Below are 57,671 nucleotides of genomic sequence, written 5' to 3'. Positions count from 1 at the left end.
ACGTCGCTGCCAGCACCCGCGCCCAGGCCAGATGAATCAGGCTCGCCACGCTGACTCCGGCCTGTCGCGCCTGGGTGCGCAAGCGCTGATAGACGTCAGCCGGCAACGCCTGCTGCGCTTCGTCGATGCCGCGCCCGTCGCCCTGCACTTCCTGCAGGCCGAATGGCAGGGTCGGCTCATCAATGTCCGCCAGTTGCGCGCGGAAAAACGCCTCGTGTTCCTGCTCGCTGACGCCCAGCCGCGTCTGCGCCACGTAATTGCGATACGGCACCGGCGGCGCCAGCGCCACGACCTGCCCCGACAGACTGGCCTGCATTTCGCTGCGCATCACTTCGAGGGCGATGTGATCCATCGCCAAGTGATGGAACAGCAGAATCCCCACCACCCGATCCAGCGCCGGATCACGGGCATACACCAGGCGCATCAGCGGCGCCTGGCTGACGTCGAGGCGATAACGCCGGGCGTTGAAGCGCTGGTGCAACTGATCGATGATCGGGCCATTGGCGGGGTTCAGTTCGACCTCCTGCAACGGCAGAATCGCTTCGCGCCACACCACCTGCACCGGGGTGCTCAGGCCTTCCCAGAGCACCGAAGTGCGCAGAATGTCGTGGCGCGCCATGACTTCTCGCAACGCTGCGGCGAAAGCCTCGACGCGCTCAAGACTGTCGAACGCCAGTTGCGATTGCAGCAGGTACGGATCGCCCTGCTCAGCGGTGATGTGGTGGTAGAGAATGCCTTCCTGCAGCGGTGCCAACGGGTAGATGTCCTGCACGTTGGCGGCGCCGCCCGGTACCGTCGCAACGATCCGGTCGAGGGTCGGCTGATCCAGTTGCAGCAGGGTCAGCATATCCGGGGTGATGTGGGTGCAATCGGCGGCGATGCGGTTGGCCGGCACTTCGATCTCCCGACCGCTGCCGACCGAAGCCGCCAGCGCCGCCAGGGTCGGCTGACTGAACAGCACGCGCACGTCGCTGCTCAGATCGAGCTGACGCATGCGCTCGATCAGCATCACCGCCAGCAACGAATGCCCGCCGAGTTCGAAGAAGTGATCGTGACGCCCGACCCGCTCGACTTGCAGGACTTCGGCCCAGATCTGCGCCAGGGCGATTTCGACCTCACCCTGCGGCGCTTCGTATTCGCGGCGGATCAGATCGTCCGGCCCGGGCGCCGGCAACGCCTTGCGATCGACCTTGCCGTTGGCGGTCAGCGGCAGCGCCGACAGACGCACATAGGCGCTCGGCAGCATGGCGCTGCTCAGGCGAGTTTTCAGTTGCGCGTGCAGCTCATTGATGTCCAGCGGCGCCTGCTCGGTGAACCACGCCAGCAATTGCCCGTCGCGCACCAGCACCACCGCTTCGCGCACCGCTGGATGGCTGGCGAGTGCGCTCTCGATCTCCCCCGGCTCGATCCGGATGCCACGGATTTTCACCTGATCATCGTTGCGCCCCAGATACTCCAGATTGCCGTCGGCGCGCCACCGCGCGAGGTCGCCGGTGCGGTACAGGCGCGCGCCCGGTTCAGCACTGAACGGATCACGCAGGAAGCGTTCGGCGCTCAGCTCTGCGCGGTTCAGGTAACCGCGCGCCACCCCGGCCCCACCGACGTACAACTCGCCCGTGACGCCCAGCGGCACCGGTTGCTGCTGCTCGTCGAGCAGATACACCGTGGCGTTGCTCACCGGTTTGCCGATGTGCAGCGCCTGCCCGGCGTCGATACGTCCCGAGGTCGCCACCACCGTGGCTTCGGTCGGCCCGTAGTTGTTGATCACCTCGAACGATGGCTGACGCGGGAACTGGCGCAGGCGATCGCCACCGATCAGCAGCGTGCGCAATGTTGGGTGATCGAGCTGGCGGCTGAACGCGTATTCGGCGATCGGCGTCGGCAAAAAACTCACGTCCAGCGGCTGCGCACGCCACCAGTCGAGCAGCGCATCGATGTCTTCGCTGCCCTCGCTGACCGGCGCCAGGTGCAGGGTCGCGCCCACGCACAGCGCCGGCCAGACTTCCCAGGCCATCGCATCGAAACCGAAACCGGCCAGGCTTGAAGTATGGCTGCCGGCATGCAGGTCGAAGACATCAGCGTGCCAATCGACCAGATTGCACAGGGTGCGGTGCTCGACCATCACCCCCTTGGGCAGGCCGGTCGAGCCGGAGGTGTAAATCACATAAGCGAGGTTGGCCGGGGTCAGCCCCGGCACCTTCGGCGCGTCGACCCGGCCAACCGACCAACTCGGCTGATCCAGCTCGATCACCGGCACCGACAACGCCGGCAAATGCCCGCGCAGCGCGCGCTGGGTCAGCACCGCGATGGGCGCGCTGTCCTCCAGCAGGTAGCTCAGGCGCTCGGCTGGATGCGCCGGATCCAGCGGTACATACGCGGCGCCAGCCTTGAGGATCGCCAACAGTCCGACCAGCGTGTCGAGGCCGCGCCGGGCAACGATCGCCACCCGGTCATCCGGGCGCACCCGGAGATCGAGCAGATGATGAGCCAGCGCGTTGGCGCGTTGATTGAGTTCGGCATAGGTCAGGCTTTGCCCCTGATCAACCACCGCCAGCGCCTGCGGCCGCAGCGTCGCCTGCGCTTCGATACGTTGCTGAAGGGTCGTCGGCGCCGGGTAGTCCACCCGCGTGGCATTCCACTGTTGCAGCCGCGCGGTTTCTTCCGGCGTGCTCAGATCGAAATCCGCCACCGCCAGATTCACCGCTTCCAGTCCCTGCTCCAGAATCAGCAACCAGCGTTCGGCCAGTGCCTTGACTTCATCGGCGTTGAAATACGCCTCGCTGTAGATCAGGTACAGCCGTGCGTCGTCATTGGCCAGATTGCTCAGCAAGTGCACCGCCAGCGGTGTGGCCTCTTCGACGTTCGAGGCCTTGATGATCCGTCCCGACGCCTCGCCGTAGCGATAATCGTGAGTGCCCTGCTCGTAGGAAACAGTGACTTCGAACAGCTGCGAGCGCTCCTCCCGCAGCAGGCCAAGGGCGCGGTTCATCTCACTCACGGGGAAGCGCTGATGGCGGAAATCCTTGCGCAGTTCCTCACGGATCGCTCTGACCAGTTCAGCGAACGTGCAGTGGCGACCGAAGCCCATACGCACCGCACTGACCTGGGCGAACAACCCAAGCGTGGATTTGAAGCGCGCGCCGGAGCGGTTGAGAATCGGCAATCCAACCACCCATTCGTCACGTTGTGCGGTGCGGCTGAAGTAGACATGCAGCGCCGCCAGCAACACATGGAACGCCGACGCGCCGAACGCTCGGGCCACCTGCTGCATGCGCTCGTGCAGCAACGCCGGCAAGGGCTGCGCGTAGACCTGCGTCTGCGCGGTTTGGCCGGCCAGGCTCTGCTGATGCCGTGGTAGCAACAGCGGCTCGGGCGTTTGTCGGTACTTGTCCAGCCAGTAGGCGCGATCCTGCGCATAACGCGGCGACGCGTGATAGCGCGCATTGTCCTCGATGAAGTCGATGTACGACGGCGCCGCGACCGGTGCCGGTTGGCCGTGCGCCAGCGCGTTGTAGATCTCGTCCAGCGACTTGAACATTTCGCCGAAGCCCCAGCCATCGACGATCAAGTGATGCGCCTGCACGGACAGCCAGTGTCGCTGCTCATCGAGGCGGATCAACAGAAAGCGCAACAGGCAGCCGCCGTCCAGCACAAAGGGTTGATCGATGCGTGCTTGCACCAATGCCCGCGCCGCCGATTCCGGGTCGCTGTGCGCCGACACATCGTCGATCGGCATCGGCACCGCTACTGACCGGGCGAACTGCTGCAAAGGCAGGCCATCGGCGCCGGCGCCCGGCAGCAGAATCGTGCGCAGCGCGTCATGCCGGGCTACCAGTGCTTCCAGCGCAGCCTGCATCCGCGCCGAATCCAGCGGCCCGCTGAGGTCCAGGTAGCCGCCGATGTTGTACAGCGGCGAATCCCCGCGACTCAGCTGATCCAGCCAGATATCCAGCTGCGCAGCGGTCAGCGGATACGTCTGGAGCGATGCGGACGGCGTGGCCACCGCAGGGGCAGAAATAGGCGGCATAAGATCCTTCTCATGTGATTTTGCGCCTATTCAAGCATCGGCCCTGATGCCGACATGACACGTAAAACCCGGACAACCCCGCCCCGGGGGCTGGCCTGTCAGCGCTTGTAACCCCTGATTGGGTGGGAACCCACTAAAAGTTCGGAGAGGAAACACTGAAAATCCTGTAGGAAAAATGCCACACACCAGCGCTGCCATCGACCTGCGTTGTGACCTCAAAAAAACGCAACTGCCCCGGTTTTCAAGGTCTTGCCGTGACCAGACAGTCACGCGATGCGCAACACCTGTCGCAAACGGCGTCAGAAGCCCGGCGCCAACTTTCAGAAATGATGGCACTTTGTGTCCCTGTTTTCCCCTACAGACGTAGGACAAATCCATAGGCTTAAATCCCGCCCCAGATCAGTTTCAAGGAGAGACGATTGCGTGGGCGGCTTTTGCATAAACAGCGGACGACTCGGTGATGACTCGGAACCAGGGATGACAAGGATATGAATCTGACCGGCAGCATTCGCAACATGGAAAACCCGCATTTCTACTGGCAACTGGGGGAACTGATTGCCAGCACCGGCGACGATCATTTCGCCAGCAACCTGTTCCAGTTGGTCGACACCCTGGTGCCGGTCAATCGCGTCGATCTCAGTGAGTGGACGCTGGACGAACGTCAGGCCAGCGTGGTCGAGATCAAGGCGCTGGGCAGCGCCGGACTGCCGCAGACCTTCCCGCCACCGGACCCGTTGAAAAGTCCGGACGATCATCCGTTGTTGCAGAAGATGATCGAGATGAATGATTCCCTGCTGATTCAACTCAAAGCGTCGCTCCAGCCGCAACATCCGCAGCACAGCGTGCACCAGTGCAATCTGGTGTCCCGCACCTCTAATCGCCGCTGTGTCATCTCGTTCTACCGACCGCATACGCAACGGGTGTTTTCCCTGCCGGAACTGTCGTTTCTCAAAAGCCTGTCCGACACGCTGTTGCCGCTGATTGAACGGCACGCGCAGCTCAGTCGGCAGATCATCGCCAAACAGCCACGCCTGCCCTTGGCCGATCTGGAGCAAGCGCCGTTGCAGCAGGTGTTCGACGAACGTCTGGCGCTGGGCGGCATCGTGCTGTCGGCCCGAGAGAAAGAAGTCTGCCTCGGTTTGTTGACCGGCGGTACCGTGCCGCAACTGGCCGAGAAGCTGCGGGTCAAGAGCAGTTCCGTCGAGACCTACCTCAAGCGAGCGACCGCCAAACTGGGGGTCAGCGGACGGCATGGTCTGGCGCGCTGGATGGCCGGGGCATAACCGCGCGGTCGTGGTTCAACGGTGTTTGATGATGGTGTGGGGACGCAGTGCCCGGCACGTGTTTTTTCTGCATGAGAGCGTTCGATGCTGCGCATTTCCCTGCTGTCCCTCGCCGCCCTGCTGGCCGGTTGTTCGTTGATTCCCGAGTACCAGCGCCCTGCCTCACCGAGCGCTGCGCAGTACCCGCAAGGCGCGGTTTACCCGGCACCGACACCCGCCGCAGCGCGCACTGAAGACTGGCGCACGCTGTTCAACGACCCGGCGCTGCAACAGTTGATCGAAAGCGCGCTGGTGAACAATCGCGATCTGCGGGTGGCCGCGCTGAACGTCGAGGCGTTTCAGGCACAGTACCGCATCCAGCGCGCCGATTTGCTGCCGGCGGTGTCGGCCAATGCCAGCGAGTCGCGCCAGCGCATGCCGCCCAGCGTGACCCGCAGCAAAGCCATGATCAATTCGACCTATGCGGTGAATCTGGGCGTCAGTGCCTATGAACTGGATTTTTTCGGCCGAGTGCGCAGCCTCAGCGAGCAGGCGCTGCAAACCTGGCTGGCGACCGAACAGGCGCGGCGCAGTGCCGAGCTGAGTCTGGTGGCCAACGTCGCCAATGCCTACCTGAACTGGCGCGCCGATCAGGAGTTGCTCGAACTGACGCGCCAGACCCTGGCCGCCGATCAGCAAAGTCTGCGCCTGACCACGCGCAACCGTGAGGCCGGCAAGTCTTCGGCGCTGGAACAGGCGCAGGCCAGGACCAGCGTTGACAGTTCGCGGGCCAATCTGGCGCGATACAAACGCCAGGTGGCGCAGGATCTCAACAGCCTGACGCTACTGGTTGGCGCTCAGGTCCCCGAGCAACTGCCGGCGCAACCACTGGCCAGCGATCTGGTTCAGCAATTGCCGGCCGGGTTGCCGTCGGACCTGCTGCAACGGCGCCCGGACATTCTCCAGGCCGAGTACAAACTGAAAGCGGCCAACGCCAATATCGGTGCAGCGCGCGCGGCGTTTTTCCCCAGTGTCAGCCTGACCGCCAGCGCCGGCACCTCCAGCCGCGATCTGTCCGGCCTGTTCAGCGCCGGCTCCGGGGCGTGGACGTTCCAGCCGCAAATCAACCTGCCGATTTTCAACGCCGGCAGCCTGCGCGCGAGTCTGGATTATTCGAAATTGCAGAAAGACATCGCGGTCGCCGAATACGAGAAATCGATTCAAACCGCGTTTCAGGAAGTTGCCGACGGCCTGGCAGCGCGCAGCACTTATCAGCAGCAATTGCAGGCACAGCGCGATCTGGTGCAGGCGACTCAGGACTACTACAACCTGGCGCAACACCGTTATCAGAATGGCGTCGACAGCAGCCTGACGTTTCTTGATGCACAGCGCTCGCTGTTCAGTTCACAGCAGGGGCTGATCACTGATCGTCTTGCGCAGCTGGTTGCCGAGGTCAACCTGTACACCGCGCTGGGCGGCGGCTGGCAGGCCAATGAGGTCCGGGTTCAGTAGCCCCTCGTCACTTTTTCTTACACCTTTTGTCGCCCGATCCGACGCCGTGCGGCGATCCGTGGCCGGCGTCTGCCGTCAGTTTGGTATCATGCGCCGCTTTTACGGTTAACCCCCCGCCAGTCCTGCCGACTGACGGGCTGCAAAAGGCGGTATTAGATGACGGCTTTGTTGACTCGCCGCAAGGTGCTTGCGGGAATGGGCGTGCTGGGCCTGGGCCTGCTCGCCGGCTGCGACACCCGTGGCCAACTGTCGTACAAGTACGGCAAGGACCTGAGTGATAAGATCCTCGGACGCACCTTCAAGCTGAAGAACACCGACGGCGAAACCATGACGCTGTCGAGCTTTCGCGGGATGATGCCGATGATCTTCTTCGGCTTCACCCAATGCCCGGCGGTGTGCCCGACCACCCTCGCCCGCGCCGCGCAAATCAAGAAGCTGATGGGCAAGGACGGCGACCGTCTGCAGGTGATCTTCATCACCCTCGACCCGGAACGAGACACGCCGCAGATCCTCGACGCCTACGTCAAAGCCTTCGACCCGAGCTTCGTCGCACTGTACGGCACGCTGGAAGAAACCCAGGCCACCGCCAAGGAATTCGACGTGTTCTTCGAGAAGGTGCCGGCCGGCGACACCTACACCATCTCCCACACGTCCACCAGTTACGTCTACGACTCGCGCGGCCAGTTGCGCATGGGTTTGTCTGTATCGCTTTCGGCACAAGAGTGCACGGAAGATTTGCTCACCGTTATGGAGGTCTGCTGATGCACCCCGTTTTGAACAACATCAAACGCGCCGTTTTCGCCCTGTCCCTGCTGGGCCTGGCGTTTCAAGCCTCGGCTCAGACCAAGGTCGATGATGCCTGGGTGCGTGCGACCGTGCCGACCCAATCGGCCAGCGGCGCGTTCATGACCGTCACCGCCGACAGCGACAGCAAACTGCTCAGCGTGGCCTCGCCAGTGGCCAAGGATGTGCAGATCCACGAAATGTCGATGAAGAACGACGTGATGAGCATGGGCCCGGTCAAGTCGGTCGACCTGCCGGCCGGCAAAGCCGTCGCCTTCGACCCTAACGGCTACCACGTGATGCTGATGGGCCTGACCGGCCAGCTCAAGGAAGGCGAAAGCGTACCGCTGACCCTGACCGTGGAAAACGCCAAGGGCGAGAAAGAAACCGTCGAAGTCAAAGCCGAAGTCCGTGCGCTGACGCACATGGAAGGCCACGATCACAGCAAGATGCATTGATCTGACTTGGCGGTAATAAAAAGGGGCGGCCTGATTGATGATCAGGTCGCCCCTTTTTTATCGCGCATGTCAGCCGCGCTTGCGGGCCAGTGCATTGCGCACGCTTTCTCTCGACATCCCCGAGCGCGATGCCGCCGCAGTTTTCTCCACGGGCGCCGCCGCCAATTGCTGTTTGCGCTTCAACACCTGACGCCAGTGATAGCCGAAATATCCGGCTGCAACGAAAAATCCCGGCCAACCGAAAATCGAACCGACGAAGAACCACAGCCCAAGCGTGATCAGCACGGATTTCGAGGTGAACAACTTCAGGCCGTCATCGACGGGCACCGTTTCAACCGGTACCTGCTGCGCCACTGGAATCTGCTGCACTCCATCCAGATCAAAGCGCAATGAGAAATCCGCCCCCGGTACCTGGACATTTATCTGATTACCTTCAGCGGTATGCACCCGCACTTCGCCATTGACGACCGACACCGAGTTGAAACTGATCTGGGTTTCGTGATGAATCTCGCCGTTGACCAAGGTCACGACCGTTCGTTGTTTGCCATTGGGGGTGTCGCGCATGTCGATTCCTTGAGAACTCCACGTCGGACGACGTGCGAAGGGAAAATCCGTTGGGCTCGAATGCTACTGAGTGGCCATCAGGCTGTCCAGAAACAGCCACAGGTTTCAACGCTTTGGCGAGCCGTTATCAGCTCCCCGCGCCGCCATGCGCCTCTTCAAAGAAGTAATCCTTCCAGCTGCCGGCCTTGTTCTTCAGCACGCCCAGTTCCTGCAATTTCTCGGCATAGATAAACGTGCGCTGCGGCACCACCGTGAAGTCGATTTCCGGGTCTTTGACGATCTGTTCGACCAGCGCCAGCGGCAGCTTCGACTGTTCGACGCGGATGTACGCCTGGGCGGCGGCGGGTTTGTCGGCCTTGATGATTTTTTCCGCTTCGGCCAACGCGTCGTAGAACGCCTTGTAGGTCCTGGGATTTTCGTCGTGGAATTTTTCCGTGGTGTAGAGCACGTTGAACGTGGCCTGACCGCCGAGCACGTCGTAGGAACTCAGCACTTTGTGCACATTGGGGTTTTGCAACGCCTGATACTGGAACGGCGGGCTGGAGAAGTGCGAGTTGATTTCCGAACCGCCGGCAATCAGCGCCGCCGTGGCGTCCGGGTGCGGCAGGCTGACCGAGATGTCATCAAATTTCTTGTACTGATCATTGCCGAATTCCCTGGCCGTTTCGATCTGCAGGGTCCGCGACTGGAACCCCACGCCCGCCGCCGGCACGGCGATGCGATCCTTGTCGCTGAAATCCTTCAGGGTCTTGATGTTCGGGTTGTTGGTCAGCAGGTAATTGGGCATCGAGCCGAGCGAGGCAATCGCCTTGACGTTCTGTTTGCCACGGGTGCGATCCCACACGGTGAGCATCGGCGGCACCCCGGCGGAGACCACGTCCAGCGCGCCGGTCAGCAGCGCTTCGTTCATCGCAGTGGCGCCGGAGATGCTGTTCCAGTCGACCTTGATCTCCAGCCCCTGCGCCTTGCCATGTTTTTCGATCAGTTGCTGATCACGGACCACATCGAGAATCAGATAACCGATGCCGAATTGCTGGGCGATGCTGATCTTGCCTTCGGCTTGGACGCCGGCGCTGAACAGCAGACTGCCTGCCAGGGATGCGGCCAACAGAGTCAGCGCAGAACGTTTGAACGGTATGGCCATGACAACCTCGCAGCTGGGTGGATTGGCTGAAAGGCCGAACTCTATCGCTATAAAAAACAGAAATTAAATACCGTTATCGAATATCAATAGCACGCTCGGGTTTGGCGTCGCGCGCTGATTTAAACAGCCTGAAACAATAAATCTGCCATCGGTTACACGCTGTGCGTCAGCCGCCATTGGGCTGACACCGACGCCAGTCAAGGCCTCAAGCCCTGCGCCGTGCCTGCGAGAGCGGATCAGCCGGTAGTTTAAAAGGGCGATCAGACAGCCCACCCTTGGTATCATCGCGCACACTTTTATGACGGTTTGATGGCTGGAAGGTCTTTGTTTGTGAGCGTTTTATTGCGTTGGTTGCGGCAGCCGCATGCCCGCCTGTTTTCCCTGATTCTGCTGGTGCTGATTGTACCGGTGTGCCTGCGCGCGGCGTTGGGCTGGTCGTCGTTGCTGGGCTATTTGTCCGACCTGGCAATTGGCAGTTTGCTGGTGCTGGTGCTGCATCGTCGTGCGTGGTGGCTGGCGTTGCCGTTGTTGCTGTTCTGGGGATTGCTGGCGCTGGCGACGGCGGAGCTCGTCAGCGCTGTCGGCCGGTTGCCGAACCCATCCGACCTGCATTACCTGATTGACCCGCAGTTCGTGGAGAACTCCACCGGTGGCGGCTTTGCCCATCCGGCGCTGAGCGTGGCCCTGTTGCTGGCGCTGCTGCTCTGGTTGCTGACGCGTTTCGCCAATCGCGCGCAACCCGCTGCTGCTCTGCCCCGTGCCGTGTGGGCCGCACCGGCGCTGCTGTTCGCCGCGCACTGGGGCGTGCAAAACCAGTGGCCGAACGATGAAGACCCGTGGCGCGTGTACAACCTGCCGCATCAGTTGCTCGCCTCGCAAGTCGCCGAGCTGCAGTTGCAGGCCGAGGAATGGCTGGACGGTGACGTCGAACCCGCCGCGCCACAGATGGCCGGGCTGACCGATCTGGATCTCAATGGCCACAAGCTGCTGGCCGCACCGGGTCAGGCGCGCAATGTGCTGATCATCGCCCTGGAAGGCATTCCCGGCGCTTACATCCGCGCCAATCGCGAGGCCATCGGCAGCCGCTATCAGGAAGATCTGATGCCCAATCTCAGCCGCTGGGCCGAGCGCGGCATGAACACCCCGGATTACGTGCTGCATACGCACCAGACCATTCGTGGCCTGTACGCCATGCTCTGTGGCGATTACGACAAGCTCAACAACGGCACGCCCAAAGGCGTGGAAATGCTCACCCAGCAGGAGCGCAATCAGGCCTGCCTGCCGGCGCAACTGCGGCAGAACGGCTTCAGCACTCACTACCTGCAAGGCGCCGGTCTGCGTTTCATGGCCAAAGACAAGATCATGCCGCACATCGGTTTCGATGCGACCCATGGTCTGGAATGGTTCAGCAACGCCAACTATCTGGAGTTTCCGTGGGGCAAGGATGACAGGGCGTTCTTCGAAGGCGCGCTGGATTACGTCGGCCAACTGAAGAAGCAGAAGCAACCGTGGATGCTCACTCTGTTGACCGTCGGCACGCACCAGCCCTACTCCGCACCGGAAGACTATCTGGCGCGCTACGAGACGCCGAAACAGGCTGCCGTCGGTTATCTCGATGATGCGCTGGAGCAGTTTCTCAGCGGTCTCGAACGCCAGGGCGTACTGAAAGACACGCTGGTGGTGATCACCTCGGACGAATCCCACGGCATTGATGGCGTGCGTCTGGCGTCGTCCTGGGGTTTCAACCTGACTCTGGCACCGGAACACGAGCAACTGCCGCGACTGAATGCCGGGGTCTACGGTCATGTCGATCTGAGCGCATCGATCCTCGACTATTTCGATCTGCCGGTGCCGTCGGCGCTGAGCGGCCGTTCGCTGTTCCGCGACTACGACAGCGGACGCGAAATCATGTCCTACACCAACGGCAAACTGCGCTACCACAATGGCCAGGGGATCTTTTCCGAGTGCGACATGCCGCGCCGCTGCCGTTACTACGAAAGCGCCGGGTTCATTGCCGAGCGGGCCACCTTCAAGGGCAATGAAAGCAGCCAGCAGGCCCGGCAGATTGCCGCGCGGGCCATGGCGCTGGACCTGTCGCTGCTGCGCACCCCGCTCAATCAGCGTTACCAGTTCGGCAGCAACAACGTCATCCCGCTACAGGCGCAGATCAAGGATGACTGGGCCGATAACCTGATCGGTGCGCAATACCTGGAAATGCCCAAGGGTTCGCACACTCGTGTGCGCCTGACCGTGCGCTCGGTGGACCCGCAGCAGGCGGCGTACATTCAGCTCAAGGCCAAGGAGTTCGAACAGGACGTGCAACTGGGCCTGCCGACCGAGATGGTCGCCACGGCCGATCAGCCGCTGGAGATGGATTTCAGCTTCGACAACCCGCAGCAACGCAAGGCCTTTTCGTTTCACTTGCTGGGTTATGGATTGGGTGCGGTCGAGGTCACGGATTTCAGTGTGATTACTGAATTGCCGGGGCAGGAAGATCCGTTGGATGCGTTGCCGGATGATGAGACTGTGCAATCGAGTTGAAATCAGGGAAGGGACGGATTGGCTGGATCCGTCCCTTTACGTTTACTCACGGAGCTTAATTTCAAATTTACCTGTTATTTTCCCCTCATCAGAAAAATCAAAATCGATATCACCTGAAACAGCGTATGGAAATCCTTCTCTTCGTAAAAACGTCACCCTTGCCCGCCCTGACTTAATAAGCTGGTAATTGCCATTGTCATCAGCGGTCCAACTCAAGTCACCCTTGTAGCACTCCACATCATGAGGGCCGTCTCCGACCAGGCTCCGTGGAACGCAGAAAGCAACATGACCTCGTTCATTGTCGTCAACTCCAATAATGAAAAAGTCGTTTCTTGCTACATAGAGTACCGCGTTCCCCTTCGTCGCAGACACGAACGGTCTTTTACCAACAGATGCATTGAAAACACCGTCGGAGACGCGACCAACCTCCTGCAACAGCGCATCAAGTTGCTCCTTTGTATTAATTGATTTGTTCATCCGAATGCATTCCAAAATAGTTTTATCGTGATGAATGGCTCTCAAAAATCTTGAGACCGTTGCTTCCGCTGACAAAGCTAATGCGCCATTACTTCGAGCGCTACTGTCATATCTGACAGGCCGCTAGCCCAATTCGAAATAAAAAGTTCAATATTTAAAATCATTAACGGCGCTATCAAACCAGTTTTCGGCAAAGTATCAGGCAGCTATGGAATAGATCCGCGTTACCAGGGTCTCGAAAGACTGCGCCTATCACGCCCCAATAGTCGGCCTATTAGCTGACTGCCCAAGTCGGGTCTAGCCTTACTAGTCCGAAGCCGGCACGAGCCGGCCGCACAAGACCTGATAAGGACTCGAACATGGCAAACGAATCGAAATGCCCGTTCAACCACGCCGCCGGTGGTGGTACGACGAACCGTGACTGGTGGCCGAATCAACTGAACCTGAAGATCCTCAGCCAGCACTCGCCCAAGTCCGATCCGCTGGGCAAGGACTTCGACTACGCCAAAGCCTTCCAGAGCCTGGACTTCCAGGCCCTGAAACAAGACCTGCGTGCGCTGATGACCGACTCGCAGGACTGGTGGCCAGCCGACTTCGGCCACTACGGCCCGCTGTTCATCCGCATGGCCTGGCACAGCGCCGGCACCTATCGCACCGCCGATGGCCGTGGTGGCGCCGGCTCCGGGCAACAGCGTTTCGCTCCGCTCAACAGCTGGCCGGACAACGTCAGCCTCGACAAAGCGCGGCGCCTGCTGTGGCCAATCAAACAGAAATACGGCCGCAATATTTCCTGGGCCGACCTGATCGTGCTCACTGGCAACGTTGCACTGGAATCCATGGGCTTTAAGACCTTCGGCTTCTCCGGTGGACGTCCCGATGTGTGGGAACCGGACGAAGACGTGTATTGGGGTTCGGAGCGCGAATGGCTTGGCGGCGACAGTCGCTACGGCAAAGACAAATCGGCCATGCAAGAGCCCGGTGACGGTACGCTGGTGGCCGAACCGGACTTGCACGGCAAAGAGCAAAGCCGCACCGATCAGGGCGAACGCAATCTGGAAAACCCGCTCGCAGCGGTGCAGATGGGCCTGATTTACGTGAACCCGGAAGGCCCCGAGGGCAACCCGGATCCGGTGGCTTCGGGCCGCGATATCCGCGAAACCTTCGGCCGCATGGCCATGAACGATGAAGAAACCGTGGCCCTGATCGCTGGCGGTCACGCCTTCGGCAAGACCCACGGCGCCGGCCCGGCCGACAATGTCGGACCTGAGCCGGAAGCGGCCGGCCTGGAAGAACAGGGCCTCGGCTGGCGCAACGCATTCGGCACCGGCAAAGGCGCCGACACCATCACCAGTGGCCTCGAAGTCACCTGGACCACGACCCCGACTCAGTGGAGCAACAATTACCTGGAAAACCTGTTCGGTTTCGAGTGGGAACTGTTCAAAAGCCCGGCCGGTGCGCATCAGTGGAAACCAAAAAACGGCGCCGGGGCTGGCACCGTTCCCCATGCGCACGATCCGAGCAAAAAGCTCTCGCCGACCATGCTCACTTCCGACCTGGCGCTGCGTTTCGACCCGATCTACGAGCCGATCGCCCGTCGTTTCCTGGCCAATCCTGATCAATTGGCCGACGCCTTCGCCCGCGCCTGGTACAAACTGATCCACCGAGACATGGGCCCGTTGTCGCGCTACCTCGGCCCGGAACTGCCGAACGAAGAACTGCTGTGGCAGGACCCGATTCCCGATGCCACTCACCCACTGATCGACAGCAACGATGCGGCAGCGCTGAAAAGCAAAGTGCTGGCTTCCGGCCTGTCGGTGTCGCAACTGGTGTCTACCGCCTGGGCCGCGGCATCGACATTCCGTGGTTCGGACAAACGGGGGGGCGCCAACGGCGGACGTCTGCGTCTGGCCCCGCAGAAATTCTGGCAGGCCAACCAGCCGGAGCAACTGGACAAGGTGCTGAAGACCCTTGAGGGCATTCAGAACGAGTTCAACGCCGGCTCATCCGGCAAGAAAGTCTCGCTGGCGGATCTAATCGTGCTGGCGGGTAACGCCGGGGTCGAGCAAGCGGCGAAAAACGCCGGGCACTCGGTTTCTGTGCCGTTCAATCCAGGACGCACCGACGCGACTCAGGAGCAAACCGACGTCGAGTCGTTTGGTTTCCTCGAACCGATTGCCGACGGTTTCCGTAACTACAGCAAGGGCAAATACACCGTGTCGGCCGAAGCGCTGCTGATCGACAAGGCGCAACTGCTCACCCTCTCCGCTCCGGAAATGACTGTGCTGGTCGGTGGTCTGCGTGTGCTGGGGGCCAACGTCGGGCAAAGCCGGCATGGCGTGTTCACCTCGCGCACGGAAACCCTGAGCAACGACTTCTTCACCAACCTGCTGGACATGGGTGTGGAGTGGAAACCGACGTCGGCAGCGGCGGACGAGTTCGAAGGACGCGACCGTAAAACCGGTAGCGTGAAGTGGACGGCGACGCGGGTTGATCTGGTGTTTGGTTCCAACGCGATCCTGCGCGCGCTGGCCGAGGTGTATGCGAGTTCTGACGCGAAGGAACAGTTCGTCAAAGACTTCGTGGCGGCGTGGGCCAAGGTGATGGAGCTGGATCGATTCGACCTGAAATAACGGAAAACGCAAAAACCTGTGGGAGCGGGCTTGCTCGCGAATGCGGTATACCAGTCGACATCTCCGTGTCTGACACACCGCGTTCGCGAGCAAGCCCGCTCCCACATTTCGTTATGCGTTACGCCAGGCTTTTGCTCACCACTTCATATACATCGCTGGACAGCTGACCGGAAGCCAGAATCCGCTCCAGCTCCGCCTTCATCAACGCCTGACGGGCGCTGTCGTATTTACGCCAGCGGGTCAGCGGCGCCAGTTGGCGCGAAGCAATCTGCGGGTTGAAGCCGTTTAGTTCGATCACCAGATCCGCAAGGAAGCGGTAGCCCGAACCGTCGGCGGCATGGAAGTTGATCAGGTTCTGCCCGGCAAACGCACCGACCAGCGCACGCACCTTGTTCGGGTTCTTGATGTTGAACGCCGGGTGCTGCATCAGGGCCTTGACCCGCGCCAAACCGCCCGGCAGTGTGCTGCCGGCCTGCACGCTGAACCACTGATCCATGACCAGCGGGTTGTCCTTGAAATGCTCGGCGAAAGTCGCCAGCGCTTTGGCCTTCTGTTCTTCGAACGGCGAGTTGACCAGCACCGCCAACGCGGTGAGGCGCTCGGTCATGTTGTCGCTGTTTTCGAACTGTTCCTGCGTAGCGGCCAGCACTTCGGGCTTGCCGCTGAGCATCAGGTACGACAGCGCAATGTTCTGCAGCGCGCGACGGGCAAAGTGCTCGGCCTCGGCCACATACGGTGTCTGCTTCGACAAATCGCGGTTGGCCTGATAACGCAGCCACAGCGCTTCGAACAGGTTGTCCGCCAGTTGCTTGCGGGCAAACTCGCGAGCGGTGTGGATCGCCTCGACATCCGCCACTTCGCTGATTTCGGTCAGATACGCTTCGCTCGGCAGCGAAAGCATTTCGGCGACCATGGCCTGATCCAGCGACTCGTCAGACAGCACGGTTTTCAGCGCCGAGATCAGACGCGGATCGAGCACCAGGCTCTCGCCCTTCTGCTGCTGGGCGATCAGCTCCTGCAGGATCTGCACCGACAGCTGCTGACCGGCATCCCAGCGGTTGAAGCCGTCGCTGTCGTGCTGCATCAGGAACATCAACTGGTCGCGGTTGTACGGGAAGCTCAGTTTCACCGGTGCCGAGAAACCACGCAGCAACGACGGCAGCGGCTGTTCAGCGATGTCGACGAAGGTGAAGGTCTGCTCAGCCTCGGTCACCGAGATCACGCGGGTGGTGCCTTGCGCCAATGCTTCACCGGCCAGACGCAGCGCGATCTCGTGGCCTTTGCTGTCGAGCAGGCCGAGTTCAACCGGGATCACGAACGGCAGTTTTTCCACCTTGTCCGGAGTTTCCGGGCAGCTCTGGCGGAAGGTCAGGCTGTAGGTTTTCGCCGCGGCGTCGTAGGACTCGCTGACCGCCAGACGCGGCGTCCCGGCCTGGCTGTACCAGCGTTTGAACTGGGTCAGGTCGACACCGTTGGCATCTTCCATGGCCTTGACGAAGTCGTCGCAGGTCACGGCCTGGCCATCATGGCGTTCGAAGTACAGGTCACTGCCCTTGCGGAAGCCTTCGGCGCCCAGCAGGGTGTGAATCATGCCGACCACTTCCGAGCCTTTCTCGTACACGGTCAGGGTGTAGAAGTTGGAAATCTCGATGAAGCTGTCCGGGCGCACCGCGTGGGCCATCGGGCCGGCATCTTCGGCGAACTGGTGGGTACGCAGGTACGCCACGTCCTGGATGCGCTTGACCGTGGCCGAGTTCATCTCCGAGGAGAAACCGGCGTCGCGGAACACGGTGAAGCCTTCCTTGAGCGACAGCTGAAACCAGTCGCGGCAGGTCACGCGGTTGCCCGACCAGTTGTGGAAGTATTCGTGGGCGACGATCGCCTCGACCCGCTGGTGCGCGGCGTCGGTGGCGGTTTCGGCGCGGGCCAGCACGGCGCTGGAGTTGAAGATGTTGAGGCCCTTGTTCTCCATCGCGCCCATGTTGAAGTCGTTGACGGCAACGATCATGAAGATGTCAAGATCGTACTCGCGACCGTAGACCTCTTCGTCCCAACGCATCGACTTCTTCAGGCTGTTCATCGCGTGCTGGCACTTGTCGATGTTTTCCGGCTCGACGTAGATGCGCAGCGCGACATTGCGATTGGTCATGGTGGTGAAGGTGTCTTCGACACACCACAAATCACCGGCCACCAGCGCGAACAGGTACGCCGGTTTCATGAACGGGTCTTCCCAGGTCGCCCAGTGTCGGCCGTCTTCGCCAGGGCCAGAGGCAATCGGGTTGCCGTTGGACAGCAGCACCGGATAGCTGTGCTGCTCGGCGACCACTGTGGTGGTGAACTTGCTCATCACGTCCGGGCGGTCGAGGTAATAGGTGATCTTGCGGAAGCCTTCGGCCTCGCACTGGGTACAGAACATCGTGCCGGACTTGTACAGGCCTTCCAGCGCGGTATTGGTTTCCGGGTGAATCCGGACGCTGGTGTCGACGGTGAAGCTGGCGCTGGCCGGCTGCAGGGTCAGGGTATTTTCGCTCAGCTGATAATCGCCGACGCTCAGTTCCTGGTCGGCCAGGGTTACCGACAGCAGTTCCAGTTGCTGGCCGTCGAGCACCAGCGGCGGCAGGCCCGGGCCACGCTCCGGGTTGCGGCGCATCACCAGTTGCGCGTGGACCAGGCTGTGGTCCTCGAACAGCTCGAAGGTCAGGTGCGTCTCGTCGATCAGGTACTCGGGCGCCTGATAGTCCTTCAGGTAAATCATCTTCGGTTGTTCGGTGCGCATGCTGGAATCCTTATTGATGCACGGCGAGCTGATACGCCGTGTATTTACGAATGTTGATCACGCCGGTGTCAAAAATCAGGTACTGCCCCTTGATCCCCAGCAGCGTGCCTTCGGCAATCGGGTTCTTGTCCAGGTTGAAGCTGACGATTTTGGCCGGGTATTGCTCGACCGGATAGCGGATTTCGAGAGGTTCTACATCGGCAATCGTCTGAATTGCTTGTAGGCCGAATCGCTGCTGCAGGCCTTGCAAGCCCTCGGCGCAGCTTTCAAACAGTTGATCGCGCACTTGCGCCAGATCCACCGCCGCCGCATCGCCCTTGAGCAAGGCGCGCCAGTTGGTCTTGTCGGCCACCTGACTGCGGAACAGGTCTTCGACGAAGCCCGACTGCTGGCGCGTCGATACGCGCATGATCGGCAGCGCCTGACTTGCGCCCTGATCGAGCCAGCGGATCGGCAACTGCGTGGCGCGAGTAATACCGACCTTGATCCCCGACGAGTTGGCCAGATACACCACATGATCAGTCATGCAGAACTTCTGACCCCACTCCGGCTCCCGGCAGGTGCCGGCCTCGAAGTGACAACGCTCCGGGCTCATGATGCACAGATCGCACTGCGCCAGTTTGGTCATGCACGGATAGCAGTAACCCTGACTGAAACTGGTTTTGGTCTTGCGCCCGCAATGGGTGCAATGAATCGCCCCCAGGTACTCCAGACGCACCGTGGTGCCGATCATGGGATTGACCGGCACCTCGACGTCATCCAGACGAAACGCGTATTGCACATTCGGCCCGTTCAGGCGCGCCGACATTTTGCTGATTGCACCGCGGCCAATCTCGATCAATGGATGGCATCCGACTTGAACAGGATGTTCGGTACTTCGATCGACTTCGACGCACATTCCTGCGGGCCCATGTAACCGGTGCGCTGATCTTCAGGCAGGTTCTGGATTTCCCAGGCGATCATCGCCTGCAGCGACAGCTCGCGCTGTTCGGCGGTGAGTTTGCCACCGTCGGACCACTTGCCGATTTCCACGGCCAGTTTCAGGCTCTCGTAGATGTCCGGGGTGATGTTTTTGATCATGTCGTTAAAAGAGGACATCAGGGTCTCCGTGCTCTTTATTCACTTAAAATTTCAGGCGGCCAGTTTACGGCGGTTATACAAACCGCCCAACAAACCGGTGAAGCATCCGATGAGTAACCCGCTGACGTGCGCGGCGTTGGCGATCTGGCCGAAACCGATCATCGAGACCAGTCCGGACATGCAAATCACCAGCCACACCAGCATCATCACCAGCACGCCTCGCGGCAGGCGATACGCCGGGTTCGGCGCCAGCAACTGGAAAATCCAGCAATGGCCGAGCAAACCGTAGAGCACGCCGGACAAGCCGCCAAACAGGCTCGGGCCGCTCCAGGCAAACTGCGCGTAGTTCGACACCAGGCTGAACAGCAGGGTCAGACCGAGCAGGTTGATGCTGCCCTGACGTGACTCGATGCGCCGCCCCAGTTCCCAGTACCACATGCCGTTCATGGCCAGGTGCAGGATGCCGAAGTGCAGCAGCATCGGCGTGAACAGGCGCCACCACTGCCCCGCCGCCAGGCTGTCGGCCAGCGGCGTGAACTGGATGTACTCGCCGACCACGCGGAAGTCGAGGAAGGTCAGCCAGCGAATGGTCTCGAGGTTGTCGCCCAGATAGGTCAGGCCACCGACCAGCAGGCTCAGCAGCAGGATCAACCCGGTGGCCTTGGCGTGTTTGAGTTGCTCGGCGAAGCTCGGACGCTTGAAAGTCGGCGCCAGCGGGATGTCCAGTTGCTGATCGGGATCGCCGGCCGGGAAGCGCTCGTACAGCGAACGCACGTCCTCGCTGATTTCCGAAGGCGCCCACAGCACCTGCTCGCCCGCCTCTTCGCTGACTCGATGCGGCACCTGCATCCGTTGCAGCAGCTTGACGAAACCGCTCAGGTCCACCGCCAACGGCAGACGCAATACCGCTACCGCACTCATTGCAGCACCTCCGGCCGCTCGACATCGACCCAGACAAATTTATGCGGATCCAGACGTGTTTCCTGATCCAGACGATAGGCCACCAGTTTGCCGTAGAGCACCGCGCTGTAATCGAGGCACGCGAGGTTCGGGCGGATCGGCGCCGGTTTGCCGCTGCGCCAGTAGTGGCCGACGAACAGCAACGGCTCGTCGATGCCATAGCGCAGCAGATTGTTTTTTTCGCTGGAGGTCAGCGGCTTCTGCGCCACCGGCTCCGGCAATGCATCCGGCTGGAAGACGATGTCGCCGTAGGTTTTCGGGTCGTCTTCCCAGAATTTGGTGCGGAAGAACGAGCGCACCAGACCGTCGCCGCTGGTCATGGTCAAGCCATCCGGCAGGCGCATGTCGGTGCCGCGCAGCAAGCGGTCGAACACGGTGCAGGCGAAACTGCCGGGCACGGCCGAGGCCTGGAGAAAATGCTCGTCGATGCGCGCATCGGGAAACAGCCCGCGCAATGGTTCGATCAGGCTGGCATCCCAACAGGCGTGCACCACACGGAAGCGCCCGGCATCAACCACCAGCGGCAGCTCGTAGAACCAGTTGAGGAAGTCATGCCAGTCGCCCGGATGGTCTTCGAACTGGGTCAGGGTTTCCTGCAGCAGGCGTGCATGGCGCGGCGTGTGCTCTCGGACGAACTGCTTGCCGCTGCCCGGCAGCGCCGGCGTGCTCCAGCCCAGTGCGTTGAATTCGTGATTGCCCATGATGCACAGCGCCTGCCCGGCCTCGACCATGTCGTGGACGATGTGCAGCGCCTCGCGGATTCGCGGGCCACGGTCGATGATGTCGCCGACGAACACGGCCATGCGCGATGGATGCCGCCAGACCCCGCCCTGCTTGTGATAACCGAGTCGGTCAAGCAAGTGTTCGAGGGTCAGGGCGCATCCGTGCACGTCACCAATCAAGTCATAACTGCGCGCGGGATCGAGCATCAGTCGCCTCCACCACCCAACTTGCTGCCCCAGCCGAGCTTGGTCCGGCAGACTTCGTAGTAGTTGTGGTCGAGCGGGTGAATCAGCCGCAGCTTCTGGGCTTTCTTGCTGACGGTGATGGTGTCGCCCGGCGCGCAGGTGAAGTGGTTCTGCCCGTCGCAAGAGACTTGCGGGTAGATCTGCATGTTTTTCGACACGACGATTTTCAGCTCACTGTTGCCATCGACCACAATTGGCCGACTCGACAACATATGGGGGTACATCGGCACGATCACAATGGCATCGAGCTTGGGATGCATGATCGGCCCGCCAGCGGACAACGCGTACGCGGTGGAACCGGTCGGGGTGGCGACGATCAGGCCGTCGGCCTTCTGGCTGCAGACGAACTGGCCGTCGATGTACAGCTCGAACTCGATCATCCGCGTCGATTTGCCCGGGTGCAGCACCACATCGTTCAGCGCATCGCCCTGGCCGATGGCCTCGGCGTGGCGGCGGACTTCGGCTTGCAGCAGGAAACGGTTTTCTACCAGATAGTGGCCGTCGAGCACCTTGGCCACTTCGACTTCCAGCTCATCGGGGCGAATGTCGGTGAGAAAACCGAGGCTGCCCCGATTGATCCCGAGTACCGGAATATTGTGCTTGGCCAGCGCCCGCGCGGCGCCGAGCAGGCTGCCGTCACCGCCGACGACGATGACCATGTCGCAGACTTCGCCGAGCATCTTGCGTGACGAGGTCTGCAGGCCGTGGCCCGGCAGGACTTCGGCGATGGTGTCTTCGAGAATCACGTGCAGGTGACGATCGAGCAGAAAGCGTTTCAGTCGGCGGACGGTATCCAGCACCTGGGAACTGCCCAGGCGACCGATGATGCCGATATTACGAAATTGCTCCATGGGACCTCTGCGGACAATCGAAAACGCGAAAAACACGATTATGGGCGAAAGCCCGCCATAGACAAAATCCTTTCAGCCTCAAGGGTGCGCGCGTGTTTCAGGCTATGCTCGCAAGATGATCCTGTTTCCCGACCTGCTTCAGTTGCCACACCAATTACGCCATCCCGAAGTGCGTGATCTGGCGTGGGTGATTCTCGCGCCGCCGATGCTGGCCGCGACGCCGTGGCCGCAGCGCCATCCGCTGGCCGGCAGCGACTGGGTCAGTGATCCGCAGCGCCTGGAGCACTGGCTGCGGCAACTTGATCGTGACAGTTATGGTTTGCTGCACTGGCTGTCGCAGGCGCGTACCCGGCGGCTGGGCCTGTATTACGAACGGTTGTGGCAGTTTGCCGTGGAGCATGCGCCGGGCATCGAACTGATTGCCGCCAACCTGCCGATCCGCCGCGAAGGCCACACCCTCGGTGAACTGGACATGCTGCTGCGCGACCGCGACGGTGTGCATCACCTGGAACTGGCGATCAAGCTCTATCTCGGCCCGCAGAATGGCGACGGCCACGACCCGGCGCAGTGGCTGGGGCCGGGCTGTCACGATCGACTGGACCGCAAACTGGCGCATCTGGCCGAACATCAACTGCCGATCTCGGCGCGCCCGGAAAGTCGCGAGGTGCTGGCGAAGCTGGATATCGAGGTGTTCAGTGCGCAGCTGTGGCTGGGCGGATACCTGTTATACCCGTGGCCCGGCACGTCTGCCTCACCGAGCGGCGCGCATCCGCAACATTTGCGCGGGAGCTGGCTGCATCAGAAGGATTGGCCGGCGTTCGTCGCTCAACGTCCGGCCGGGCGCTGGCAACCCCTGCCCCGCCATGCGTGGCTGGCGCCGGCACACTACCCGGCGGATCAGACCTGGAGTGCTGAACATCTGCAGATGTGGCTGGACGACCTGGAACCGATGGCCCCGGCGCAACTGCTGGTGCGCCTGACCGAGAATGCGCAGGGCGAATGGGAAGAGGCGGAGCGGTTGTTTCTGGTGGCGGATCTTTGGCCGAATGTGCCGGGGCAGGTGTGAGAGTTGTAGTGCCTTAACCGGCCCTATCGCGAGCAGGCTCACTCCTACAGGGGAACGCATTCCAAGGTAGGAGTGAGCCTGCTCGCGATTGGGGCAACTCGGTCTAAAGGGATAACCGCAATGCCAAAGCCGCCAAGGTAATCAACAACACCGGCACCGTCAGCACAATCCCGACCTTGAAGTAATAGCCCCAACCAATCCGGATATCCTTGCGCGCCAGCACATGCAGCCAGAGCAAGGTCGCCAGACTGCCGATCGGGGTGATTTTCGGCCCCAGGTCGCTGCCGATCACGTTGGCATAGATCATCGCTTCCTTGATCACACCGCTGGCCTGACTGGCATCGATCGACAACAAGCCGATCAGCACTGTCGGCAAGTTGTTCATGATCGATGACAACAACGCCGTCAGCACCCCGGTGCCCAGCGCCGCACCCCATACGCCGTACCCGGCGAACACATCCAGCCAGCCAGCGAGATACCCGGTCAGCCCGGCATTGCGCAGGCCATACACCACCAGATACATGCCGAGGGAGAAAATCACGATCTGCCACGGCGCTTCTTTCAGCACCTTGCGCGTGGAAATCTTGTGGCCTCGGGCGGCGATCCCCAGCAGCAGCGCCGCGCAGACCGCCGAGATCGCGCTGATCGGGATGCCCATCTGTTCGAGGAAGAAGCAGCCGATCAACAGGATCACCAGCACCACCCAGCCGGCATAGAACGTGGCCTTGTCGTGGATCGCCGTGTGCGGCTGTTCGAGCTGTTCGGGGTCGTAAGCCTTGGGAATGTCGCGGCGGAAAAACCACATCAGCACGCCGAGCGTCGCGGCCACGCTGACGAAGTTGACCGGCACCATCACCGCCGCATAGCGGTTGAAGCCGATGTGAAAGAAGTCCGCCGAAACGATGTTGACCAGGTTCGACACCACCAGCGGCAGGCTCGCGGTGTCGGCGATGAAGCCGGCGCCCATGACGAACGCCAGGGTCGCCGCCGGGGAAAAGCGCAGCGCCAGCAGCATCGAAATCACGATCGGCGTGAGGATCAGCGCCGCGCCGTCATTGGCGAACAACGCCGATACCAGCGCGCCGAGCAGCACCATGAAGGCAAACAGCTTGCGCCCACTGCCCCGCCCCCAGCGCGCCACGTGCAGCGCGGCCCAGGCGAAGAACCCGGCTTCGTCGAGCAACAGGCTGATGATGATCAGTGCGACGAAGGTGCCGGTGGCGTTCCAGATGATCTGCCACACCAGCGGGATGTCGCTCAAGTGCACGACGCCGAAGATCAGCGCCAGCACGGCACCGAGCGTCGCGCTCCAGCCGACCCCGAGGCCTTTGGGTTGCCAGATGACAAGGGTGATGGTCAGCAGGAAAATCAGTGACGCAGCGAGCATTCGCGACAGCCTTCAATTATTCAATGAGTGGAGATCCAAATGTGGGAGCGGGCTTGCTCGGGAAGGCGGTGTGTCAGATGACAACTTTGTGTCTGACACACCGCCTTCCCGAGCAAGCCCGCTCCCACAGGATCTCTGTTTTATCGCAGCTCTGACCAGATTATTTTTTGTGTTGTTCCACAAATTTCCCATACGCATTGATGAAATTCTGCAGGAACGGTTTCACCGACTCGCTCAACTTGCCCGCCTCGTCAAACGCCGAACCCGCGCCACCCAGATACGCTTCCGGCTGCTGCATGCACGGCACATCGAGAAACACGAAGGACTGGCGCAAATGCTGGTTGGCACCAAAACCGCCAATCGCCCCCGGCGACACGCTGATCACCGCACCCGGTTTGCCGCTCCAGACGGCTTTGCCATACGGCCGCGAACCCACGTCAATCGCATTCTTCAAAGGCGCCGGCACCGAGCGGTTATATTCCGGGGTGACGAACAGCACCGCGTCGGAAGAACCGACTTCCTGGCGGAAAGTGCTGTAGGCTGCCGGCGGTGAATCGCCGTCGATGTCTTCGTTATAGAGTGGCAGGTCGCCAATCTCGACAATCTTCAGTTTGAGGTTCGCCGGTGCCAGCTCGGCCAGCGCCAGCGCGACTTTGCGGTTGATCGATGCTTTGCGCAGGCTGCCGACGACTACAGCGACGTTGTAGACATTGCTCATGGAAGACTCTCGACTGTCGGTGGGAAGAGCCAGTAGTTATAGATGATTCGATGACAGTTTCACCAGCGAGCAAGGGAAATTCCTGCGCGCTGATTATTTTTTTCCTGTAGGAAAACTTACAGGGCTTGATGACGGTCTACCAAGCCGCAAATCAAGCGTTTTATCTCCAGAGGTTCTAAGCAGATGGCAGCAGTACTCGTCGGTCAGTTCCATGCAAGAGATGCGGAAGGCCGCGTTTATTCCGTGCATGAGTTCCAGGAATCCACCCCGTCGGCAGACGGTTCCACTGGCTCGGAGCCGATTTACAAACTGGCCATTGGCGATCGCGTCAACAAAGTCAGTGACACCGAGTTTCTCCTGGTTCAGTCAGGTATCACCCTGACCCGCGAGCCTGAGACGACCGTCGCGTCATAACTGGCCGTTATGAGCAGAAGTCATATGCGCAGACTTGGGGTAGGATTCAGCCACTGACCCCACCTGCTGAACATGGACTTCACGCATGCGTTTACGTCATATCGAAGTGATTCAGGCGCTCTTGCAGACCGGTCACCTGGGCACCGCCGCCGAATGGCTGCAGCTCCCGGTGACCGAGGTCGAAGAGCGTTTGCGCGAAGCCGAGAGCGAGTTGGGGTTCATGCTGTTCGCCAGCGTACGCGGTCGATTGCAATCGACGCCCGAAGCGCGGGCGCTGCAAGTCGAGATCGCTCATGTCTATGAGGCACTGGAACCGGTGCAGCGCTTGGCCAGCAGCCTCAAGCAATACCTCGCCCCGCCCCTGCGCATCATCGGCACCCCGCCGCTGGCGCAACAGCTGTTGCCGCAAAGTATCGCGCTGCTGCGCCGACGCTTGCCCGACGCTCCTTGCCGCTTGCTCAGCTCTCCGACCTGCGACATCGTCCGCAGCCTGCTGCTGCGCGAAAGCGATCTGGGCCTGAGCCTGCACGATCCGGAACACCCCGACATCCACTGCCAGCCATTGGCCCACGGCAAGCTGCAACTGCTCGCGCCCCACGGCTGGCTGCAACCGAAGCAGAAATACATTTCCCTGCAGGATCTCGCTGGCCAGGCAATGGTCGGCCTCGAAGGCCACGACCCGTTGAGCCCGGCGCTGGAGAACAAACTCCAGGCCCTGCGCCCGGCACCGAGCATCCAGACCCGAGTGCAAACTCATCAGATGATGCGCAGCATGGTCGAGGCCGGCGAAGGCCTGGCCATCGTCGACCCATTCACCGCCCTCGGCGCGCGGACGAGCGGACTGGATGTCTGCCCGTTGTCACCGGCGGTGCCGATCAGCCTGTATGCCCTGACCTACCGACACAGCGCCACGCCGACAGCGGTTCAGACCCTGCTGACGATCATCACGGAACAAGCCGAGGCGATGCTGGCGAGCTGAGCGGGTTTTCCAGCGGGTTATCGAACAGCCGGTACCAGAACAGCGCAATTTCCGCGGTGTTCGGATCAATCCCGCGATAACGTAGATGGTCGATACCGCCAATCTCGTAGCCACAACGCTCATACAAACGACAGGCGCCGAGGTTGTTGTTCTGGGTTTCGAGCATGATCCCCGGCAGTTTTTTCTTGCGACTCCAGAACTGCGCGACATCCAGCAACGCCTTGGCCACACCATGCCGGCGCGCCGGTGCGTGTACCGCCAGCTCATCGATATGGGCAAAGCCGTTCCAGTTGGTGCTGATCACCAGATGACCGACCGGCTCATCATCGAGATACGCCATGAAAATCGCGCTGTCGGCAGCATCGCGATAGCTGCTGAACTCTTCAGGGTCGATGCCATAGCACTTGCGGTACGGCACGATCGGCGTCACCGCCCAGCGCTCGACCGGTTGGCCAATGACGGCGGCACCGTACGCGGCGACCTCGAAACTGAAGTCGCTGCCCCAGATGTACGCCGCGAAACCATCGTCGGCGACGCGCACCGACAGCCCTGGGTATTTCGGATTCATGACCGGTTGCATACTCGGAAAGGTCCTCATTCCTTGACGCAATCGACGGTGTACTGCCGTCCATTGCCCTCGTCTTCATGTTGCAGTCCATGCACATCAGCGACAAAACCGGGGAAGCTGCTGTCGAACGTGCGGGCAAACTTCAGGTAGTCAATGATCGAGCGGGTTGCCTCGGTAAAGCGCTCCCCCGGCATGATCAACGGAATTCCCGGTGGATACGGCACCAGCATCACCGCCGCGATCCTTCCTTCCAGCTCATCGATCGGCACCGCCTCGACTTCGCCGCGCACCAGATGATCATAGGCATGGGCCGGCTTCATTGCGATTTCCGGCAGCACCGTGTACATGCGTTTCAGATGTTTGGCGGTGGCGTTGCTGCGGTAACAGGCGTGCAGTTGATCGCACAGATCGCGCAGGCCCATGCCGCGATAGCGCAGGCCCATGCCGCGATAGCGCGCGGTGTCTTGCTGCGCCACGCACGGCAGGCAGGTCGCGAGACTGATGTTGGCGTCGTAACTGCGCTTGAACTCCAGCAACTCGGTGAGCAGCGTGCTCCACTTGCCTTTGGTGATGCCCATCGAGAACAGCACCAGGAACGAATACAGCCCGGTCTTCTCCACCACCAGCCCGCGCTCCCAGAGAAACTTGCTGACCACCGCTGCCGGGATGCCCTTCTCGCTCAGCGCGCCACCGGCATTCAACCCGGGCATGACCAGGGTCACTTTGATCGGGTCGAGCAGCACATAGTCGTCACTGACTTCGCCGAAGCCGTGCCAGTCGGCGTCCGGCTGCAGCAGCCAGTCTTCAGTCTGCACCCGGTCGATGCCTTCGACGCCGGGCGGCTGCCAGATCGAGAACCACCAGTCGTCCGCCGCAATGTGCTGGCGCAGATTGGCCAGCGCCCGGCGAAAACTCAGCGCTTCATCGAAGGTTTCCTGCAACAGCGAACGCCCGGCCGGGCCTTCCATCATGGCCGAGGCCACATCCAGCGAAGCGATGATGCTGTACTGCGGCGAGGTTGAGATGTGCATCATGAACGCTTCGTTGAAACGGTCACGGTCCAGTTGCCGCGCTCCGCCGTCCTGCACATGAATCATCGAGGCCTGGCTGAACGCGGCGAGCAGCTTGTGCGTGGAATGAGTGGTGAACACCAGCGGGCTGTCTTCGGTGCGCGAGGTGGCCATGCCATAACGCCCGGCGAAGAACTCGTGAAACGCCGCGTAGGCGTACCACGCCTCATCGAAATGCAGCACTTCCACGCTATTGCCCAGGCTCTGCTTGATCAGCTCGGCGTTGTAGCACAGGCCGTCGTAGGTCGAATTGGTCACCACCGCCAGTTTGACTTTCGGCGCCCGGCCCTTGGTCAGCGGGCTGGCGTCGATCTTCGCCTGAATCGATTCGCGACTGAATTCGCTCAGCGGAATCGGGCCGATGATCCCCAGTTCATTACGCTCGGGGCAAAGGTACAGCGGGATCGCGCCGGTCATGATGATCGCGTGCAGCACCGACTTGTGGCAGTTGCGATCGACCAGCACCAGATCATCCCGACCGACCATCGAGTGCCAGACGATCTTGTTGGCGGTCGAGGTGCCATTGATCACGAAAAACGTGTGATCGGCACCGAAGTTGCGCGCCGCGCGTTCTTCGGCCTCAGCCAGCGGGCCGGTGTGATCGAGCAGCGAACCGAGTTCCGGCACCGATACCGACAAGTCCGAACGCAGGGTGTTTTCGCCAAAGAACTGATGAAACGCCTGCCCCACCGGACTCTTGTGATAGGCCACGCCACCGCCATGCCCGGGGGTGTGCCAGGAATAGTTGGAATCGGCGGTGTGCTGCACCAGCGCTTTGAAAAACGGCGGCAACAGACCATCCAGATATTTGCGCGCCGCCCGCGCCACTTGCCGGGCCAGAAACGGCACGGTGTCTTCGAACAGATAGAGAATGCCGCGCAGTTGATTGAGTTCGGCCATGGCATCAGCCGGGGCGTTTTCCAGGGTGACCTGTTCGCCCAGCGCGAAGATCGGCAGATCCGGCGCCCGCACTCGCGCCAGACCGATCAGTTCAGCCATGTTTTGGAGTAGATGCGAGTGGGTGCTGGCGTCTTCGGCAGCGATCAGCATGCACGCCAGACCATGATGGGTGGAGGCCACCAACCGCCCTTCGGTGTAGTCGATGGCCGAAACGATATTGAAACCTTCCTGCTCCAACTCCCGGGCGATGCCACGGATACGGTCACCGGCGACCGTGTCGGCCTTGATGTCGCGGTGGACGATCAACACCGGAAACTTCAAATCTTTGTACATGAGGCTCAGTGTCCCGAGGCGGCGGATCAAAGTCTGCCAATGCACTCAGGGTAGAGGGTTGCAGCGAAAGTGGCGAGGGTGGCCAGTTGGCTTCATTCAGCCTGACTCGGCTTTTGTGGCGAGGGAGCTTGCTCCCGCTGGGGCGCGAAGCGGCCCCCAGTATTCGTTCAGCATCAATAGTGCATTCAGGTTTTATGACTGCTTCGCAGCCAAGCGGGAGCAAGCTCCCTCGCCACAGAGGGGATCAAGCTTGAGCATCAGCCTCGGCAATCTGCGTCCACAGCGCCGGAGCGCCCGCCGACTTGGCGATGATTTCCAGCCGCGCCATATGCGCCGCCAGTTCCTCTTCCGTCGCCCGAATGATCCGCGCAGGCTGACGACTCGCCGGCAGACGACGGATTTCGGTGGCGGAGTTGTCCGCGCCCTCGCCCGTGCCATTGCCGTCGGAAGCGTTGCCGGCCAGCGACAGGCTGGTCTGGCCACCGGTCATGGTCAGGTAGACGTCGGCGAGAATCTCCGAGTCGAGCAAGGCGCCGTGCAGTTCACGGCCAGAGTTGTCGACGCCATAACGTTTGCACAAGGCGTCGAGGCTGTTGCGCTGCCCCGGGTGACGTTCCCGGGCCATCATCAGGGTGTCGAGGATGGTGCAGTGCTGCGTGATGTCAGCGCGATCGTGCTGACCCATCAAGGCAAATTCGTTGTTGATGAAGCCAACGTCGAACGCCGCGTTATGGATGATCAGTTGCGCGCCGTTGATGAACTCGAAGAACTCGTCGGCCACTTCGGCGAAGCGCGGTTTGCCGACGAGGAATTCGTTGGTGATGCCGTGAACGCCGATCGCGCCTTCGTCACTCTCGCGATCCGGTTGCAGGTAGACGTGAAAGTGCCGGCCCGTCAGGCGCCGACCGATCAGTTCGACACAGCCGATTTCAATGATCCGGTGACCATCGGTCACCGGCATGCCGGTGGTTTCGGTATCGAGTACAACGGATCTGGTGGCCATCAGTGTTCAGTTCTCAACGGGGCAATCGTGCAAAAGCGGCGATGTTAACACGCTCGGTGGGGGTGTTTCAGTCAGACCGCGTCGCTCCATTCGCGAGCAAGCCCGCTCCCACACTGGATCCGCGGTCGGCACAATCCTGATAGACACAGGAAATCCAGGGTGGGAGCGGGCTTGCTCGCGAAGGCCACGACTCGGTGCAACGGCGGGAATCAGCTCTGCTTGTACCCACGAACCTCATCCACCCCACGGTTGGCCAACTGGTCAGCCCGTTCGTTACCGTGATGACCAATGTGCCCGCGCACCCACTTCCAGGTGACCTTGTGGCGATTGACCTGCTCATCCAGCTCTTTCCACAAATCAGCGTTTTTCACCGGCTCTTTCGCCGCTGTCTTCCAGCCGCGTTTTTTCCAGTTGGCCATCCACTCGTTGATGCCCTTCATCACGTATTGCGAGTCGGTCACCAGCAGCACTTCGCACGGCCGCTTCAAGGCTTCGAGGCCACGGATGGCGCCGAGCAGTTCCATGCGGTTGTTGGTGGTGTTGGCTTCGCCGCCCCACAGTTCCTTTTCGACGCCCTTGCACACCAGCAAGGCGCCCCAGCCGCCCGGGCCGGGGTTGCCCTTGCAGGCACCGTCGGTGAACAGTTCTACGCTATCGACGCTTTCGCTCATGCCACTCTATCCAGAAAAATGCCTGGCCCCGTCAATCGCGGATCGACGATGGCCGCGGCCGGAACAAGTCCGGCCACTATAAAAAGAAGGTTTACGGTTCGATACGACGGCGGTTGACCTTGGCCATCGGCAGCGGAATCAGCTTGCCCATCGGCTCGCGGCGTTCCTGACGCACCGGACGCAGGCCGACCACGATCTTGCGCGCGACCAATAAATAGAAGCCACCGCCCGACAGTTGCCAGTCGCCGGCCTTGCGTTCCCAGCCGGCCAGTCGGGCCTGCCACTTGGGCGACGCGAGCGGCGGACGATAGCACCCGAAGCGGCGTTTCTCCAGCGCAAAGCCCAGCAGATTGAGCCAGTCGGCGACCCGCGATGGCGAGATACAGCGTGCCTGGCGCAAGGCGTCGTGGGCAAATACGTGGCGCAAACCCCAGGTGCTCCAGGGGTTGATGCCGATGATCAGCAGATGCCCGCCGGGGCGTACACTGCTTGCCGCTTCGCGCAGCAAACCGTGGGGCGACAGGCAAAAATCCAGACCGTGCTGCAACACCACCACGTCGGCGGCGTGCTCGCTCAACGGCCAGGCCTGTTCCTCGCAGACGATCTCGACACCCGGCAACGGCGCGCCGAGCCGCACGTTGCGCTGCACCTGCGGCGCCGACGGCGGAGTCTGGGCCGACGGCCCGTAATGCACCAGGTAGCCGCCGAAGAACCGCCCCAACTCGTCTTCGAGCATGCGCCGTTCTTCATCCAGCAGAAATTGCCCGAGCGGGCCGGCCAGCCATTCACGGGCCGCGCCGATCAACGCCAGCCAGTCGGGATCGGCCTGAGCGAACGCTTTATCGGTCATGTCATTCTCCAACGCCGCTAGAAGCTCTAAGATGCGCCAATGTTTTCCGCTTGGCGAATTCCGACGATGATACAGATCAGTGCCCTGCCCGCGTTCACCGACAACTACATCTGGTTGTTACAGGATCACCGCACCCAGCGTTGCGCCGTGGTCGACCCGGGCGATGCCGCGCCGGTGCAGGCCTGGCTGGCCGCGCACCCGGGCTGGGTGTTGAGCGACATTCTGATCACCCATCACCATCACGATCACGTCGGCGGCGTCGAACGCCTGAAAACGGCAACCGGCGCTAAAGTCTACGGCCCGGCCAGCGAAAACATCCCGGGGCGTGATGTGGCGCTCAAGGACAACGACAAGGTCAGCGTCCTCGGCTGGGACTTCGATGTCTATGCGGTGCCCGGTCACACCCTCGGCCACATTGCCTATTACCACCACGGCCTGCTGTTTTGCGGCGACACCCTGTTCGCCGCCGGTTGCGGGCGTCTGTTCGAAGGTACGCCAGAACAGATGCACCACTCGCTCAGCCGCCTCGCCAGCTTGCCCGAGGATACGCTGGTGTATTGCACCCATGAATACACCCTGAGCAATCTGAAGTTTGCTGCGGCAGTCGAACCGAGCAACCCGGACATTGCCGCCCGTCTGGAAAAAGTCACCCAACAACGGGAAAAAGGCGTGATGACCCTGCCCTCGACCCTGGCCCTGGAAAAGCTCACAAATCCGTTTTTGCGTACCGCTGAAACATTAGTTACACAAAAAGTGGACGAACGGGCAGGCGCTCAAAACCGGGCGCCGAGTGAGGTTTTTGCGGCTCTGCGGGCATGGAAAGATAAGTTCTAAGTGACTCACCAGCTGGTACAAAAATTCTGAATGGTTGACCGCAGGGGGTGCGCTTTCTAGAATCGCCCGACATTTTTGCCCGGAACTTACTTCCAGCCAATGTCGTCATCCATACGTAAGTCCGTCAATTCAGACACGCTGACCCGTCTGGCGCAAGCCATCGCGGTGGCTGTGTCCGCCACGTTGGCGGGCTGTTCCAGCCATGCTCCGCAGCCTGAAGCGAGCCATACGCCGAACATTGCTGCGCGAGCCAAGCAGAAACCGATCTGGCTCAGCGAAAAGCCCAGCCCGCAGGTGCCTCAGGACATCTGGGAGCGCATGCGCGGTGGTTTCCAGCTGCAGGACGGCCTGGGCGTCAACCCGCGCATCGAGCAGCAGCGGCTGTGGTTTGCCAGCAACCCGTCCTTTCTGGAGAACGCCGGCGAACGCGGAAGCCTCTACATTCATTACATCGTCGAACGCCTCGAAGAGCGCAATATGCCGCTGGAACTGGCCCTGCTGCCAGTGATCGAGAGCGCCTACAACCCGATGGCCTATTCCCGGGCCGACGCATCGGGCCTGTGGCAATTCATTCCGTCCACCGGTCGTTACTACAACCTGCGCCAGACCCGCTTCTATGATGGCCGTCGCGATATTACCGCCTCGACCACCGCCGCGATGGACTACCTGACTCGTCTGCACGACATGTTCAACGGTGACTGGCTGCTGGCCCTGGCGGCCTATAACGCCGGTGAAGGCACGGTCAGCCGCGCCATCGAGCGTAATGAGAAGCTTGGCCTGCCGACCGACTACTGGAACCTGTCGTCGTTGCCGGCGGAAACCCAGGCCTACGTGCCGAAGCTGCTGGCCCTGTCGCAAGTGGTGCTGGCCCCGGAAGCCTACGGGGTGAACCTCAACCCGATCGCCAACGAACCGTATTTCCAGGTCGTCGAAATCAACCAGCGCATGGACCTGTCCAAGGTCGCAGCGGTGGCCAACATCGACGAAGACGAGCTGTTCCAGCTCAACCCGGCTTTCAAGCAGCGCACCACCATCGACGGTCCTCAGCATCTGCTGGTGCCGACGTCCAAGGCGCAATTGCTGACCGCCAGCCTGCAGACCATGCGGCCTGAAGAGCTGATCAGCCCGCGTTCGCTGAAGCCGGTGTTCGACGGTGCCGACCCGACTGAAGTGGCGAAGCTCAAGCGCGCCTATCGGGTCAAACGCGGCGACAATCTCGGTTCCATCGCCAAGGCCAACAAGGTCGAAGTCAAGGACCTGCAGCGCTGGAACAAGCTGACCGGCAAAAACCTCAAGGTCGGCCAGACCCTGGTGATGCAGGACAACACCAAGCGCACCCCGGCGCGCAGCGGTGGCCGGGTCAACACGGTGATCGCTGCCAACAGCAAGACCAAAGGCAAGGCCGACAGCCAGCAGCAGACCCAGTACAAGGTCAAGCGTGGCGACACATTGTATGTGGTGGCCAAGCGTTTCAACGTCGAGATGCAGCATCTCAAGCGCTGGAACCCGGGTGCCGGCAAGGCCCTCAAGCCCGGGCAGATGCTCACGGTTTATCAGCCGCACTGACAACAGAAGAGCCCCTGAAATTCAGGGGCTTTTTTTGCTTTTGTGGGAGCGGGCTTGCTCGCGAATGCGGTCTGTTAGCCGCATATGAAGGTGACTGATACACCGCATTCGCGAGCAAGTCGAATCGTCGCACCGCCGCTCCCACCGAAAGCAAACGCAATCGAAGGCGATTAAGCCCCCATTAACCCGCATCTTTTTCCTGTCCAGACAAGCTGTTACTGTACGGCCCACAAAGCCCAAGCCGCCTGGATCGGATCTGACTTGAAGCGTCCCCTCCTCCTGCTCCTGATCAGCCTGGCCTTGAGCTCACCCGCAAGCGCGACGATTACCGAGAGTCACGGTTATGCGCAGTTCGGCACGCTCAAGTACCCGGCCAGATTTACCCACTTCGACTGGGTCAACCCGCAAGCGCCCAAGGGCGGTACGTTGCGGGTGATGGCGTTCGGCACCTTCGATACGGTCAACCCGTACACCTTCAAGGGCACCAGCCCGGTCACCACACCGAATTTCCTGCAGTACGGCATCAACGAGCTGAACGAACCGCTGATGGTCGGCACCGGCCAGTATTCGCCGTCCGGTGACGAACCGGCGTCCAGTTATGGCTTAATCGCGCAATCGGTGGAGTACAGCGAAGATCGCAGCTGGGTGGTGTTCAATCTGCGCCCGGAAGCACGCTTTCACGACGGCACCCAGATCACCGCTTACGACGTGGCGTTCTCCTACCGAACACTGCTCAAGGACGGCCACCCGCTGTACCGCACCGCCCTGCAGGAAGTCTCGCGGGTCGACATCCTCAACCCGCAGCGCATTCGTTTCGTGATGAAACGCTCGGGCAATCCGTTACTGATCCTGCGCCTCGGCGAGTTGCCGGTGCTGCCACAGCATTACTGGAAGGATCGCGACTTCAAGGCCACCACCTTCGAGCCACCGCTGGGCAGTGGCCCATACCGCATCACCTCGGTGACGCCGGGGCGGCAGCTGATTTTCGAGCGGGTCAAGGATTACTGGGGCAAGGACCTGCCGGTCAATCGCGGCAAGTACAACTTCGATCGCATGGAAGTCGAGTTCTACCGCGACAGTGACGTGGCCTTCGAAGCGTTCAAGGCCGGCGAATTCGACATCTACATCGAGCATCAGGCGAAGAACTGGGCCAACGGCTACAACTTTCCGGCGGTGCGCCGTGGCGAAGTGATCAAGGCGCAGATTCCGCACCAGATCCCGACCCAGAGCCAGGGCCTGTTCATGAACACCCGGCGCGCAACCTTCAGCGACGTCAAGGTGCGCGAAGCGCTGGGCCTGATGTTCGACTTCGAATGGACCAACCGTGCGCTGTTCAGCGACGCCTACCAGCGCACCACCAGCTACTACCCCAACAGCGAATTCAGCGCCAGCGGCCTGCCGGTCGGGCATGAATGGCTGATGCTCAAGCCATACAAGGATCAGTTACCGGCGAAGCTGTTCACCGAGCCGTTCAGCCTGCCGCAGACCGACGGCCGCGGCATCCCCCGGGAAACCATGCGCAAGGCGCTGGCGCTGCTCACCGAGGCCGGCTGGAAGCTCAACGGCCAGCGCCTGCAAAACACCGCAGGGCAGCCGCTGAGCTTCGAACTGTTGCTGGTCAATCCGAACCTTGAGCGGATCCTCCAGCCCTATATCGAGAACCTCAACAGCATCGGCATCGACGCGCGCCTGCGCACGGTGGATCGCGCCCAGTACAAACAGCGTCTGGACCAGTTCGATTTCGACATGATCCTGATGACCCTCAACCAGACCCTCAGCCCGGGTCTGGAGCAATGGCAGTACTTCCATTCCAGTCAGGTCGGGGTCAAGGGCAGCAAGAATTACGCCGGCATTGCCAACCCGGTGGTCGATCACCTGCTCGAACAATTGCTCGCCGCGCAAACCCGCGACGAACAGGTCGCCGCCGGCAAGGCGCTGGACCGCGTGCTGCTGTGGCAGCACTACAGCATTCCCAACTGGTACCTCAATTATCACCGACTGGCCTACCGCAACCGGTTGGCCTTCGTCACCACGCCGCCCTACACCCTGGGCCTGAGCGCGTGGTGGCTGAAATCTTCGGAGAACAATAAATGACGCCCATCCGCGCCCTGCTCGTGCAGGCCAGCGGTCTGCTGTTCGCCGGGCTGGCGATTGCCGCCCCGCAACACGCTGTGACCCTGTACAACGAGCCGCCGAAATACCCGGCGGACTTCAAGCAGTTCGATTACGTGAACCCCGACGCGCCCAAGGGCGGGATCTTCCGTCAGGCCGGGTTCGGCGGCTTCGACAGCCTCAACCCGTTCATCAGCAAAGGCGTGCCGGCCGATGATGTCGGGCAGATCTACGACACCCTGACCAAGCACAGTCTCGACGAACCGTTCACCGAGTACGGCCTGATCGCCGCAAAGATCGAGAAAGCCCCGGACAACAGCTGGGTACGTTTCTACCTGCGCCCGGAAGCGCGTTTTCACGATGGCCATCCGGTGCGCGCCGAAGACGTGGTGTTCAGCTTCCAGACCCTGACCAAGGACGGCTCGCCGCTGTTTCGCGGCTACTACAGCGATGTCGAAGAGGCCATCGCCGAAGACCCGCTCAAGGTGTTGTTCAAGTTCAAGCACACCAACAATCGCGAGTTGCCGCTGATCCTCGGTCAGCTCCCGGTGCTGCCGAAACACTGGTGGGCCAGTCGTGATTTTTCCAAGGGCAATCTGGAGATCCCGCTGGGCAGCGGCCCGTACAAGGTCGCCGAAGTGAAAGCCGGGCGCTCGGTGCGCTATGAACGGGTCAAGGACTACTGGGGCAAGGATCTGCCGGTCAATCGCGGGTTCTACAACTTCGACGTAATGACCACCGATTACTACCGCGACAACACCGTCGCCGTCGAAGCGCTGAAGGCCGGCCAGTTCGATTACTGGCTGGAAATGACCGCGAAGAACTGGGCCAACGCCTACAACATTCCAGCAGTGACCGAGGGTCGGCTGATCAAGGAACAGATCGCCAACAGCAACCCGACCGGCATGCAGGGCTTCGTTTTCAACCTGCGCCGTCCGGTGTTTCAGGATGTGCGGGTGCGCCAGGCGCTCGGCCTGCTGTTTGATTTCGAATGGACCAACAAACAGCTGTTCAACGGTGCCTACTTCCGCACCCGCAGCTATTTCGAGAACTCGGAAATGGCCGCCACCGGCCTGCCCGACGCCGAGCAACGGGCGATCCTCGAACCGTTTCGCAGCAAACTGCCGGCGCAGGTATTCAGCGAGGCCTTCGAGAACCCGAAGACCGACGCCAGCGGCATGATCCGCGCACAGCAGCGCGAGGCCTATCAATTGCTGCAAGAGGCTGGCTGGAAGATCGTCGACGACAAAATGGTCGACGCCAGCGGCAAACCGGTGGTCATCGAGTTCCTCCTGGCACAAACCGAATTCGAACGCGTGCTGCTGCCGTTCAAACGCAATCTGGCCGACCTCGGCATCGATCTGGTGATCCGCCGTGTCGACGTTTCGCAATACATCAACCGCGTGCGCTCGCGGGACTTCGACATGATGGTCGGCAGCTTCCCGCAATCCAACTCGCCGGGCAACGAGCAGCGCGAATTCTGGATGAGCGCCGCCGCCGACAAACCGAGCAGCCGCAACACCATGGGCCTGAAGGATCCGATCGTCGATCAACTGGTGGAAAACCTGATCAACGCCGACTCGCGCAGCAGCCTGGTGGCTCACGCCCGGGCGCTGGATCGGGTGCTGCAATGGGGTTACTACGTGGTTCCCAACTGGCACATCAAGACCTGGCGCGTGGCTTACTGGAACCACATCGGTCACCCGAAAGTCTCGCCCAAATACGACATCGGGATTAACACCTGGTGGGTCAAGCCTGACGCGAAGCCCGCCATAGAAGTCGAAACCAAACTGCAAGCCGACCCTGTGGGCACGGAGTAATCAGATGCTGGCGTATATCTTTCGGCGACTGCTGCTGATCATCCCGACCCTGTTCGGGATTCTGCTGATCAACTTCGTGATCATCCAGGCCGCGCCCGGCGGCCCGGTGGAGCAGATGATCGCCAAGCTCGAAGGCTTCGAAGGCGCCACCAGCCGCATCGCCGGTGGCGGTGCCGAAGTATCGGTGGCCGGCTCCGCGTATCGTGGCGCGCAAGGCCTGGACCCGGCGCTGATCAAGGAAATCGAGCACATGTACGGGTTCGACAAGTCGGCCCCGGAACGTCTGTGGATCATGGTCAAGAACTACGCGAAGCTGGATTTCGGCGACAGTTTTTTCCGTGACGCCAAGGTCATCGACCTGATCAAGGAAAAGATGCCGGTGTCGATCTCGCTCGGGCTGTGGAGCACGCTGATCATGTACCTGGTGTCGATCCCGCTGGGGATCGCCAAAGCCACCCGACACGGCAGCCACTTCGACGTCTGGACCAGCTCCGCGATCATCATCGGCTACGCGATCCCGGCGTTCCTGTTTGCGATTCTGCTGATCGTGGTGTTTGCCGGCGGCAGTTATCTGGACTGGTTCCCGCTACGCGGGCTGACCTCGAACAACTTTGATGAGCTGAGCCTGGGCGGCAAGATTCTCGACTACTTCTGGCACCTGGCGCTGCCGGTGACCGCGCTGGTAATCGGCAACTTCGCGACCATGACCTTGCTGACCAAAAACAGCTTCCTCGACGAGATCAACAAGCAGTACGTGGTCACCGCCAAGGCCAAAGGCCTGACGCGCAATCGCGTGCTCTACGGCCACGTGTTCCGCAACGCCATGCTGCTGGTGATTGCCGGGTTCCCGTCAGCGTTCATCGGCATCTTCTTCACCGGCTCGTTGCTGGTGGAGGTGATCTTCTCCCTCGACGGCCTCGGCCTGATGAGTTTCGAAGCGGCGATCAATCGCGATTACCCGGTGGTGTTCGGCACTCTGTTCATCTTCACCCTGCTCGGTCTGGTGGTGAAACTGATCGGCGACCTCACTTACACCCTGGTCGATCCGCGCATCGACTTCGCCAGCCGGGAGCATTGAGATGAATCTGTCCCCTCTCAACCGCCGCCGGTTCGAACTGTTCAAGGCCAACAAGCGTGGCTGGTGGTCGCTGTGGCTGTTTCTGATCCTGTTCGGCCTGAGCCTCGGCGCCGAGCTGATCGCCAACGACAAGCCGCTGGTGGTGCATTACGACAACAACTGGTACTTCCCGGCGATCAAGCGCTACCCGGAAACCACCTTCGGCGGCGAGTTCCCGCTGGAAGCCAACTACAAGAGCCCGTACATCCGCGAACTGCTCAAGGCCAAGGATGCGTGGGTGTTGTGGGCGCCGATCCCCTACAGCTACCAGAGCATCAACTACGACCTGAAAGTCCCGGCCCCGGCCCCGCCCTCGGCGGACAACCTGCTGGGCACCGACGATCAGGGCCGCGATGTGCTGGCGCGGGTGATCTACGGCTTCCGCATTTCGGTACTGTTCGCGCTGACCCTGACTGTGCTCAGCTCGATCATCGGCGTGATTGCCGGCGCGCTGCAGGGTTTCTATGGCGGCTGGGTCGATCTGGCCGGGCAACGCTTTCTGGAGATCTGGTCGGGATTGCCGGTGCTGTACCTGCTGATCATCCTTGCCAGTTTCGTCCAGCCGAATTTCTGGTGGCTGCTGGGGATCATGCTGCTGTTCTCGTGGATGAGCCTGGTCGACGTGGTGCGCGCCGAGTTCCTGCGTGGCCGCAACCTCGAATACGTACGTGCGGCACGGGCGCTGGGCATGCAGAACGGTGCGATCATGTTCCGCCACATCCTGCCCAACGCGATGGTCTCGACCATGACCTTCATGCCGTTCATTCTTACCGGCGCCATCGGCACCCTGACCGCGCTGGATTTCCTCGGTTTCGGTTTGCCGGCCGGCAGTCCGTCGCTGGGTGAACTGGTGGCCCAGGGCAAATCCAACTTGCAGGCACCATGGCTGGGCATTAGCGCGTTCGCGGTGCTGGCGCTGATGTTGAGTTTGCTGGTGTTTATCGGCGAGTCCGCTCGCGATGCCTTCGACCCGAGGAAGTGAAATGAATCAGGACAATCTGATCGAAGTGCGCGACCTCGCCGTCGAGTTCGGCTTCAACGAGCGCCTGCACCGGGTGGTCGAGGGCGTGAGCTTCGACATCAAACGCGGCGAAACCCTGGCCCTGGTCGGCGAGTCCGGCTCGGGCAAATCGGTGACGGCGCACTCGATCCTGCGCCTGCTGCCCTACCCGCTGGCCCGCCATCCGGCCGGCAGCATCAACTATGCCGGGCAGAATCTGCTGGGGCTGAGCGAAAAGACCATCCGGCATATTCGCGGCAACCGCATCGCGATGATCTTTCAGGAGCCGATGACCTCGCTCAACCCGCTGCACTCGATCGAGAAGCAGATCAACGAGATCCTCGGCATCCACAAGGGTCTGAGCGGCAAAGTCGCGACCAAGCGCACTTTGGAGCTGCTGGAGATGGTCGGCATTCCCGAGCCGCACAAACGCCTCAAGGCCCTGCCCCACGAATTGTCCGGCGGCCAGCGCCAGCGGGTAATGATCGCCATGGCGTTGGCCAACGAGCCGGAACTGCTGATCGCCGACGAGCCGACCACCGCACTGGACGTGACCGTTCAGCTGAAAATCCTCGATTTGCTCAAGGAGTTGCAGGCCAGATTGGGCATGTCGCTGCTACTGATCAGTCACGATTTGAACCTGGTGCGAAGAATTGCGCATCGCGTATGTGTCATGCAGCGCGGTTGCATCGTCGAACAGGCATCGTGCGCAGAGCTGTTCCGTTCGCCGCAGCATCCGTACACTCGGGAATTGCTCGGCGCGGAGCCCAGCGGAGGCCCGGCGAGCAATAAAATCGGGGCGCCGCTGCTCGAAGTCGAGAACCTCAAAGTCTGGTTCCCGATCAAGAAAGGCCTGCTCAAGCGCACGGTGGATTACGTCAAGGCAGTGGACGGCATCAATTTCAGCCTGCCTCAGGGACAGACGCTGGGGATCGTGGGGGAAAGCGGTTCCGGCAAATCCACCCTCGGTCTGGCAATTTTGCGGCTGATCGGCAGCAAAGGCGCGATTCGCTTTGAGGGCAAACAGCTAGACTGCCTGACGCAGAACGAGGTTCGCCCGTTGCGTCGGGAGATGCAGGTGGTGTTTCAGGATCCGTTCGGCAGCCTGAGTCCGCGGATGTGCGTGAGCGACATCGTTGGCGAAGGCCTGCGGATTCACAAGATGGGCACCGCCGCCGAGCAGGAAGCGGCGATTATTGCGGCATTGAAGGAGGTAGGTCTGGATCCGGAAACCCGGCACCGCTACCCTCACGAATTTTCCGGTGGGCAACGGCAACGTATCGCCATTGCCCGGGCTTTGGTGCTGAAACCGGCGCTGATCCTGCTGGACGAGCCGACTTCCGCGCTCGACCGCACGGTGCAGCGGCAAGTGGTGGAGCTGTTGCGTTCTCTGCAAGCCAAGTACAACCTGACGTATTTGTTCATCAGCCATGACCTGGCTGTCGTCAAAGCGCTGAGCCACCAGCTGATGGTGGTCAAGCATGGCCAAGTGGTCGAACAGGGAGACGCGCAAGATATTTTTGCCGCCCCCAAACATCCGTATACACAGCAGTTGCTGGAAGCCGCTTTTTTGGCACCAGCCACTGCGCAATAACCTGAAAGAGGAGCAACACATGGGTTTTCTCGCCGGTAAGCGCGTACTGATCGTCGGTGTCGCCAGCAAGCTGTCCATCGCATCCGGCATCGCTGCCGCCATGCATCGCGAGGGCGCTGAGCTTGCCTTCACTTATCAGAACGACAAACTGAAAGGTCGTGTTGAGGAATTCGCTCAAGGCTGGGGTTCGAGCCCTGAGCTGTGCTTCCCGTGCGACGTGGCCAGCGATGAAGAAATCGCCAAGGTCTTCGAAGAACTGAGCAAGAAGTGGGACGGCCTGGACTGCATCGTGCACTCCGTCGGCTTCGCCCCGGGCGACCAACTGGACGGCGACTTCACCGAAGCCACCACCCGTGAAGGTTTCCGCATCGCTCACGACATCAGCGCCTACAGCTTCGTGGCCCTGGCCAAGGCTGGCCGCGAAATGATGAAAGGCCGCAACGGCAGCCTGCTGACTCTGTCGTACCTGGGCGCCGAGCGCACCATGCCGAACTACAACGTGATGGGCATGGCCAAGGCTTCGCTGGAAGCTGGCGTACGCTACCTGGCCGGCTCCCTGGGCCCGGACGGCACCCGCGTCAACTGCGTATCGGCTGGCCCGATCCGTACCCTGGCAGCCTCGGGCATCAAGAACTTCCGCAAGATGCTGGCCGCCAACGAAGCGCAAACCCCACTGCGCCGCAACGTCACCATCGAAGAAGTCGGCAACGCCGGCGCCTTCCTGTGCTCCGATCTGGCGTCGGGCATCAGCGGTGAAATCATGTACGTGGACGGCGGCTTCAACACCACCGCCATGGGCAACATCGAAGAGTAATCTTCGGTCTGCCGATAAAAAACCCGCCAATCGGCGGGTTTTTTTGTGCCTGCAATGTCTTCAACAACCCAAATCCCCTGTAGGAGTGAGCTTGAATTTCGTGAACAGCGGATAAACCTGTGGGAGTGGGCTTGCTCACGAAGAGGCCGGTACATTCGACATGGATATCGCCTGAGCGGACGCTTTCGCGAGCAAGCCCGCTCCCACACTGTTTTTACGATGTGCCTGAATTTTGTGGGCAGCGGATAAACCTGTGGGAGTGGGCTTGCTCACGAAGAGGCCGGCACATTCGACATGGATATCGCCTGACCGGACGCTTTCGCGAGCAAGCCCGCTCCCACAGGGTTCTGCGATGCGCCTGAACTTTGTGGGCAGCGGATAAACCTGTGGGAGTGGGCTTGCTCACGAAGAGGCCGGCACATTCGACATGGATATCGCCTGACCGGACGCTTTCGCGAGCAAGCCCGCTCCCACAGGGTTCTGCGGTGTATCTGGATTTTGTGAGCACCCGATAAACCTGTGGGAGTGGGCTTGCTCACGAAGAGGCCGGCACATTCGACATGGATATCGCCTGACGGGACGCTTTTGCGAGCAAGCCCGCTCCCACACTGTTTTGCGATGCGCTTGAACTTTGTGGGCAGCGGATAAACCTGTGGGAGTGGGCTTGCTCACGAAGAGGCCGGCACATTCGACATGGATATTGCCTGAGCGGACGCTTTCGCGAGCAAGCTCGCTCCCACAGGGTTCTGCGCTGCACCTGAATTTTGTGAGCACCCGATAAACCTGTGGGAGTGGGCTTGCTCACGAAGAGGCTGGCACATTCAACATGGATATCGCCTGGCCGGACGCTTTCGCGAGCAAGCCCGCTCCCACACTGTTTTGCGATGTGCCTGAATTTTGTGGGCAGCCGACAAACCTGTGGGAGTGGGCTTGCTCACGAAGAGGCCGGCACATTCAACATGGATATCGCCTGAGCGGACGTTTTCGCGAGCAAGCCCGCTCCCACAGGGTTCTGCGGTATATCTGGATTTTGTGGGCAGCCGCTAAATCTGTGGGAGCTGGCTTGCCAGCGATGAGGCCTGAATCAGCGCCGTTTCAACGCCTGCTTGTGCGCATACATCGCCTGGTCGGCATCAGCCAGTAGCCGATCCACCGTGTCATGCCGTTGCGGATCGTATTCGATCTGGCCGACGCTGAAGCGGATGTCGTAGCCGCGTTGCAACATCGTATTGCGTTCGTCGAGGATGTCCTTGAGCCGCGCCATGATCGCTGTGGTTTCGACGTGACTGGAGCCGGTCAGCAGCGCCACGAACTCGTCACCGCCCAGGCGCCCGACCACATCGCTCTCGCGAAAAGCGATGCGCAGCACATCGGCAAAGGTCTTCAGCGCACTGTCGCCTTCGGCATGGCCGTAACGATCGTTGATCTGTTTGAAGTCATTGAGATCGAAAAACAGCAGCGTCGCCGGTTTATCCCGGTGTTTGCAGGCGTCCAGCGCATGCTGGGCCAGGGTCTTGAAGCCGCGGCGGTTGGACAGCAGCGTCAGCTCGTCCATGCTTGCCATCTGCACCGCCATCAACTCCTGCTCGGCCATGCCGGCGAGATCGCGCAACAGGGCACGCTCCTCGTCGTCGAGTTCACGCGGCTGGGTGTCGATCAGGCACAACGTGCCCATTTTGTTGCCGTTGGGCACGGTCAGCGGGTAGCCCGCGTAGAAACGGATGTTCGGCTCGCCGGTGACCAGCGGATTGTCATGAAAGCGCTTGTCCTGCTTGGCATCAGGCACCAGCAGCAATTCGTCCTGAAGAATCGCGTGCCCACAGAACGACACATCACGCGGGGTTTCGTTGACCTCGAGCCCGACGCAGGACTTGAACCACTGCCGGTCCTTGTCCACCAGCGTCACCAGCGCAATCGGCACGTTGAACAGGCGTTTGGCCAGCCGCGTGAGCCGGTCAAAACGCTCCTCCGGCGCCGAATCAAGAACCTTCAAGCCGTGCAGCGCTTGAATTCGGGTGGCTTCATTGGCGGGTTTGATCGGGGCCAGCATCACGCACTCCATCAGGGTCAATGACCGTTAGAGTAGCCTGATTCGCCAGCGACTCACACACTCAACCGCCCGCCACCGGACATGGCCCGCCAGCATCGGCCCAAAGCTTGAACTGGGCCACAAAAATGTCATGCGGCACCGGCACCGGTGCGCGCCCTGCTCCGGGGTTCCAGCCCCACAACACCAGTTTGTCGTCGCTGACATGTTTGATCAGCGCGGCGAAATCACGGTCGCCGTTGCTCGAGCGGTCCTTGATCATCGCGCACAACTTGTCCGGCGGCAGGCCGATCCAGGCCATCTTGTGGGCCGCCGGCGGCAGACTCCAGTGTGGTGCCCCCGGTGGCGCGTGGGGGCCATAACTGGCCGGCGGATTGCTCTCGGCGTGGCAGGTGGCGCAGGGCAAACCGGCGGCGCCCTTGCCGTCCATGCCACGCACCACATTCATCGCGTGTGGTTTGCCGGCATCGAATTGCAGCGGCGAATCGCCGGGGATGTGACAGTTCTGGCAGCGCGGGCTCTGGAACACCTTCTGCACCGTGCCGAACGCCTTGAGCGCCTCCTGATCGTCGGCGAACAGGTCCGAGGCGTAGCCGCCCAGCCCCAGCAACATCATCGTGCCCAACAGCAGATGTCGTTTCATCTCACACCCCCGACAGTTGCAGCGGCAGTTCACGCAAGCGCTGCCCGGTCAGCGCATACACGGCATTGGCCACCGCCGGCGCGGTCGGCGGAACCCCGGCCTCGCCGATGCCGCCGGGCTTGTCGCTGCTGGGCACGATATGCACCTCGACCAGCGGCATCTCGTTGAGCCGCAGCACCTGGTAATCGTGATAATTGGACTGCACCACCGCGCCGTCCTTGACCGTCAGCTTGCTGTGCAGCGCCATGCCCAGGCCAAAGGTGATGCACGATTCCATCTGCGCCGCGATGCTCTGCGGGTTGACCGCTATCCCGCAATCCACCGCACACACCACGCGGTGCACGCGAATCGCCAGATTGTCCTGCGAGACCTCGGCCACCTGCGCCACATAACTGCCGAACGACTCGTGCACCGCCACACCCAATGCATGCCCGTCAGGCAACGGCGCTGTCCAGTTGGCCTTCTCCACCGCCAGATTCAGCACCCCGAGATGCCGCGCATGGTCCTTGAGCAAGGTGCGTCGATATTCGACCGGGTCCTTGCCCGCCGCCGTGGCCATTTCATCGATCAGCGACTCCATGACGAACGCGGTGTGGCTGTGCCCCACCGAACGCAGCCACAGCACATTGATTCCGGTCTGCGGCGAATGCAGCTCGACCTGTTGATGGGCCAGGCCCTTGATATACGGGCTGTCGGCCACGCCTTCGACCGAAGTCGCGTCGATGCCGTTCTTGACCATGGTCTGTTCGAGCATGGTGCCGGCCATGATCGACTGGCCGACCAGCACATGCTGCCAGCTCAGCGGCATGCCCTGCCCATCGAGGCCGATGCGTGCCTGATGCAGGAACATCGAGCGGTAATACCCGCCGCGAATGTCATCCTCGCGCGACCACACGGTTTTCACCGGCAGCCCGGCGGCTTTCGCCACTTGCACCGCTTCGGCGACGAAATCCGAGGTCGGATTGGCCCGCCGCCCGAATCCGCCGCCAAGAAATTCGGTGTGAATTTCCACCTGCTCCGGTTTGAGCCCGGTGATCTTGCCGGCGACCATCTGGTCGAGGGTCTGGAATTGCGTGCCGGTCCAGATCTCGCACCTTTCGGCGCTGATCTTCACTGTGCAGTTCAGCGGTTCCATCGGTGCGTGCGCCAGATACGGCACGCTGTATTCGACGTCGATTTTCTTCGCCGCCTTGTCGAAGTTGCCCTTGGCATCACCGGCCTGACTGGCGGAAGTGCCCGGTGTCGCTGCCAGTTTGCGGAAACTGTCGAGCAGGCCCTGGCTGCTCAGGTCAGTGTGCGGGCCCATGTCCCAATCGACTTTCAATGCATCACGACCGAGTTTCGCCGCCCAGTAATGATCGGCAATCACCGCCACACCGGTCGGCACCTGTACCACTTTGTGCACACCGGGCACCGCCAGTGCCTCGGCGCCCTCGAAGGATTTGACCGTGGCACCGAACACCGGCGCACGGGCGACCATCGCGGTCATCAAGCCCTCGAATTGCACGTCCATGCCGAACTTGGCGCGCCCGGTGATTTTCTCCGGGGTATCGAGGCGTTTGGTCGGCTTGCCGATGACCTTCCAGTCCTTGGCCTCCTTGAAGGTGATCGACTTCGGATCGGGAACTGGCAGTTGCCCGGCGGCGTCCGCCAGTTCGCCGTACGTCGCGCGTTTATCGCCGACGATCACCACGCCCGATTCGGTGCGAATCGTCGACGCAGCGACGTTAAAGCGCTTGGCTGCCGCCTCCACCAGCATCTGCCGCGCCGTGGCCCCGGCGAGCCGGTAACGGTCGAACTCCATCCAGGTCGAGGTCGAGCCGCCGGTAATCTGCATCCCGCCAAACGCGGGCATGCCGTAATTCGCCGCCGAGGCCGGCGAGTGTTCGACGCGGATCGTCGACCAGTCGGCGTCCAGTTCCTCGGCGATCAGCATGGTCAGGCCGGTCCAGATGCCCTGACCCATTTCCGAGTGCCCGAGCAACACCGTCACGCTGTTGTCGGCGGCAATGCGCAAAAACGCATTCGGCGCGAAGACCTTGCCTTCATTCTCCGCCGCCAGAGCAAAACGATGGGCACCAGGCACGACGAACGCCACCACCAGACCGCCCCCCAGCACGGCACTGCCCTTGAGAAATCCGCGACGCGATACAGGACTGTTCATCAACCTTCTCCCAACATGCCTCAGCCGATTTCGGACGCGCGCTTGACCGCCGCGCGGATTCGCGGATAGGTACCGCAGCGGCAAATATTGCCGGAGAGCGCCTGATCGATATCGCTGTCGGTGGGCTTGGGGATTTTCGCCAGCAGCGCGGCGGCAGACATGATCTGCCCCGACTGGCAGTAGCCGCACTGCACCACATCAAGTTCGGCCCAGGCCTGCTGCACCGGGTGCGAGCCATCGGTCGAAAGGCCTTCGATGGTGAGAATTTTCTGCCCGTTGGCCACGGCGGTGGCGGGCGTGATACAGGCACGCAACGGCGCGCCATCGACGTGTACGGTGCAGGCGCCGCACTGGGCCATGCCACAGCCGAATTTGGTACCGGTCAGGTGCGCCACGTCACGCAGGACCCAGAGCAACGGCATGTCGGCCGGCACATCGAGCTCCTGATCCTTGCCATTGATATTCAAGGTCAGCATCGGGGATTTTCCTCAGACTCACGGTGTTCTGAAGGGGCGTCGCTACGGCCAGCAAAGCCTGTGCGCGCCTCGGCTTATCCCTTTCAGCAAAGCCTAATTTGCGCGTGAAGCCAGACATGGCGACCACCGGTCATGCCCTATCGCAAAAATGTCGACTTTAATCTTCTGGCTGATAACGGCGCTTATCCGAACCGTCACGACCGGTCTGCGACGAGCGCGGTAACCCATCACCTTGGTCAGGAGTCGCGAACATGGGATTTGTCACCACCAAAGACGGCGTCGAAATTTTCTACAAGGACTGGGGCCCGAAGGACGCCCCGGTGATCCACTTCCACCACGGCTGGCCGCTCAGCTCGGACGACTGGGATGCGCAGATGCTGTTCTTTCTGGCCCAGGGCTTTCGGGTGATTGCCCATGACCGCCGGGGGCACGGACGGTCGAGCCAGGTCTGGGACGGCCACGACATGGACCATTACGCCGACGATGCGCTGGCGGTGGTTCAGCACCTGGGGGTGAAGAACGTGGTGCATGTCGGCCACTCCACCGGCGGCGGCGAGGTCATCCACTACATCGCCCGGCATGGTCAGGACAACGTCGCCAAAGGCGTGTTGATCAGCGCGGTGCCACCGTTGATGGTCAAGACCGAGAGCAATCCGGGTGGTTTGCCGAAATCGGTGTTCGACGATTTTCAGGCGCAACTGGCTGACAATCGTGCGCAGTTCTACCGCGATATCCCCAGCGGGCCGTTTTATGGCTATAACCGCCCCGGGGCCAAGCCGTCTGAGGGGATCATCGGCAACTGGTGGCGTCAGGGCATGATCGGCGGCGCCAAGGCGCATTACGACGGGATCGTTGCGTTCTCGCAGACCGATTTCACCGAAGACCTGAAGAAAGTCACCGTGCCGGTGCTGGTGATGCATGGCGAGGACGATCAGATCGTACCGTATGCGAACTCGGGGCCTTTGTCGGCGAAACTGCTGCCAAATGGCACGTTGAAGTCGTATCCGGGGTTTCCGCACGGGATGCCGACGACTGAGGCGGCGACGATCAATGCCGATTTGCTGGCATTTATTCGCGGCTGAGGAGAGTTGCGTTCACGCCTGTCTCCTGTAGGAGCGAGCCTGCTCGCGATGGCGATGTATCAGGCAACAAATGTTCAATCTGTTCCGACGCTATCGCGAGCAGGCTCACTCCTACAAGGGAACTTGATTGGCCTGAAGTTCACTACGCCTCGGTGCGCCCCGTCCCTTCGCGATCACGTTCGTAGTGGTGCGCCAGTGGCAGCGCGGGCAACCATGACTCGCGCCGTACAGTCCACAGTTCATAGGTCGGCTTGAACTGGTTCGGCGCGTCCAGCGAGCCGACATTCACTTCAATTTCATCCCCCGAACGCGCCAGTACCGGCGAACCACAGCGCGGACAGAACACCCGCCCTTGATACTCGCCAGTGTTGCCGCTGACGGTCACCGCATTCTCGGGAAATATCGCCGAGGCATGGAACAACGCCCCGTGGTGTTTGCGGCAGTCGAGGCAGTGGCAAATCCCGACGCGGTAAGGTTGGCCCGACGCTTCGAAACGCACATCGCCGCACAGGCAACCGCCAGTTAATGAGTTCATGGTGTCTATCCTCTGCCAGACTCTGTTCAGCCTTTGAACATAGCAGCCGTACAAGCGAACGCTCACATTCTGCCTACGCCGGAGACAGCCCCATGCCCTCCCCCGAGTCCATCTTGTTACAGAGCTGGCACACCAACGCTGACGCCTGGATCGACGCGATCCGCAGCGGTACCATCGAAAGCCGCCAGCAAGTCACCGATCAGGCGATCCTGCTGGCGATCATGGGCCGTCAACCCGAACGCGTGCTGGATCTGGGTTGCGGCGAAGGCTGGTTGTTGCGGGCGCTGGCGGATCGCGGTATCGATACGGCGGGCGTCGATGGCGACGCGACGTTGATCGAGGCTGCACGCGAGGCCGGTTCGGCCAAGGTACATGTGGCCAGTTATGCGGCATTGGTCGACGCCGAAATTGATATTGGCCGTGATTACGATTTGATCTGCGCCAACTTCTCGCTGCTGCATCAGGACATCATTCCATTGCTCGCCGCGATGCAGGCGTTGCTGGTTCCCGGCGGCGCCATGATCATTCAGACCCTGCATCCGTGGGCCGTGGCGGCCGGCGATTATCAGGATGGCTGGCGTGAAGAGTCCTTCGCCGGGTTCAAGGGCCAGTGGCAGCCGATGCCGTGGTATTTCCGCACGCTGTCGAGCTGGTGCAACGCGCTGGACATGGCCGGGTTTCACCTGGTCAGCCTGCAAGAGCCGCAGCATCCGCAAAGCCCGGTGCCGCAGTCGCTGTTGATGATTGCCGAGCGGCGCTCCTTGTAGGAGTGAGCCTGCTCGCGATGGCGTAGTGTCAGGCAACACATATGCAAACTGTACCGACACCATCGCGAGCAGGCTCACTCCTACAGGGTTTGTCGGCGAGCGACGCACTTGTCGATCTACGGCAGCGCCATTCGACCAAGGACTGACTACGCTGTAAAACCTGCGTGTCTAACCTGCCGAGGATGACTGCCATGCAACGCTTTCAAAAACTCACACCGTGCCTGTGGTTCGATGATCAGGCCGAAGCCGCCGCGAAGTTCTATTGCTCGATCTTCGATCATTCGAAAATCACCGGCCTGACCCACTACAGCAAGGTCGGCCAGGAATTTCACGGCAAGCCGGAAGGCGCGGTGATGACCGTCAGCTTCGAACTCGACGGCCAGACCTTCACCGGCCTCAACGGCGGGCCGATGTTCAAGTTCAGTGAGGCCATTTCGTTTCAGGTCAATTGCCAGAATCAGGAAGAAGTCGACCACTTCTGGGGCAATCTGTCGGCAGGCGGCCCGGTCGAGGCCCAGCAATGCGGTTGGCTCAAGGACAAGTTCGGGGTGTCGTGGCAGATCGTGCCGGTGGCGTTCATGCACATGATGCTGGACCCCGACACCAGCAAGTCGCAACGGGCGATGCAGGCCATGTTCAAGATGAAAAAACTCGACATCGCCGAACTGGAGCGGGCCTTTGCCGGCCAGAGCTAATACACTCCGGTTCTGGCCTGCCGGGAACCATAACGATGAAACACGCTGCCGCCAAAAACCCTGAAAAAGCCCCTCGCTTCTGGCGCGACGATGCCCTGCCCTTCATCGAAGCGCGGGCCATCGCCGATGGCCGTGAGGTCTGCTACTCACGCCATTCCCATGCGCATTTTTCGATTGGCGCGATCACCGCCGGGCGGAGCATTTATGTGCATGAGCAATCGACGTTCGAAGTCGCCGCCGGCACCGTGGTGCTGATGAATCCGGGCGACGTGCATGCCTGCAATCCGATCGATGATCAGCCGTGGTCGTACTTGATGTTGTATGTCGAGACGCCGTGGCTGACGGATTTGCAGCATCAACTGGGGTTCAGTGCGGAGCTGGAGTTTCGGCGGTTCTCCACTACTCATCTGGATGACCCGCGACTGTTTCGTGACCTGCAAGGGCTTTACGCCACACTGGTCGACGAGCAGCAGGACGTACTGCGCAAACACAGCGCAGCGGTGGAGTTTTTCAGCGATCTGCAACTACGCCTGAACCCGGCTGAACCACCGCAGCGTGAACCGAATTTCAAGCTCGAACGCGCCGCCGACTTCATCCGCGAACACTGCACCGACCTGCTCAGCCTGGAGGACATCTGCACGGCGGCGCAGTTGTCACCGTCGTATCTGATCCGTACGTTCAAGCAGCATTACGGCATGACTCCGCATGCCTTTGTGGTCAACCAGCGCATCCAGTTCGCCCGCGAACGTCTGCGCAGCGGCCAGTTGATTGCCGATGTCGCGCTGGAAGCAGGTTTTGCCGATCAGGCGCATTTTCAGCGCGCATTCAAACAGCATCTGGCGGCGACTCCCGGCCAATATCGCGGCTGATCCTGGCGCCGGGCTCACGGCAACAGCAGATAACCCGCGCTCGCCGCCAGCAACAAGGCCATCAACCGATTGAACAGGCGCATCCCCTTCGGATTGCCCAGATACCCACGCAGAAACGTCCCGGCATAGACCCAGCAACCGACCGACAGATAACAGATCACCAGATACACCGCGGCGAACTGCCAGACCAGCCGTGCCTCGCCATCGGCGACAAACGCGCCCATCCCTGCCACACACGCCAGCCAGGCTTTCGGGTTGAGCCATTGCATCACCGCGCCGTACAACATCGACGGCGCCCGCCCCGCCTCGCCGACATGCAACTGGCCGTCATCGGCAGCCAGTTTCCAGGCCATGAACAACAGAAACGCCACCCCGGCCAATTGCACCACCCGGGTCAGAAATGGCCACAGTTTCAGGACCTCATGCAGCCCCAGGCCCATCAGCACCAGCAACAGCACAAAACCCAGCGTCGCTCCTGCCACGTGCCGCTGACTGGCCCGAAAGCCGAACTGCGCACCGGAACTCAGCGCCACTATATTCACCGGCCCCGGGGTTATGGACGCCACCAGCGCAAACGCCGCCATCGACACAATCAGACTCATTACGCACCTGCTGCAGAGTGGGGAGAAAGAGACTCAGGCTAACTAAGGCATGGCCTCCTGTATTGAACAAAATTGCCCTCAAATTGACCGGCATGAAACATACATTGAAACCAATACTGCAAAACAAGCCCTGACTGCGCCGATATCGTCGTCCTGCGAAAACGACTTTCGCCGCTCTCGTTTATTGACCCACCTATAAACCATGGATGGACTGAAATCCAATGACAACTTTAACCAATCTTTTTACCTCTGCCCCCTTATCAAGTGAGCAACTTGAACGACGCGCTATCGCGCAGACAATGAGAGCAACACTCGAAAAGCTGGAGAAAGACAAGGACAGTCGCAACTATTATCACCAAACCAGCCTGATCGATGGTGAGCAACTGTCCATATCGATTCTTGAGGGCAGTCAATTCAACCAAGCGCATTTCTCGGCACATATCGTCCTGCGCCAACTGGTACGGCAGCCGCAATTCGTTGCAATCGTCGACGCGTTGAAAATCAATGATGACAACTGGACACTGGTCAATAAAGAGGGCGAAATCTTTCAGGTCCATGAAGTCGAAAAAACCGACGGGACGTTTATCGAGCGCATCGATATCACCCAGCAGGTCAACGCGATTGATTCGTTTAAATCCGACCTGCAACTGCTGGCCAGAAGTGCAGTCATGACGGGTGACATCGTGTCTTCAGGCGACCGTCTGCCGTTGCTCAACTGGCTACAGTTCCAGCAACTGAACCTGCCCAAGACCGTGGAACAGTTTGAAAACCTGATCGCCTGGCTGGAACTGACGTTGCCACCGGCGCCCACGCATGGCAACTATTGGGGGACATCCAACGAAACCGGTGCAACAGAGTTGTGCATCGATGAGGATCAGCAATCAACTATCTATCAGGTCATCCATAAGTTGATGGACAAGGGCGAGCCGCGCACGGAACCGCTGATCAATTATCTGGCGGGTGCACTGCTCAAGAAAGAGACGCCGACAGCCCTGCGTGAATACCCGCGTCGCGCCTGGGCATTGCTGATCGAGACCGAAGAAGCGAAAGCCTTCGCCCAGTCCTGCTTCGAAGCGTTGAACGAGCCGTCCATGGTCAATGCGACTGTGCTGAGCACAGAGCAGCGTAGTCGCCTGCTGGTCGCAGCGGTCATGCTCGATTTGTCGTTGGGTCGCGAAGACAAGAACCAGAACTTCATCGAGCAGAATATCTATAACCCAGGTTACGTACAGGCTACCTCCCACGAGGTCAATCTGGCACTGGAACAGGCACTCGGACGCCGACGCATCAAGGAATATGCAGTTCCCATGACGCTGGAACTGATCCTCGCCGGACTTGCGCCGGAGTTGCTGGTCAGGACACCCGCGACGCTGCAGATAGGCACACCAGGCTGGGTCATTCTGCGCAAATCGGTACGTCTGGCCGAGAGCATCGCGCCTGGCCTGTCCAGTCAGATGCCCTATGACAAACTGCTTGAATTGGGTGCAATCTTGCCCACCAGTGCGCAACAGCAGACCCTGCATGACTGGGCGAACCTGCAAGGCATCCTGGACTGGTCGATGCTCAATGGCCTGGAGCCGGAAAATGCCCATGACCTGCCAACCGAGACGCTATTCAAGCAGGCTGCAACGCAGTACAACGCTCACATCGAAGCGATCAGCGCAGCGCTGACAACGATCGCCACCCCGCCGGTCAGCCGGCGCAAGCTGGCGAAAGCCGAGCTGAACGACATTGGTTGCGACCCGACGACACAAATAGCGTTGCCGGTCGAACACGGATTCAAACGCAACTATCATTCCGTACTTGATGTTTATATGACCCGCAACCTGTTGTTCAAAAAGGACTATGACAGGCAATCCGGCCCAAGTATCTACAAGGCGCACCCGGATCTGCTGACACTCGAGCCAATCAATGACATTTACAAGGCAAAAGTAAAGGAACACTTCAAGCAATACCAGGCGGCCATCAATACCACAGTGCGCCTGGCACTTTCACGACTGCCAGTGGAAGAACGGATGGCACTTGAATTTGGCAAGGTGGCCATATTCAGCGTTCGCGATTTTTCTATGCCAATCCAGATAGGCAGCAACTATGTACCTTTTGACCCACGCGAAACTGCGCGCTTTGGCAATATGATGTTTTGCAAGTATGGATTGCAGTTTTACTGTTTTGAAATATTCCCCCTGCAAGGCATTTGCCGAAATAATCCGGCCTTGGCTGAAGTTTACATTCGCGGCCAGACACTCGATGAAATCGGATGGTTTACCGTATGGCCAAATGGCAACAGCGACTTCAAATCGCAGACGTATCTTTCCACGCGAATCGAGAAAAGCGCCTACTTCGAAGGCGAGCCCCCTTTGGGCGAGGAGTCGCGAGACAGACCAGGAATCATCCTCGAACGGTTTGCCGAATTCGATGAACCTGACGACGCTCTACCCTTGACGCGCAGTCCACTGCACAGTTTCAACTCGGAACGCTTCAACAAGATCGGCGAAATCATTGCCGAACATAATCCCCCGACCCATTACGACCAGTTTTATGCAACCAGTTACGACAAGCCCCCGCTGGAGAAGAAACATGATGACTGGGACAACGTCACCGAAACCATTCTCGACATCGTCATTCCATTCCGCCAATGCATCAGAGGCCTGTCCTCCAGTGATCCGGATCTTCGCAGCGGCGCGATATTCAGTTGCGTCATGGACCTTACCGCGATCCTCTTTGTCTTTGCCGGAGCCATCGGGCCGTTCAGCAAGGCGCTGGGCAGCAGTACAAGACTGTTAAGCCTGAGCAAGGTCGGCGCAAGCGTTGCGCTGTCGGTGTTCAATCCGCTCGATGGCGTTCCGAAGCTGGTTTACGGTGGTGCCAGACTGGTCGGCAAAGGCGTGATGAAACTCAGTCATTTCGGCTATGCCATCACCCGGGCCGGCGCCGGACAACTTCGAGCGCTGAGCAGTACCAGCAGCGGCTCGTACGACCTGGTCAAAGCCCTGAGCAAGACCGGAGCTGCAGCGGAGATTCGCATGACGTTGCCGACGGTGGCGCATGCCAGAGCGTTGTTCAAGGATGACACCATCGAGAGCACAAGCCAGATCCTGGCCCGGCTGACTGACAAGACCGTTGCGCTTCCCAAGGATGTCAGCGCTCTTGAGCTGGATCACCTTTTCCAGAGTTCAATTTTCGAGACCACACGTAAACTGCAATCAACTCAAGAGCTTGAGAAACTGATTGGCAAAACAGCTGTGGAAGAGCTGCTAAAAACCTTCATGTCCAAAAATCCGTTCGACTACAGTTCTACACGTACGCTAGGCAATGGATATTCAACCTTGCTGGCAACGGTCACCGAGGTCGAAGTGCGCAAAGCCAACTACATCAAAACTTATCAGCAGAATCTGCTGAAACAGGACCTGGGCGCAGCCCCCTACAATGGGATATTGGAAGAATCGCGATACAACATTCGAGGCCTCAGCGATAATGCCGAGCGCGCCGGTGCATGGATTGTTTATGCATCGAACTCGCAAGGTAACGACTTCGATAGCATCGTGGCGATACTGCGCGAATACGCGGCCAGCAACAAGTCGCTGACCGATCCTGCGGTCATTGCACAGTTACATCTTAGTATCGCGCCCGCCACCGCCGACACCATTCGCGTGGGCTTGAATCAGGCAAAGTATGTTAGCGACATCAGTGGCTTTGCGTTGATGCAGGATCACCTGAAACTACTGAACCCCGCTCATGAACACTTCGGCAAGCAACTGCTCGGTGCGGTTGTGGGTTTCCATGCGTTCGGTGACGGCAATGGCCGCACAGGCCGTGCTTTGTTCGCAATCAGCGAGCTACGACGCAACCGTTTCAACCCGGTTTCGAAAGAAGCGTTCAACGCAATTCATGGCGTCGATGGACCACTGTCAGATCTCTGATCAGGAGTAGCAGCAGCCCGGCCGGCATTCACCCGCCGGGCTGTTCTTGTCTTGCCGTATGGCTATCACTCGCTCCCGATCATCGCCGGCACCGTAAACCGAAACTCCGTGCCCTCACCCGGCTCACTGCTGGCCTCGATGCGCCCGCCGTGGGCTTCAACAATCCCCTGCGTGATGTACAAGCCCAGTCCGGTTCCGGTCGGGTTGCCCTCCTTCACCGTCCAGTAGCGGTCAAACACTCGCGCCAGGTTTTCCTTGGGAATGCCTTCGCCGGTATCGCGCACGGTAAACACGATCTCTTTGCCGTCAGACTTGGCCAACACGCCCACCGAACCTTTGCGCGGGGTGAACTTGATCGCGTTGCCGATCAGGTTCGACAGCACCTGAAACAGGCGCTCCGGGTCGGCGTGGATTTTCAGGTCGGGATCGGCCTGGAAGGAGATGCTGATGTCCTTGTCCAGCGCCAGTGGCCCGAGCAGCGACTGGGTCTCCTCGAACATCTGCCCGACATCCAGGGTCTGCGGGGCGATGGTGTAGCGCCCGGCGTCGATCTTCGAGGTGTCGAGCAGATCTTCCAGTAGCGTGTTCATCCGCCCGGCCGCCTGCTGCATGGTGTCGATAGCCGTGGAGATGCGCCGCGAGGTGTGCGGGCCGTCGGAACTGAAAGTCTTCTGCATCATGCCGCAGAGCATGGAAATCACGGTCATCGGGTTGCGCAGGTCATGGGAAACCACCGCCACCAGTTCATCACGGGCGCGCACCGCCTCCTGCTCGCGGCGTACCTGTCGCGCCAGGTCGTTTTCCAGTGCCGAACGGCGCAAATCGTTGGCCGCGAACAGATCGCCATGACTCCATTTGGTGGAGATCCCGGCCATCTCGACTTTCCAGATTTCGAACGAAGTACGCGGGCGCAGACGCAGGCCGGCGTCGGAGTTTTCCAGATCCAGCGGCTTGCGCGGGTCGCCGCTCCAATTGATGTTTTCCTTGACCTCGGGACGGAACCACATCACCCCGTTGTCCAC

At 60.7% G+C, this 57,671-nt stretch carries 46 protein-coding genes (2 of these 46 only partly in view); 22 read left to right on the top strand and 24 right to left on the bottom strand.

Annotated features, from left to right (window positions below; translation table 11 throughout):
- Positions 1 to 4,027, bottom strand: the 5' portion of a protein-coding gene (locus V3W27_RS18715; protein WP_330207244.1) for an amino acid adenylation domain-containing protein. It extends 2,387 nt beyond the left edge of the window; the window shows 4,027 of its 6,414 coding nt (coding positions 1-4,027); the start codon lies at positions 4,025 to 4,027; its stop codon lies off the left edge, out of view.
- Between the two features lie 488 nt (positions 4,028 to 4,515).
- Between V3W27_RS18715 and V3W27_RS18710 the strand changes: the two genes are divergently transcribed.
- From V3W27_RS18710 to V3W27_RS18695, 4 genes are all read left to right on the top strand, one after another.
- The gene (locus V3W27_RS18710; RefSeq protein WP_225138690.1) at positions 4,516 to 5,310 is read left to right on the top strand and encodes a helix-turn-helix transcriptional regulator; all 795 of its coding nucleotides are present in this window, start codon (positions 4,516 to 4,518) and stop codon (positions 5,308 to 5,310) included.
- A gap of 84 nt (positions 5,311 to 5,394) precedes the next feature.
- The gene (gene adeC / locus V3W27_RS18705) at positions 5,395 to 6,801 is read left to right on the top strand and encodes an AdeC/AdeK/OprM family multidrug efflux complex outer membrane factor (protein WP_330207243.1); all 1,407 of its coding nucleotides are present in this window, start codon (positions 5,395 to 5,397) and stop codon (positions 6,799 to 6,801) included.
- Positions 6,802 to 6,957: 156 nt separating this feature from the next.
- The gene (locus V3W27_RS18700) at positions 6,958 to 7,563 is read left to right on the top strand and encodes an SCO family protein (protein WP_047599796.1); all 606 of its coding nucleotides are present in this window, start codon (positions 6,958 to 6,960) and stop codon (positions 7,561 to 7,563) included.
- Positions 7,563 to 8,042 carry a copper chaperone PCu(A)C gene (locus V3W27_RS18695; RefSeq protein ID WP_330207242.1) on the top strand — a complete coding sequence of 160 codons (480 nt, stop codon included), beginning with the start codon at positions 7,563 to 7,565 and terminating at the stop codon, positions 8,040 to 8,042. Before V3W27_RS18700 ends, V3W27_RS18695 begins: the two co-directional genes overlap by 1 nt.
- Before the next feature lie 69 nt (positions 8,043 to 8,111).
- Here the strand turns inward: V3W27_RS18695 and V3W27_RS18690 are convergent, their stop codons facing one another.
- Positions 8,112 to 8,606 carry a hypothetical protein gene (locus V3W27_RS18690; protein ID WP_330207241.1) on the bottom strand — a complete coding sequence of 165 codons (495 nt, stop codon included), beginning with the start codon at positions 8,604 to 8,606 and terminating at the stop codon, positions 8,112 to 8,114.
- A 127-nt stretch (positions 8,607 to 8,733) separates the two neighbouring features.
- Entirely contained in the window at positions 8,734 to 9,750 is a 1,017-nt protein-coding gene (locus V3W27_RS18685; protein ID WP_330207240.1) for an ABC transporter substrate-binding protein, read from the bottom strand.
- Between the two features lie 309 nt (positions 9,751 to 10,059).
- On the opposite strand from V3W27_RS18685, the gene V3W27_RS18680 reads away from it, so the two are divergent.
- A complete protein-coding gene (locus V3W27_RS18680; RefSeq protein ID WP_330207239.1) occupies positions 10,060 to 12,291 on the top strand; it encodes an LTA synthase family protein in 2,232 nt (743 codons plus the stop codon).
- 42 nt (positions 12,292 to 12,333) lie between these two features.
- Here the strand turns inward: V3W27_RS18680 and V3W27_RS18675 are convergent, their stop codons facing one another.
- Positions 12,334 to 12,768, bottom strand: coding sequence for a hypothetical protein (locus V3W27_RS18675; protein ID WP_330207238.1), 435 nt, complete (start codon positions 12,766 to 12,768; stop codon positions 12,334 to 12,336).
- Between the two features lie 359 nt (positions 12,769 to 13,127).
- Between V3W27_RS18675 and katG the strand changes: the two genes are divergently transcribed.
- Positions 13,128 to 15,398 carry a catalase/peroxidase HPI gene (gene katG / locus V3W27_RS18670; RefSeq protein ID WP_247268498.1) on the top strand — a complete coding sequence of 757 codons (2,271 nt, stop codon included), beginning with the start codon at positions 13,128 to 13,130 and terminating at the stop codon, positions 15,396 to 15,398.
- A 118-nt stretch (positions 15,399 to 15,516) separates the two neighbouring features.
- Here katG and pepN read toward each other — a convergent pair whose 3' ends face one another.
- From pepN to V3W27_RS18640, 6 genes are read right to left on the bottom strand one after another with little or no spacing between them, the layout of a single operon-like run.
- Positions 15,517 to 18,174 (bottom strand): aminopeptidase N, encoded by a 2,658-nt coding sequence (pepN, locus tag V3W27_RS18665; protein ID WP_330207237.1) that lies wholly within the window; start codon positions 18,172 to 18,174, stop codon positions 15,517 to 15,519.
- A gap of 10 nt (positions 18,175 to 18,184) precedes the next feature.
- The gene (locus V3W27_RS18660) at positions 18,185 to 19,015 is read right to left on the bottom strand and encodes a DUF2797 domain-containing protein (RefSeq protein ID WP_330207236.1); all 831 of its coding nucleotides are present in this window, start codon (positions 19,013 to 19,015) and stop codon (positions 18,185 to 18,187) included.
- Positions 19,012 to 19,272 (bottom strand): YeaC family protein, encoded by a 261-nt coding sequence (locus V3W27_RS18655; RefSeq protein WP_003224178.1) that lies wholly within the window; start codon positions 19,270 to 19,272, stop codon positions 19,012 to 19,014. The genes V3W27_RS18660 and V3W27_RS18655 overlap by 4 nt, the downstream gene beginning before the upstream one ends.
- A gap of 33 nt (positions 19,273 to 19,305) precedes the next feature.
- Positions 19,306 to 20,175 (bottom strand): rhomboid family intramembrane serine protease, encoded by an 870-nt coding sequence (locus V3W27_RS18650; protein ID WP_135295536.1) that lies wholly within the window; start codon positions 20,173 to 20,175, stop codon positions 19,306 to 19,308.
- On the bottom strand, positions 20,172 to 21,146 hold the full coding sequence (locus V3W27_RS18645; RefSeq protein ID WP_371917819.1) for a metallophosphoesterase: 975 nt from the start codon (positions 21,144 to 21,146) through the stop codon (positions 20,172 to 20,174). Before V3W27_RS18645 ends, V3W27_RS18650 begins: the two co-directional genes overlap by 4 nt.
- The gene (locus V3W27_RS18640; protein WP_003224174.1) at positions 21,143 to 22,033 is read right to left on the bottom strand and encodes an NAD(+) kinase; all 891 of its coding nucleotides are present in this window, start codon (positions 22,031 to 22,033) and stop codon (positions 21,143 to 21,145) included. Before V3W27_RS18640 ends, V3W27_RS18645 begins: the two co-directional genes overlap by 4 nt.
- A 115-nt stretch (positions 22,034 to 22,148) precedes the next feature.
- Between V3W27_RS18640 and V3W27_RS18635 the strand changes: the two genes are divergently transcribed.
- Positions 22,149 to 23,099, top strand: coding sequence for a DUF1853 family protein (locus V3W27_RS18635; RefSeq protein WP_330207235.1), 951 nt, complete (start codon positions 22,149 to 22,151; stop codon positions 23,097 to 23,099).
- Between the two features lie 103 nt (positions 23,100 to 23,202).
- On the opposite strand, the gene V3W27_RS18630 is transcribed toward V3W27_RS18635, so the two are convergent.
- Both V3W27_RS18630 and V3W27_RS18625 read right to left on the bottom strand, forming a co-directional pair.
- The gene (locus V3W27_RS18630) at positions 23,203 to 24,486 is read right to left on the bottom strand and encodes an arsenic transporter (RefSeq protein WP_027613141.1); all 1,284 of its coding nucleotides are present in this window, start codon (positions 24,484 to 24,486) and stop codon (positions 23,203 to 23,205) included.
- A gap of 160 nt (positions 24,487 to 24,646) precedes the next feature.
- A complete protein-coding gene (locus V3W27_RS18625) occupies positions 24,647 to 25,204 on the bottom strand; it encodes an NADPH-dependent FMN reductase (protein ID WP_027613142.1) in 558 nt (185 codons plus the stop codon).
- A 183-nt stretch (positions 25,205 to 25,387) separates the two neighbouring features.
- Here V3W27_RS18625 and V3W27_RS18620 point away from each other — a divergent pair, with 183 nt between their 5' ends.
- Both V3W27_RS18620 and V3W27_RS18615 read left to right on the top strand, forming a co-directional pair.
- Positions 25,388 to 25,618, top strand: coding sequence for a hypothetical protein (locus V3W27_RS18620; protein ID WP_007965845.1), 231 nt, complete (start codon positions 25,388 to 25,390; stop codon positions 25,616 to 25,618).
- 85 nt (positions 25,619 to 25,703) lie between these two features.
- Complete coding sequence (locus V3W27_RS18615; protein WP_330207234.1) at positions 25,704 to 26,597, top strand: LysR substrate-binding domain-containing protein; 894 nt, start codon at positions 25,704 to 25,706, stop codon at positions 26,595 to 26,597.
- On the opposite strand, the gene V3W27_RS18610 is transcribed toward V3W27_RS18615, so the two are convergent.
- The 5 genes from V3W27_RS18610 to V3W27_RS18590 all read right to left on the bottom strand — a co-directional run bounded on the left by V3W27_RS18610 (position 26,563) and on the right by V3W27_RS18590 (position 31,992).
- The gene (locus V3W27_RS18610; protein WP_041067268.1) at positions 26,563 to 27,177 is read right to left on the bottom strand and encodes a GNAT family N-acetyltransferase; all 615 of its coding nucleotides are present in this window, start codon (positions 27,175 to 27,177) and stop codon (positions 26,563 to 26,565) included. The two genes, V3W27_RS18615 and V3W27_RS18610, sit on opposite strands and share 35 nt — an antisense overlap.
- Before the next feature lie 14 nt (positions 27,178 to 27,191).
- Positions 27,192 to 29,468 (bottom strand): arginine/lysine/ornithine decarboxylase, encoded by a 2,277-nt coding sequence (locus V3W27_RS18605; protein WP_330207233.1) that lies wholly within the window; start codon positions 29,466 to 29,468, stop codon positions 27,192 to 27,194.
- A gap of 244 nt (positions 29,469 to 29,712) precedes the next feature.
- Entirely contained in the window at positions 29,713 to 30,471 is a 759-nt protein-coding gene (gene dnaQ / locus V3W27_RS18600; RefSeq protein ID WP_330207232.1) for a DNA polymerase III subunit epsilon, read from the bottom strand.
- Positions 30,472 to 30,680: 209 nt separating this feature from the next.
- A complete protein-coding gene (gene rnhA, locus V3W27_RS18595) occupies positions 30,681 to 31,142 on the bottom strand; it encodes a ribonuclease HI (protein ID WP_003224162.1) in 462 nt (153 codons plus the stop codon).
- A 91-nt stretch (positions 31,143 to 31,233) separates the two neighbouring features.
- Positions 31,234 to 31,992: a methyltransferase domain-containing protein gene (locus tag V3W27_RS18590; protein ID WP_003224159.1), complete on the bottom strand. Its 759-nt coding sequence runs from the start codon at positions 31,990 to 31,992 to the stop codon at positions 31,234 to 31,236.
- A gap of 66 nt (positions 31,993 to 32,058) precedes the next feature.
- Here V3W27_RS18590 and gloB point away from each other — a divergent pair, with 66 nt between their 5' ends.
- The 8 genes from gloB to fabI all read left to right on the top strand — a co-directional run bounded on the left by gloB (position 32,059) and on the right by fabI (position 42,849).
- Positions 32,059 to 32,826: a hydroxyacylglutathione hydrolase gene (gene gloB / locus V3W27_RS18585; protein WP_330207231.1), complete on the top strand. Its 768-nt coding sequence runs from the start codon at positions 32,059 to 32,061 to the stop codon at positions 32,824 to 32,826.
- 99 nt (positions 32,827 to 32,925) lie between these two features.
- On the top strand, positions 32,926 to 34,392 hold the full coding sequence (locus tag V3W27_RS18580; protein ID WP_247268505.1) for a LysM peptidoglycan-binding domain-containing protein: 1,467 nt from the start codon (positions 32,926 to 32,928) through the stop codon (positions 34,390 to 34,392).
- Positions 34,393 to 34,653: 261 nt separating this feature from the next.
- On the top strand, positions 34,654 to 36,486 hold the full coding sequence (locus V3W27_RS18575; RefSeq protein ID WP_330207230.1) for an extracellular solute-binding protein: 1,833 nt from the start codon (positions 34,654 to 34,656) through the stop codon (positions 36,484 to 36,486).
- On the top strand, positions 36,483 to 38,324 hold the full coding sequence (locus V3W27_RS18570; protein ID WP_330207229.1) for an extracellular solute-binding protein: 1,842 nt from the start codon (positions 36,483 to 36,485) through the stop codon (positions 38,322 to 38,324). Before V3W27_RS18575 ends, V3W27_RS18570 begins: the two co-directional genes overlap by 4 nt.
- 4 nt (positions 38,325 to 38,328) lie before the next feature.
- Positions 38,329 to 39,402, top strand: a complete 1,074-nt coding sequence (locus V3W27_RS18565) for a microcin C ABC transporter permease YejB (protein WP_003224148.1) — start codon at positions 38,329 to 38,331, stop codon at positions 39,400 to 39,402.
- A gap of 1 nt (position 39,403) precedes the next feature.
- Positions 39,404 to 40,423 carry an ABC transporter permease gene (locus tag V3W27_RS18560; protein ID WP_103485052.1) on the top strand — a complete coding sequence of 340 codons (1,020 nt, stop codon included), beginning with the start codon at positions 39,404 to 39,406 and terminating at the stop codon, positions 40,421 to 40,423.
- Position 40,424: 1 nt separating this feature from the next.
- Complete coding sequence (locus tag V3W27_RS18555) at positions 40,425 to 42,035, top strand: ABC transporter ATP-binding protein (protein ID WP_027613150.1); 1,611 nt, start codon at positions 40,425 to 40,427, stop codon at positions 42,033 to 42,035.
- 19 nt (positions 42,036 to 42,054) lie between these two features.
- Positions 42,055 to 42,849, top strand: a complete 795-nt coding sequence (gene fabI, locus V3W27_RS18550) for an enoyl-ACP reductase FabI (RefSeq protein WP_003202751.1) — start codon at positions 42,055 to 42,057, stop codon at positions 42,847 to 42,849.
- A gap of 1,084 nt (positions 42,850 to 43,933) precedes the next feature.
- Here fabI and V3W27_RS18545 read toward each other — a convergent pair.
- From V3W27_RS18545 to V3W27_RS18530, 4 genes are all read right to left on the bottom strand, one after another.
- Positions 43,934 to 44,899, bottom strand: coding sequence for a sensor domain-containing diguanylate cyclase (locus tag V3W27_RS18545; protein WP_330207228.1), 966 nt, complete (start codon positions 44,897 to 44,899; stop codon positions 43,934 to 43,936).
- A gap of 61 nt (positions 44,900 to 44,960) precedes the next feature.
- Positions 44,961 to 45,539 carry a hypothetical protein gene (locus V3W27_RS18540; protein ID WP_330207227.1) on the bottom strand — a complete coding sequence of 193 codons (579 nt, stop codon included), beginning with the start codon at positions 45,537 to 45,539 and terminating at the stop codon, positions 44,961 to 44,963.
- A 1-nt stretch (position 45,540) separates the two neighbouring features.
- Positions 45,541 to 47,703, bottom strand: a complete 2,163-nt coding sequence (locus V3W27_RS18535; RefSeq protein WP_330207226.1) for a xanthine dehydrogenase family protein molybdopterin-binding subunit — start codon at positions 47,701 to 47,703, stop codon at positions 45,541 to 45,543.
- A 20-nt stretch (positions 47,704 to 47,723) separates the two neighbouring features.
- Positions 47,724 to 48,179, bottom strand: a complete 456-nt coding sequence (locus tag V3W27_RS18530; RefSeq protein ID WP_083366193.1) for a (2Fe-2S)-binding protein — start codon at positions 48,177 to 48,179, stop codon at positions 47,724 to 47,726.
- A 251-nt stretch (positions 48,180 to 48,430) separates the two neighbouring features.
- Here V3W27_RS18530 and V3W27_RS18525 point away from each other — a divergent pair, with 251 nt between their 5' ends.
- Positions 48,431 to 49,261: an alpha/beta fold hydrolase gene (locus tag V3W27_RS18525; protein ID WP_330207225.1), complete on the top strand. Its 831-nt coding sequence runs from the start codon at positions 48,431 to 48,433 to the stop codon at positions 49,259 to 49,261.
- 142 nt (positions 49,262 to 49,403) lie between these two features.
- Here V3W27_RS18525 and V3W27_RS18520 read toward each other — a convergent pair whose 3' ends face one another.
- Positions 49,404 to 49,796 carry a GFA family protein gene (locus V3W27_RS18520; RefSeq protein ID WP_247268512.1) on the bottom strand — a complete coding sequence of 131 codons (393 nt, stop codon included), beginning with the start codon at positions 49,794 to 49,796 and terminating at the stop codon, positions 49,404 to 49,406.
- 92 nt (positions 49,797 to 49,888) lie between these two features.
- On the opposite strand from V3W27_RS18520, the gene V3W27_RS18515 reads away from it, so the two are divergent.
- The 3 genes from V3W27_RS18515 (at position 49,889) to V3W27_RS18505 (ending at position 52,127) form a co-directional block, all read left to right on the top strand.
- Positions 49,889 to 50,563, top strand: a complete 675-nt coding sequence (locus tag V3W27_RS18515; RefSeq protein WP_247268513.1) for a class I SAM-dependent methyltransferase — start codon at positions 49,889 to 49,891, stop codon at positions 50,561 to 50,563.
- Between the two features lie 191 nt (positions 50,564 to 50,754).
- Positions 50,755 to 51,258 carry a VOC family protein gene (locus V3W27_RS18510; protein WP_096795948.1) on the top strand — a complete coding sequence of 168 codons (504 nt, stop codon included), beginning with the start codon at positions 50,755 to 50,757 and terminating at the stop codon, positions 51,256 to 51,258.
- Between the two features lie 35 nt (positions 51,259 to 51,293).
- Positions 51,294 to 52,127, top strand: a complete 834-nt coding sequence (locus V3W27_RS18505) for an AraC family transcriptional regulator (RefSeq protein WP_330207224.1) — start codon at positions 51,294 to 51,296, stop codon at positions 52,125 to 52,127.
- A gap of 14 nt (positions 52,128 to 52,141) precedes the next feature.
- On the opposite strand, the gene V3W27_RS18500 is transcribed toward V3W27_RS18505, so the two are convergent.
- Entirely contained in the window at positions 52,142 to 52,729 is a 588-nt protein-coding gene (locus tag V3W27_RS18500; protein WP_330207223.1) for a LysE family translocator, read from the bottom strand.
- A 221-nt stretch (positions 52,730 to 52,950) separates the two neighbouring features.
- On the opposite strand from V3W27_RS18500, the gene V3W27_RS18495 reads away from it, so the two are divergent.
- On the top strand, positions 52,951 to 56,649 hold the full coding sequence (locus V3W27_RS18495) for a hypothetical protein (RefSeq protein ID WP_330207222.1): 3,699 nt from the start codon (positions 52,951 to 52,953) through the stop codon (positions 56,647 to 56,649).
- Between the two features lie 65 nt (positions 56,650 to 56,714).
- Here V3W27_RS18495 and V3W27_RS18490 read toward each other — a convergent pair whose 3' ends face one another.
- Positions 56,715 to 57,671: the end of an ATP-binding protein gene (locus V3W27_RS18490; protein ID WP_330207221.1), read on the bottom strand. The gene runs 1,290 nt beyond the window's last position; the window shows 957 of its 2,247 coding nt (coding positions 1,291-2,247); its start codon lies off the right edge, out of view — the gene reads right to left on this strand; its stop codon occupies positions 56,715 to 56,717.

The sequence above is a fragment of the Pseudomonas sp. AM14(2022) genome (assembly GCF_036346455.1).
GTDB lineage: Bacteria > Pseudomonadota > Gammaproteobacteria > Pseudomonadales > Pseudomonadaceae > Aquipseudomonas > Aquipseudomonas putida_A.
The sequence above is the reverse complement of the archived record's forward strand: the minus strand, read 5'-3'. Positions and strand labels throughout refer to the sequence as shown.

Excerpts from the sequence above, each read along its gene's own strand:
- V3W27_RS18710 (WP_225138690.1), top strand. The coding sequence starts at position 4,516 with ATGAATCTGACCGGCAGCATTCGCAACATGGAAAACCCGCATTTCTAC.
- adeC (WP_330207243.1), top strand. The coding sequence starts at position 5,395 with ATGCTGCGCATTTCCCTGCTGTCCCTCGCCGCCCTGCTGGCCGGTTGT.
- V3W27_RS18700 (WP_047599796.1), top strand. The coding sequence starts at position 6,958 with ATGACGGCTTTGTTGACTCGCCGCAAGGTGCTTGCGGGAATGGGCGTG.
- V3W27_RS18695 (WP_330207242.1), top strand. The coding sequence starts at position 7,563 with ATGCACCCCGTTTTGAACAACATCAAACGCGCCGTTTTCGCCCTGTCC.
- V3W27_RS18690 (WP_330207241.1), bottom strand. The coding sequence starts at position 8,606 with ATGCGCGACACCCCCAATGGCAAACAACGAACGGTCGTGACCTTGGTC.
- V3W27_RS18685 (WP_330207240.1), bottom strand. The coding sequence starts at position 9,750 with ATGGCCATACCGTTCAAACGTTCTGCGCTGACTCTGTTGGCCGCATCC.
- V3W27_RS18680 (WP_330207239.1), top strand. The coding sequence starts at position 10,060 with ATGGCTGGAAGGTCTTTGTTTGTGAGCGTTTTATTGCGTTGGTTGCGG.
- V3W27_RS18675 (WP_330207238.1), bottom strand. The coding sequence starts at position 12,768 with ATGAACAAATCAATTAATACAAAGGAGCAACTTGATGCGCTGTTGCAG.
- katG (WP_247268498.1), top strand. The coding sequence starts at position 13,128 with ATGGCAAACGAATCGAAATGCCCGTTCAACCACGCCGCCGGTGGTGGT.
- pepN (WP_330207237.1), bottom strand. The coding sequence starts at position 18,174 with ATGCGCACCGAACAACCGAAGATGATTTACCTGAAGGACTATCAGGCG.
- V3W27_RS18655 (WP_003224178.1), bottom strand. The coding sequence starts at position 19,272 with ATGTCCTCTTTTAACGACATGATCAAAAACATCACCCCGGACATCTAC.
- V3W27_RS18650 (WP_135295536.1), bottom strand. The coding sequence starts at position 20,175 with ATGAGTGCGGTAGCGGTATTGCGTCTGCCGTTGGCGGTGGACCTGAGC.
- V3W27_RS18640 (WP_003224174.1), bottom strand. The coding sequence starts at position 22,033 with ATGGAGCAATTTCGTAATATCGGCATCATCGGTCGCCTGGGCAGTTCC.
- V3W27_RS18635 (WP_330207235.1), top strand. The coding sequence starts at position 22,149 with ATGATCCTGTTTCCCGACCTGCTTCAGTTGCCACACCAATTACGCCAT.
- V3W27_RS18630 (WP_027613141.1), bottom strand. The coding sequence starts at position 24,486 with ATGCTCGCTGCGTCACTGATTTTCCTGCTGACCATCACCCTTGTCATC.
- V3W27_RS18625 (WP_027613142.1), bottom strand. The coding sequence starts at position 25,204 with ATGAGCAATGTCTACAACGTCGCTGTAGTCGTCGGCAGCCTGCGCAAA.
- V3W27_RS18620 (WP_007965845.1), top strand. The coding sequence starts at position 25,388 with ATGGCAGCAGTACTCGTCGGTCAGTTCCATGCAAGAGATGCGGAAGGC.
- V3W27_RS18615 (WP_330207234.1), top strand. The coding sequence starts at position 25,704 with ATGCGTTTACGTCATATCGAAGTGATTCAGGCGCTCTTGCAGACCGGT.
- V3W27_RS18610 (WP_041067268.1), bottom strand. The coding sequence starts at position 27,177 with ATGCAACCGGTCATGAATCCGAAATACCCAGGGCTGTCGGTGCGCGTC.
- V3W27_RS18605 (WP_330207233.1), bottom strand. The coding sequence starts at position 29,468 with ATGTACAAAGATTTGAAGTTTCCGGTGTTGATCGTCCACCGCGACATC.
- dnaQ (WP_330207232.1), bottom strand. The coding sequence starts at position 30,471 with ATGGCCACCAGATCCGTTGTACTCGATACCGAAACCACCGGCATGCCG.
- rnhA (WP_003224162.1), bottom strand. The coding sequence starts at position 31,142 with ATGAGCGAAAGCGTCGATAGCGTAGAACTGTTCACCGACGGTGCCTGC.
- V3W27_RS18590 (WP_003224159.1), bottom strand. The coding sequence starts at position 31,992 with ATGACCGATAAAGCGTTCGCTCAGGCCGATCCCGACTGGCTGGCGTTG.
- gloB (WP_330207231.1), top strand. The coding sequence starts at position 32,059 with ATGATACAGATCAGTGCCCTGCCCGCGTTCACCGACAACTACATCTGG.
- V3W27_RS18580 (WP_247268505.1), top strand. The coding sequence starts at position 32,926 with ATGTCGTCATCCATACGTAAGTCCGTCAATTCAGACACGCTGACCCGT.
- V3W27_RS18570 (WP_330207229.1), top strand. The coding sequence starts at position 36,483 with ATGACGCCCATCCGCGCCCTGCTCGTGCAGGCCAGCGGTCTGCTGTTC.
- V3W27_RS18565 (WP_003224148.1), top strand. The coding sequence starts at position 38,329 with ATGCTGGCGTATATCTTTCGGCGACTGCTGCTGATCATCCCGACCCTG.
- V3W27_RS18560 (WP_103485052.1), top strand. The coding sequence starts at position 39,404 with ATGAATCTGTCCCCTCTCAACCGCCGCCGGTTCGAACTGTTCAAGGCC.
- V3W27_RS18555 (WP_027613150.1), top strand. The coding sequence starts at position 40,425 with ATGAATCAGGACAATCTGATCGAAGTGCGCGACCTCGCCGTCGAGTTC.
- fabI (WP_003202751.1), top strand. The coding sequence starts at position 42,055 with ATGGGTTTTCTCGCCGGTAAGCGCGTACTGATCGTCGGTGTCGCCAGC.
- V3W27_RS18545 (WP_330207228.1), bottom strand. The coding sequence starts at position 44,899 with ATGCTGGCCCCGATCAAACCCGCCAATGAAGCCACCCGAATTCAAGCG.
- V3W27_RS18540 (WP_330207227.1), bottom strand. The coding sequence starts at position 45,539 with ATGAAACGACATCTGCTGTTGGGCACGATGATGTTGCTGGGGCTGGGC.
- V3W27_RS18535 (WP_330207226.1), bottom strand. The coding sequence starts at position 47,703 with ATGAACAGTCCTGTATCGCGTCGCGGATTTCTCAAGGGCAGTGCCGTG.
- V3W27_RS18530 (WP_083366193.1), bottom strand. The coding sequence starts at position 48,179 with ATGCTGACCTTGAATATCAATGGCAAGGATCAGGAGCTCGATGTGCCG.
- V3W27_RS18525 (WP_330207225.1), top strand. The coding sequence starts at position 48,431 with ATGGGATTTGTCACCACCAAAGACGGCGTCGAAATTTTCTACAAGGAC.
- V3W27_RS18520 (WP_247268512.1), bottom strand. The coding sequence starts at position 49,796 with ATGAACTCATTAACTGGCGGTTGCCTGTGCGGCGATGTGCGTTTCGAA.
- V3W27_RS18515 (WP_247268513.1), top strand. The coding sequence starts at position 49,889 with ATGCCCTCCCCCGAGTCCATCTTGTTACAGAGCTGGCACACCAACGCT.
- V3W27_RS18510 (WP_096795948.1), top strand. The coding sequence starts at position 50,755 with ATGCAACGCTTTCAAAAACTCACACCGTGCCTGTGGTTCGATGATCAG.
- V3W27_RS18505 (WP_330207224.1), top strand. The coding sequence starts at position 51,294 with ATGAAACACGCTGCCGCCAAAAACCCTGAAAAAGCCCCTCGCTTCTGG.
- V3W27_RS18500 (WP_330207223.1), bottom strand. The coding sequence starts at position 52,729 with ATGAGTCTGATTGTGTCGATGGCGGCGTTTGCGCTGGTGGCGTCCATA.
- V3W27_RS18495 (WP_330207222.1), top strand. The coding sequence starts at position 52,951 with ATGACAACTTTAACCAATCTTTTTACCTCTGCCCCCTTATCAAGTGAG.